The organism is Vibrio sp. 10N.261.51.A3 (genome assembly GCF_041471965.1).
GTDB lineage: Bacteria > Pseudomonadota > Gammaproteobacteria > Enterobacterales > Vibrionaceae > Vibrio > Vibrio crassostreae_C.
The window spans coordinates 1-57,671 of the sequence record NZ_JBFRPK010000034.1 but is presented as its reverse complement, the minus strand read 5'-3'; the positions used below and the strand labels follow the sequence as shown (position 1 = coordinate 57,671).

General features: G+C 43.1%; 47 protein-coding genes. 15 read left to right on the top strand and 32 right to left on the bottom strand.

Annotated features, from left to right (window positions below; genetic code table 11):
- Positions 1-187: 187 nt before the first annotated feature.
- The 4 genes from AB4371_RS10110 to potA all read right to left on the bottom strand — a co-directional run bounded on the left by AB4371_RS10110 (position 188) and on the right by potA (position 4,098).
- On the bottom strand, positions 188-1,222 hold the full coding sequence (locus tag AB4371_RS10110) for an extracellular solute-binding protein (RefSeq protein WP_017059628.1): 1,035 nt from the start codon (positions 1,220-1,222) through the stop codon (positions 188-190).
- 149 nt (positions 1,223-1,371) lie between these two features.
- On the bottom strand, positions 1,372-2,142 hold the full coding sequence (potC, locus tag AB4371_RS10105; RefSeq protein ID WP_017059629.1) for a spermidine/putrescine ABC transporter permease PotC: 771 nt from the start codon (positions 2,140-2,142) through the stop codon (positions 1,372-1,374).
- Positions 2,142-2,999, bottom strand: a complete 858-nt coding sequence (gene potB, locus AB4371_RS10100; RefSeq protein WP_017059630.1) for a spermidine/putrescine ABC transporter permease PotB — start codon at positions 2,997-2,999, stop codon at positions 2,142-2,144. Before potB ends, potC begins: the two co-directional genes overlap by 1 nt.
- The gene (potA, locus tag AB4371_RS10095) at positions 2,983-4,098 is read right to left on the bottom strand and encodes a spermidine/putrescine ABC transporter ATP-binding protein PotA (RefSeq protein ID WP_017059631.1); all 1,116 of its coding nucleotides are present in this window, start codon (positions 4,096-4,098) and stop codon (positions 2,983-2,985) included. The genes potB and potA overlap by 17 nt, the downstream gene beginning before the upstream one ends.
- A gap of 329 nt (positions 4,099-4,427) precedes the next feature.
- Between potA and AB4371_RS10090 the strand changes: the two genes are divergently transcribed.
- The 4 genes from AB4371_RS10090 to ttcA all read left to right on the top strand — a co-directional run bounded on the left by AB4371_RS10090 (position 4,428) and on the right by ttcA (position 8,073).
- Entirely contained in the window at positions 4,428-5,243 is an 816-nt protein-coding gene (locus tag AB4371_RS10090) for a membrane protein (RefSeq protein ID WP_017063864.1), read from the top strand.
- On the top strand, positions 5,236-6,087 hold the full coding sequence (locus AB4371_RS10085; protein WP_102393736.1) for a glucosaminidase domain-containing protein: 852 nt from the start codon (positions 5,236-5,238) through the stop codon (positions 6,085-6,087). Before AB4371_RS10090 ends, AB4371_RS10085 begins: the two co-directional genes overlap by 8 nt.
- A gap of 122 nt (positions 6,088-6,209) precedes the next feature.
- Positions 6,210-6,860, top strand: a complete 651-nt coding sequence (locus AB4371_RS10080; protein WP_017063862.1) for a DUF2987 domain-containing protein — start codon at positions 6,210-6,212, stop codon at positions 6,858-6,860.
- Positions 6,861-7,179: 319 nt separating this feature from the next.
- Complete coding sequence (gene ttcA, locus AB4371_RS10075) at positions 7,180-8,073, top strand: tRNA 2-thiocytidine(32) synthetase TtcA (RefSeq protein WP_017059635.1); 894 nt, start codon at positions 7,180-7,182, stop codon at positions 8,071-8,073.
- Between the two features lie 104 nt (positions 8,074-8,177).
- Here the strand turns inward: ttcA and uspE are convergent, their stop codons facing one another.
- The 10 genes from uspE to ccoN form a co-directional block, all read right to left on the bottom strand.
- The gene (gene uspE / locus AB4371_RS10070) at positions 8,178-9,128 is read right to left on the bottom strand and encodes a universal stress protein UspE (protein ID WP_017070547.1); all 951 of its coding nucleotides are present in this window, start codon (positions 9,126-9,128) and stop codon (positions 8,178-8,180) included.
- 132 nt (positions 9,129-9,260) lie between these two features.
- Positions 9,261-10,007: an FNR family transcription factor gene (locus AB4371_RS10065; RefSeq protein ID WP_017059637.1), complete on the bottom strand. Its 747-nt coding sequence runs from the start codon at positions 10,005-10,007 to the stop codon at positions 9,261-9,263.
- An 86-nt stretch (positions 10,008-10,093) separates the two neighbouring features.
- Positions 10,094-10,768, bottom strand: coding sequence for a sulfite exporter TauE/SafE family protein (locus tag AB4371_RS10060; protein WP_017070548.1), 675 nt, complete (start codon positions 10,766-10,768; stop codon positions 10,094-10,096).
- Positions 10,758-10,994 carry a cbb3-type cytochrome oxidase assembly protein CcoS gene (gene ccoS / locus AB4371_RS10055; RefSeq protein ID WP_017059639.1) on the bottom strand — a complete coding sequence of 79 codons (237 nt, stop codon included), beginning with the start codon at positions 10,992-10,994 and terminating at the stop codon, positions 10,758-10,760. Before ccoS ends, AB4371_RS10060 begins: the two co-directional genes overlap by 11 nt.
- The gene (locus AB4371_RS10050) at positions 10,994-13,366 is read right to left on the bottom strand and encodes a heavy metal translocating P-type ATPase metal-binding domain-containing protein (RefSeq protein WP_136974290.1); all 2,373 of its coding nucleotides are present in this window, start codon (positions 13,364-13,366) and stop codon (positions 10,994-10,996) included. The genes ccoS and AB4371_RS10050 overlap by 1 nt, the downstream gene beginning before the upstream one ends.
- Positions 13,367-13,371: 5 nt before the next feature.
- Positions 13,372-13,851: a FixH family protein gene (locus AB4371_RS10045; RefSeq protein ID WP_017059641.1), complete on the bottom strand. Its 480-nt coding sequence runs from the start codon at positions 13,849-13,851 to the stop codon at positions 13,372-13,374.
- Between the two features lie 108 nt (positions 13,852-13,959).
- Positions 13,960-14,934, bottom strand: a complete 975-nt coding sequence (gene ccoP / locus AB4371_RS10040) for a cytochrome-c oxidase, cbb3-type subunit III (protein ID WP_017063857.1) — start codon at positions 14,932-14,934, stop codon at positions 13,960-13,962.
- Positions 14,934-15,107 (bottom strand): CcoQ/FixQ family Cbb3-type cytochrome c oxidase assembly chaperone, encoded by a 174-nt coding sequence (locus tag AB4371_RS10035; protein WP_004733679.1) that lies wholly within the window; start codon positions 15,105-15,107, stop codon positions 14,934-14,936. Before AB4371_RS10035 ends, ccoP begins: the two co-directional genes overlap by 1 nt.
- A 9-nt stretch (positions 15,108-15,116) precedes the next feature.
- Positions 15,117-15,737, bottom strand: a complete 621-nt coding sequence (gene ccoO / locus AB4371_RS10030; RefSeq protein WP_017059643.1) for a cytochrome-c oxidase, cbb3-type subunit II — start codon at positions 15,735-15,737, stop codon at positions 15,117-15,119.
- 11 nt (positions 15,738-15,748) lie between these two features.
- Complete coding sequence (gene ccoN, locus AB4371_RS10025; protein ID WP_009846707.1) at positions 15,749-17,182, bottom strand: cytochrome-c oxidase, cbb3-type subunit I; 1,434 nt, start codon at positions 17,180-17,182, stop codon at positions 15,749-15,751.
- Between the two features lie 252 nt (positions 17,183-17,434).
- Here ccoN and AB4371_RS10020 point away from each other — a divergent pair, with 252 nt between their 5' ends.
- The 5 genes from AB4371_RS10020 to AB4371_RS10000 all read left to right on the top strand — a co-directional run bounded on the left by AB4371_RS10020 (position 17,435) and on the right by AB4371_RS10000 (position 23,297).
- Positions 17,435-17,800 (top strand): hypothetical protein, encoded by a 366-nt coding sequence (locus AB4371_RS10020; protein ID WP_017059645.1) that lies wholly within the window; start codon positions 17,435-17,437, stop codon positions 17,798-17,800.
- Positions 17,801-17,914: 114 nt separating this feature from the next.
- Positions 17,915-19,099, top strand: a complete 1,185-nt coding sequence (locus tag AB4371_RS10015) for an FIST signal transduction protein (protein ID WP_372149573.1) — start codon at positions 17,915-17,917, stop codon at positions 19,097-19,099.
- The gene (locus AB4371_RS10010) at positions 19,099-20,820 is read left to right on the top strand and encodes an ATP-binding protein (RefSeq protein WP_372149571.1); all 1,722 of its coding nucleotides are present in this window, start codon (positions 19,099-19,101) and stop codon (positions 20,818-20,820) included. The genes AB4371_RS10015 and AB4371_RS10010 overlap by 1 nt, the downstream gene beginning before the upstream one ends.
- Positions 20,821-21,759: 939 nt before the next feature.
- Complete coding sequence (locus tag AB4371_RS10005; RefSeq protein WP_372149570.1) at positions 21,760-22,356, top strand: porin family protein; 597 nt, start codon at positions 21,760-21,762, stop codon at positions 22,354-22,356.
- 338 nt (positions 22,357-22,694) lie between these two features.
- Complete coding sequence (locus AB4371_RS10000) at positions 22,695-23,297, top strand: DUF2971 domain-containing protein (protein ID WP_017059669.1); 603 nt, start codon at positions 22,695-22,697, stop codon at positions 23,295-23,297.
- A 100-nt stretch (positions 23,298-23,397) separates the two neighbouring features.
- Here AB4371_RS10000 and AB4371_RS09995 read toward each other — a convergent pair whose 3' ends face one another.
- The 4 genes from AB4371_RS09995 to matP all read right to left on the bottom strand — a co-directional run bounded on the left by AB4371_RS09995 (position 23,398) and on the right by matP (position 25,967).
- Positions 23,398-24,618, bottom strand: a complete 1,221-nt coding sequence (locus AB4371_RS09995; RefSeq protein ID WP_372149569.1) for a hypothetical protein — start codon at positions 24,616-24,618, stop codon at positions 23,398-23,400.
- A 144-nt stretch (positions 24,619-24,762) separates the two neighbouring features.
- Positions 24,763-25,074 carry a hypothetical protein gene (locus tag AB4371_RS09990; protein ID WP_017059671.1) on the bottom strand — a complete coding sequence of 104 codons (312 nt, stop codon included), beginning with the start codon at positions 25,072-25,074 and terminating at the stop codon, positions 24,763-24,765.
- Between the two features lie 105 nt (positions 25,075-25,179).
- A complete protein-coding gene (locus AB4371_RS09985) occupies positions 25,180-25,488 on the bottom strand; it encodes a DUF3634 family protein (protein WP_017059672.1) in 309 nt (102 codons plus the stop codon).
- 23 nt (positions 25,489-25,511) lie between these two features.
- On the bottom strand, positions 25,512-25,967 hold the full coding sequence (gene matP / locus AB4371_RS09980) for a macrodomain Ter protein MatP (RefSeq protein WP_017059673.1): 456 nt from the start codon (positions 25,965-25,967) through the stop codon (positions 25,512-25,514).
- A gap of 189 nt (positions 25,968-26,156) precedes the next feature.
- Between matP and AB4371_RS09975 the strand changes: the two genes are divergently transcribed.
- The gene (locus tag AB4371_RS09975) at positions 26,157-27,809 is read left to right on the top strand and encodes a Lon protease family protein (protein ID WP_048615970.1); all 1,653 of its coding nucleotides are present in this window, start codon (positions 26,157-26,159) and stop codon (positions 27,807-27,809) included.
- 70 nt (positions 27,810-27,879) lie between these two features.
- The gene (gene fabA, locus AB4371_RS09970; RefSeq protein WP_017059675.1) at positions 27,880-28,395 is read left to right on the top strand and encodes a bifunctional 3-hydroxydecanoyl-ACP dehydratase/trans-2-decenoyl-ACP isomerase; all 516 of its coding nucleotides are present in this window, start codon (positions 27,880-27,882) and stop codon (positions 28,393-28,395) included.
- Between the two features lie 252 nt (positions 28,396-28,647).
- Here the strand turns inward: fabA and rmf are convergent, their stop codons facing one another.
- The 14 genes from rmf to AB4371_RS09900 all read right to left on the bottom strand — a co-directional run bounded on the left by rmf (position 28,648) and on the right by AB4371_RS09900 (position 50,188).
- Positions 28,648-28,821 (bottom strand): ribosome modulation factor, encoded by a 174-nt coding sequence (gene rmf / locus AB4371_RS09965; protein WP_017059676.1) that lies wholly within the window; start codon positions 28,819-28,821, stop codon positions 28,648-28,650.
- A 161-nt stretch (positions 28,822-28,982) separates the two neighbouring features.
- Positions 28,983-30,710 (bottom strand): DUF3466 family protein, encoded by a 1,728-nt coding sequence (locus AB4371_RS09960; RefSeq protein WP_372149568.1) that lies wholly within the window; start codon positions 30,708-30,710, stop codon positions 28,983-28,985.
- A 9-nt stretch (positions 30,711-30,719) separates the two neighbouring features.
- A complete protein-coding gene (locus tag AB4371_RS09955; protein WP_372149567.1) occupies positions 30,720-32,636 on the bottom strand; it encodes an ABC transporter ATP-binding protein in 1,917 nt (638 codons plus the stop codon).
- Positions 32,614-32,874, bottom strand: a complete 261-nt coding sequence (locus tag AB4371_RS09950) for a glutaredoxin family protein (protein WP_019823251.1) — start codon at positions 32,872-32,874, stop codon at positions 32,614-32,616. Before AB4371_RS09950 ends, AB4371_RS09955 begins: the two co-directional genes overlap by 23 nt.
- A 25-nt stretch (positions 32,875-32,899) precedes the next feature.
- Complete coding sequence (rlmKL, locus tag AB4371_RS09945; protein WP_372149565.1) at positions 32,900-35,020, bottom strand: bifunctional 23S rRNA (guanine(2069)-N(7))-methyltransferase RlmK/23S rRNA (guanine(2445)-N(2))-methyltransferase RlmL; 2,121 nt, start codon at positions 35,018-35,020, stop codon at positions 32,900-32,902.
- Between the two features lie 508 nt (positions 35,021-35,528).
- Positions 35,529-36,077 carry a cell division protein ZapC gene (locus tag AB4371_RS09940; RefSeq protein ID WP_050642973.1) on the bottom strand — a complete coding sequence of 183 codons (549 nt, stop codon included), beginning with the start codon at positions 36,075-36,077 and terminating at the stop codon, positions 35,529-35,531.
- A gap of 206 nt (positions 36,078-36,283) precedes the next feature.
- Complete coding sequence (gene pyrD / locus AB4371_RS09935; protein ID WP_017063847.1) at positions 36,284-37,294, bottom strand: quinone-dependent dihydroorotate dehydrogenase; 1,011 nt, start codon at positions 37,292-37,294, stop codon at positions 36,284-36,286.
- A gap of 330 nt (positions 37,295-37,624) precedes the next feature.
- Positions 37,625-42,466 (bottom strand): NAD-glutamate dehydrogenase, encoded by a 4,842-nt coding sequence (locus tag AB4371_RS09930; RefSeq protein ID WP_372149564.1) that lies wholly within the window; start codon positions 42,464-42,466, stop codon positions 37,625-37,627.
- A gap of 228 nt (positions 42,467-42,694) precedes the next feature.
- Positions 42,695-42,913 carry a DUF2835 domain-containing protein gene (locus tag AB4371_RS09925; protein WP_081325156.1) on the bottom strand — a complete coding sequence of 73 codons (219 nt, stop codon included), beginning with the start codon at positions 42,911-42,913 and terminating at the stop codon, positions 42,695-42,697.
- 219 nt (positions 42,914-43,132) lie between these two features.
- Positions 43,133-45,739, bottom strand: coding sequence for an aminopeptidase N (pepN, locus tag AB4371_RS09920; protein WP_372149563.1), 2,607 nt, complete (start codon positions 45,737-45,739; stop codon positions 43,133-43,135).
- A 218-nt stretch (positions 45,740-45,957) separates the two neighbouring features.
- Entirely contained in the window at positions 45,958-46,641 is a 684-nt protein-coding gene (locus AB4371_RS09915) for a hypothetical protein (protein WP_017068918.1), read from the bottom strand.
- Between the two features lie 322 nt (positions 46,642-46,963).
- The gene (gene prc, locus AB4371_RS09910; protein ID WP_017071900.1) at positions 46,964-48,958 is read right to left on the bottom strand and encodes a carboxy terminal-processing peptidase; all 1,995 of its coding nucleotides are present in this window, start codon (positions 48,956-48,958) and stop codon (positions 46,964-46,966) included.
- 17 nt (positions 48,959-48,975) lie between these two features.
- A complete protein-coding gene (gene proQ / locus AB4371_RS09905; protein ID WP_017057223.1) occupies positions 48,976-49,599 on the bottom strand; it encodes an RNA chaperone ProQ in 624 nt (207 codons plus the stop codon).
- A gap of 97 nt (positions 49,600-49,696) precedes the next feature.
- Positions 49,697-50,188: a GAF domain-containing protein gene (locus AB4371_RS09900; protein ID WP_017059689.1), complete on the bottom strand. Its 492-nt coding sequence runs from the start codon at positions 50,186-50,188 to the stop codon at positions 49,697-49,699.
- 89 nt (positions 50,189-50,277) lie between these two features.
- Here AB4371_RS09900 and AB4371_RS09895 point away from each other — a divergent pair, with 89 nt between their 5' ends.
- From AB4371_RS09895 to rsmF, 4 genes are all read left to right on the top strand, one after another.
- On the top strand, positions 50,278-52,074 hold the full coding sequence (locus AB4371_RS09895) for an ABC transporter ATP-binding protein (RefSeq protein WP_017059690.1): 1,797 nt from the start codon (positions 50,278-50,280) through the stop codon (positions 52,072-52,074).
- Positions 52,075-52,128: 54 nt separating this feature from the next.
- A complete protein-coding gene (locus AB4371_RS09890; protein ID WP_372149561.1) occupies positions 52,129-53,412 on the top strand; it encodes a PqiA/YebS family transporter subunit in 1,284 nt (427 codons plus the stop codon).
- A complete protein-coding gene (locus AB4371_RS09885; RefSeq protein ID WP_229647992.1) occupies positions 53,399-56,056 on the top strand; it encodes an MlaD family protein in 2,658 nt (885 codons plus the stop codon). The genes AB4371_RS09890 and AB4371_RS09885 overlap by 14 nt, the downstream gene beginning before the upstream one ends.
- Before the next feature lie 149 nt (positions 56,057-56,205).
- On the top strand, positions 56,206-57,627 hold the full coding sequence (rsmF, locus tag AB4371_RS09880) for a 16S rRNA (cytosine(1407)-C(5))-methyltransferase RsmF (protein WP_372149560.1): 1,422 nt from the start codon (positions 56,206-56,208) through the stop codon (positions 57,625-57,627).
- The last annotated feature ends 44 nt before the right edge of the window (positions 57,628-57,671 follow it).

The following is a 57,671-nucleotide window of genomic DNA, read 5'->3' as shown; positions in this document are numbered from 1 at the left end:
TTTGGAGCTGGGTAGTGAACCCAAGGTAAAGGATTTCGAAAAATCGCGCTATATTATAGCAGCGATATAATAAAATAGGCAGCCTAAGCTGCCTATTCATTGATATTCTTATTTTTAACTTATTGATTATCTACGTTGACCTGTTAAGTAAACTGGTTACTTAGCCACAGTTAGATAATAAGCTAAATTACTGACCTGCTTTAAGTTTCATGAAGTAATCTTCGTACTTCACTGTCTTATCGCCAACCGCAGCTTGCCATTCAACACGATCAAGGTCTTCTTGCGATGGGAATAGCGCAGGGCTATCTTTGAACTTCTCGTTAGACGCTTTAACGGCCGTTAGGTAGCCTGTGTCACGAGAAATTTGCTCAGCAATTTCAGGGCGAAGTAGGAAATCAATCATCTTATGAGCTGCTTCTACGTTTACCGCACCAGAGCTAATCGCAAAGTTATCAACCCAACCGATACCGCCTTCTTTAGGGAAAACCAGTTTGATTGGTAGACCTTCGTTTTGCGCTGCAGCAGCAGAACCGTTCCACAGCATACCAAGACCCACTTCACCAGACATGTAAGGCGCGCCTGGGTTGTCTGAGTTAAATACTAGAACGTTTGGCATAAGCTTTTGTAGCTCAGCGTACGCTTCGTCGATCTCTTTTTCGTTGGTTGTGTTACCAGAGTAACCTAACTTACGCAGTGCGATGTGGAACACTTCACGAGTGTCGTCCATCATCATCAGTTGACCTTCAAGCTCTGGCTTCCATAGATCAGCCCAGCTTTGGAAATCTTCTGGATCGTACATGTCAGTGTTAACAGCAAGACCTGTGATCGCAACTACGTGTGGAATAGAGTAGTCGTTGCTTGGGTCGTACGGCTTATCTAGATAGTTAGTATCTAGATTCTTGAAGTTGTTCAGCTTAGTTTTGTCGATCTTTTGTAGCATACCTTCGTCACGCATCTTAGATACGAAGTAAGTCGACGGCACAACTAGGTCATAGCCTTTGTTGTGTGTTTTTAGCTTTGCGTACAGGGTTTCGTTCGACTCGTAAGTCGAGTAGATCACCTTGATACCAGTTTCATCAGTGAACTGTTCTAGAATCTCACTGTTGATGTAAGGTCCCCAATTCATGAATACCAATTCTTTGTTATCTTTTGCAAATGATGGTGCAGATAACATTGAAAGCGCACATGCACTACCAGCTAATAGAGTAGCCCATTTTTTCATTGACGTTAGCTCCAAACTAAACGTTGCCCGAAGGCAGTAGATAGAAAAACAGAATGGCAATTTACCATTCTGTTTATGATTAACACTTTTTTTGAACTTGAAGTCTCTTAACTTCTTAATCAAGCCAGTCTCTATATAGAGTAGGAGACTTACTTGATTTTTTCTCTCGCTAATGACTGAGAAATGATCACCAGTATTAACGACACCACTAACATCACTGTTGCTAGGGCGTTTACCTCAGGAGAGATACCCACTTTAACCATTGAGTAAATCTTCAGTGGTAAGATTTCATACGTTGGGCCGGTTACGAAAGAGCTAATGATTACATCGTCCAAAGACAGAGTGAAGCTCAATAACCAACCCGCAGCAACCGCTGGCTTAGCAAGAGGCAGAATGATCTGTTTTAGAATCGTCCATTCACTTGCACCTAAGTCTTTTGCTGCTTCTAGCATCTTCACATCAAAGCCATTCAAGCGACTGTATACCGTTACTACAACAAACGGTAGACAGAAGGTAATGTGAGCAGCAAGTAGGGTAAAGAACCCAAGTTGAACACCCATTACCAAGAATAGCGCAAGAAGCGAAATCGCCATTACGATATCTGGAGACATCATTACGATGAACAGCATGCCATTTACGATGCCTTTACCTTTAAATTGGTAACGGAATAGGGCTACTGCTGTAAGGCTCCCGACAATCGTTGCGGCTGTTGCTGAGAACACCGCTACGTTGATCGAGTGCCACGCAGCCTGCATTAGGCTGTCGTTGTTAATAAGCGCGTCATACCATTTAGTGGTGAAGCCACCCCATTTCATACCAAACTTATTGGCATTAAACGAGTTAGCGATCAATACGATAATAGGTAGGTATAGAAAGGCGTATACCAGCGCCATAAAGCTGAACTTAACTGTGCGCCCCATTAGTCTAGCTCCACTTTCTTGTTCAATAGCTTACCTGCTCGGTAGTAGGCATACAGCATCACAGCCATTGCCATGGTCAGTGCGATACTCGTCGCTGCGCCAAACGGCCAGTCTCGAGCGTTGAGCACTTGGCTCTTAATCACGTTACCAATCAATAGGTTCTTAGCTCCGCCTAATAGGTCAGAGATGTAGAACATACCTAACGCTGGCAGTAGCACTAACAAACAGCCGCCAATAATGCCCGGCATTGTTAGTGGTAGTACTACTTTCAATAGCGTTTGCAGTTTGTTCGCACCTAAATCTTTAGCCGCTTCTAAATACGTATCGTCCAGTTTTTCAATCGCTGAATACAGCGGCAGAATCATAAACGGAAGTAGGATGTACACTAAACCGATCATTACTGCGGTTTCTGAGTACATGATACGTAGCGGTTTATCAATGATATCTAACGCTAACAAGCTTTTGTTCAAGACACCTTGCGTACCCAGTACAATTTTTAATCCGTATGTACGAATCAAAGAGTTCGTCCAGAATGGTACTATCACTAGGAACAACATGATTGGACGCCACTTCGCCGGCATTTTTGCCACGATGTAAGCGAATGGGTAACCAATAATCAAACAAAGTAGGGTTGCGACAATTGCCATATAGAAAGAGTGCATCAACACTTTAAAATACAGCGGGTCAGCCAAACGCACGTAGTTATCGAGAGTGAAGGTCATCTCGATCAAGTTCGCTTCATCACGAGTTAAGAAGCTAGTACCAATGATCATGATGTTTGGAATCATCACGAACAACACTAACCAACCTGTGATTAAAGCAACAATTGCGTTTTGTAAATTAAACTTCTTGCTCATCTTCTAATACCACTTCCCAGCTCTCAACCCAAGTTACTGCAACTTTTTGGCCCAGTGAGTGATCAACATCAGGGTCATCTTCGTTGAAGAATTCGCTAACCATGACACGCATACCAGATTCAAGTTCTACGACTGAATCTAATGTCATGCCTTTATAGGTTCGCTCGACAATGTGGCCAACAATACCGCGTTGCTCTGACTCTTTAATTTCTTCGATTCGAAGATCTTCAGGTCGAAGCAATACTTGCAGTTTTTGACCCGGTGTTACGTCTTTATCGTGATAGATAATGGACTCTTCACCTTCGATTGTCGCAACAATGCGTTTTTCATCTTGACGAGATTTCGCTGTCGCTTCGAATACGTTAATTTCACCAATGAAACGCGCTACAAATAGGTTCTTAGGCTCTTCGTAGATCTCTCTTGGTGTTCCGTCTTGTTCAATCACGCCATCACGCATAACAATAATACGGTCAGACATAGACAGCGCCTCTTCTTGGTCATGCGTTACAAAAATGAACGTGATACCAAGTTGGCGTTGTAATTGTTTCAGCTCGATTTGCATCTGTTTACGTAGTTTGTAATCCAGAGCAGATAGAGATTCATCCAACAAAAGAACTTTAGGCTTATTAACGACAGCACGAGCGATTGCGATACGTTGCTGTTGACCACCAGATAGCTGGTGTGGCTTTCGTTGTGCCATTTGTTCTAGGCGCACCATTTTCAAAGCATCCATTACACGAGGTTCAATCTCGCTGTTTGGAACTTTCTGCATGCGTAAGCCAAATGCCACATTGTCGAAAACGGTCATATGCGGGAATAGGGCATAGCTTTGGAATACAGTGTTTACATGCCTTTGTTCAGCAGGAACTTGGGTTACGTTTTGTTCAGCTAATAGTATTTGACCACTATCTGCCGTTTCAAAACCCGCAATCATTCTTAGCACGGTTGTTTTACCACAACCTGATGGGCCTAAAATCGTGAGAAACTCACCATGATTTACGTTTAAATCCAGATTGCCGATGACTTCCTTACCATCGAAACTTTTACTGATGCCAGTTAGCTGTACTACTGGCTTTCCTACTGATTTTTTAGCGTTCAACGTCTGTTTTTCTCCACCTTGGTTCTATTTGAGACCTGTTGCTATACACCTTTAAGGCGCGCATCATAATCACCAAAAACGTGAATTCAAAGCATTTTTTACCTTTCGAAGATAAAAAATTTCGCAGGTAAAAGTAAACATCCTTTACCATACTGTTATTTACTGGGTCTACACCCTAACAAGTGTCTAATTATTAACCATTAAGACGCAAAAGCAAGCCTTGTTACAGATTCATATTTTAGTTTGTATCCGACATATGAGTATAATGAAGGTAATTTTTTATCAATAAGTTAGGTGGCTTCGCTTAATCGGCACACCTAGGTATCAATATGAACAACGACATCGAAAAAGATTTTAATTTGGGCGGTAGTATCAACCGTGCACTTTCTGGCGATTATGAGCTCAAAGCAACGGCTGTATTCCAAGAAGCTTGGAAACATACGATAAGTCACTTTCTTTCGTTTTCCCCAGCGATTATTGCTTTGATGTTTGTGCAGCTCGCTATCTTTTATATCGCACTAAAACTACAGCTTGGTGATCCTGCGGTTATCTTGGATGCGGTTATCGACCCAGAGTCGTTCACGCCACAAATCGTTGAATCGATTTTTATTGCGAACTTTAGCTATGAAGTGATCAGCGCGCCTATCTATGCCGGTATCTGTTTAATGGCAATGAGCCACGCCGCTGGCCTACAAACCAAAGTACGCCACATCGGTAAAGGTTTGCAGTTTACGGTTCCGGTTATTCTAGTGACTTTGTTTAGCCTAATGCTTCAAGGCATCGCAGGTATGATTCTGCCGTTCTTGTCTATCTACTTCTCACTGGCGTTCAGCCATTCGATTCTGCTGATTTGTGATAAGAAAGTGCCGCCAATGCAATCGCTGCTGCTTTCTCTGCGTGCTGTCAACAAAAAAATCTTCACCGTTGCTTCTATCTACCTATTAGTAATGCTGATGTTCATCGTCGCGGCAATGATGTACGGCATTGGCCTTATCTTCGTTTTACCTTTCTTCTTCCACGTGAAAGGGATTCTTTACCGCGAGATGTTTGGCATTAAACTCAAACTGATCGCGTCAGACAGACCAAAGAGCGACGACGACCACAACGGTAGCAACAATAAAGACCCACAGGTATTCGATGCATAACAACTCTAAATTAAGCGCAAGTAAATCACTTGCGCTAAAAGTGACAGCATTAGCCTTAGTTGGCTCGATCTCGTTAGTTGGCCCAATGCTTTACCAACAAGAAGAAGAGCGCAGGCGAGCGGGGCAAAAGGCTTCAGACTCAGAGCAAAACTTTGGTGACTTGACCGTCTCTTCTGATAAGCCAGATTTCGCAGCGATTGAAGATGTAAATAAAAAGAAAGACACCTTCTTTTCTTATCTTCGCCCAAGTATCAACATCGAAAACAAGCGAATCACCAAAGAACGTGCGTTTCTAACCAAGCTTTCAGAGACGGGGTTGAACAATGTTGACTCTGAAGACGCGTCATACGCAAAGAGACTAGGGAAGCTGTATAGCCTGCCTGTACCTTCATCGGGCTTAGATGACGCTTGGCTGAAAGAAATGTTGAATCGTGTAAACGTGCTACCTGAAGCGCTTGTGTTAACTCAGGCGGCCAATGAATCAGCTTGGGGTACATCTCGTTTCGCCACTAAAGCAAATAACTATTTTGGACACTGGTGTTACACCAAAGGTTGTGGCCTTGTTCCGCTACAACGTAACGAAGGTAGCTCGCATGAAGTCGCAACATTCTCTTCAAGCCAAGAATCCGTTCATCGGTATTTCATGAACCTTAATCGTAATCGTGCTTACGCCGATCTAAGAGTGATTCGTGCAAAACTTGATGCGCAAGGTGATGATCTTTTAACAACCGCAACGGCGACAGAGCTCACCAATGGCTTGTTAAAATATTCTGAGCGAGGTTCCGACTATGTGACTGATTTACAAGCTATGATCCGTCACAACGAGGTATACTGGAAAAAGTAACTCATTTTGATACCAACTTGGTTGCCTTCGATAGTCGGCTTATACCAGTAATATCACAAAAAGAGCAGCTCATTGGCTGCTCTTTCTATTTATAAACGCTCAACTTCGACAAGATTATAATAATGAAAAAGACAGCACTCGCTTTATTAGCCTCATTAAGCCTTGGGGTTTCTCTTCCTGCTTCAGCGCAAGAATACATGTTCACGTATTCTAAGCTTTATACTCAGCTGAAAAACAACACCAAAGAAGGGCATGATGATGTCAAAGTTGCGGTCTTCTTTGTTGATCAACAAGCTCAGCAAACCTGTCACATCAGCAAAGCTTGGATGGAAAAAGAAGAGCACTACGAAGAGCTAAAAGTCTCTCCGGCCAATGAACTTCTTCTACCGGTAGATCAAAACCTACGCTCAGCAAACCCTCTTATCTTTGTACAAACTCAAGAACAGGAATGTGCGTATTCTTTTGTGGTGATGACTCAAGAGCCTTTAGCTGGCACAGTAGAAGTTGCACAGATAGAAAACCTATTGCCACAGATGCAGGCGATGCTTGAAGACGTCAGCGGTATGTTCTCTGGTTGGTTCACGCCAGATATCCAAGGGTTAACGCTAGAGTTCGCTAATAAGCTGGAAGGCAACATCGAGCTTTCAAATGGCAAGCAACTACCAATCAAAGAAGGACGTGCGAAATTCACCTTAGAAGAACTGAATGGAAGTGACAGCATCACGTTGCCAGAACCAACAGTTCGCGTATTGCCGTACATTCCCGCGCAATAACTTTTAACAGAATCATTGTTAGTGAAGTAAAAGCTTAGCGAAATCATCCCCCTAAGTTTTTGCGACATATCTTAAAGCAGCCTCATCGAATAAGATCAGGCTGCTTTTCTTTATCTATGATACCAACCGAGAGCTTGTGAAGCCGCGTTTCTCTGCCGTTTAGGCGCTTATCGAACAATAAAAGCAGAATCTTTCTATTACTCAGCTTGTTTATCCTGCCGTTACTATTTCAACATTAAATAAAAATCCGTATAATCCACGCCCTAAAACAGTCCCACTAGCAATCTACAGTCGGTAATACGACGGTGTGAGAGTCGCAATGAACCAAAACGATAATAGAAAAGAAACACTTGAATTCAACAAACTTCAGAAACGTCTGAGAAGAAATGTTGGAAATGCCATCATCGACTACAACATGATCGAAGAGAATGACGTAGTAATGGCATGTATTAGTGGCGGTAAAGATTCATTTGCGATGCTAGATATTTTGCTACGTTTACGTGAAGCAGCACCGATCAAATTTGATGTTGTGGCAGTAAACCTAGATCAAAAACAACCTGGGTTCCCTGAACACATTCTTCCTGAGTACTTTGAAACGCTGAACATTCCTTACTACATCGTAGATAAAGACACGTATTCAGTGGTTAAAGAGAAAGTGCCAGAAGGTAAAACAACGTGTGGCCTATGTTCTCGTCTTCGTCGTGGTACTTTGTACTCATTCGCAGAGAAGATTGGTGCAACTAAGATCGCTCTGGGTCACCACCTAGACGACATCGTTGAGACCATGTTCCTAAACATGTTCCACGGTGCGCGCTTAAAGGCTATGCCACCAAAGCTTCGTTCAGATGATGGTCGTAACGTTGTTATTCGTCCACTGACTTACTGTCGTGAAACGGACCTAATCAAATACGCAGAACATAAAGAGTTCCCAATCATTCCTTGTAACCTATGTGGCTCTCAAGAGAATCTACAGCGTCAGAACATTAAAGCGATGCTAATTGATTGGGATAAGAAAACGCCAGGTCGTGTTGAGAAGATCTTCAAGTCAATCCAGAACGTAAGTCCAAGCCAACTGGCTGACCGCGAGCTGTTTGACTTCGTGAACCTTCCACTAGACCGTAGTGAAGACCGCAAAGCGTACGAATTCGAAGAAGCTGAAATTTCATCTTCTAACATCGATGAGTCAATGTTCATCGACGTAACGAACGTATAATAAGAATAATCGTTGTAGAGCAATAGATGCGCCTACAACAGACAAACAAAAACGCCTCAAGCAATGCTTGAGGCGTTTTTTTATAAGTTAAACTTTTCCCTGACCTAACCTTTCGAAAGGTTAGGGTCTAGTGGGCTGACGTAACCAGACGGTTTAAGAGCCAACACATCACAGTTAATCTTATCGATAACATGTTCCGCGGTATTACCAATAAACACGGCAGACAAGCCAGTACGACCCGTTGTACCCAGAATCACCATCGCAGCGTTATTTTCAGAAGCGACGCGAGGAATAACATCTTCTGGCAAGCCTTGTTCAACCACAGTTTGTTCTTCACACATACCGTGCTTCTGGCGCAATGCTTTCATTGCCGTTAAGTGATGGCCACGAACCGCATCGGTATAAGACGTTGGATCAAACTCTGGCAGTTCAATGGTAATATTCGCAGGTGTCACAGGGTAGGCATTCACCAAGAACGGTTCCGCATCCAAACGACCGGTGATCTCTAGCAATCTGTCGACCATCGTATCGTTAAGCTCTAAATGAGCTTCTGTTTCAGAACCTACATGAACGGAAGCAAAAATCTTCGCGTGATCTGGCCAGAAATCGTTTTTAACCAATAGCACTGGGCTAGGGCACTTTCTCAATAGATGCCAATCGGTTGGAGTGAAGATGACAGATTCCAAAGTATCATGCTTACGCGTGCCTTTGATTAAGATGTCGTGTTCGCCACTGTAAACCTCGGCTATGATCGCTTCGTACGGGCGGTTGTGCCAAACCACTTGTACGTTAAATTCAATAGAATCATCTAGGTAAGGTTCTGCGACTTTATTCATCCAAATTTCGCGTTGATGAATTACGCCTTTGCGCATTGCGTCTCTTTCATCGATAGAGAGCATAGATGTCATTTCATACGAGAAGTCGTATATCGACAAAAAGAAAGTGATGTGGCTTGTTGAGGTGCTTTTCTTAGCAAGTTGGATAGCACGAACTAGAGCAGGTTGCTCATCGTGATTAATGTCTGCGACAACTAAAATTTTGTTATAGATACTCATAACTAAGCCTACTTTTCAGACCGAACATATAAATAATGTAGCGTAGTTATGGAGAGATTAAGAGAAATATAAGAGGTTTTAAGAGAGAAACATGATGTAGCTCATTATTGAACTACATCATTGATATCTAGACTATTCTTTTGAAACGCCAGCAAGTTCCATCAACGCATCGTGATCTTCGATAGTGATATATTTGCCTTTAACGCTCAAGATGTCTGCTTTTTGGAAGCGACCTAGAAGACGGCTGATTGTTTCAACAGTCAAACCAAGGTAGTTACCAATATCGCCACGAGTCATCGTTAGGCGGAACTCACGCGGGCTGAAGCCACGTTGAGAGAAGCGAGTCGAAAGGTTGTAAAGGAATGCAGCAAGACGCTCTTCCGCGTTCTTCTTAGAAAGAAGCAGAATCATTTCTTGGTCACCTTTAATCTCGTTACTCATCAGGCGCATAATTTGCTGACGCAATTTAGGCATTTTTCCTGATAGGTCATCAAGAATCTCATATGGGATTTCACATACCATAGAAGTTTCTAGCGCTTGTGCAAAACTAGGGTGTTGGTCACCAGTAATCGCATCGAAGCCAACAAGATCGCCCGCTAGGTGGAATGCAGTAATCTGCTCATCACCTTGCTCGGTAATCGTGTAGCTCTTGATCGTTCCAGAGCGAATAGCATATAGAGATTTAAGCTCGTCACCGGCTTTAAATAACTCTTGGCCTTTTTGAATAGGCTTTTTTCTCTCAATGATCTGATCAAGTTGATCGAGTTCAGATTCATTCAAAGTAAACGGAATACAGAGCTGGCTAATACTACAATCCTGGCAATGGATCGCACAGCCACCAGACTGAACACGTTTCGTCACAGGCTTTTCAGAAATCATAACAATCTTTCACTATTTGATATACGTCAATATTTTAGCATTCCTTTATCCAGTTGGGTAGTAAAAAAACCGGATTTAAAGAATGGCTATACGGTATAAATAATGAGCTGTAGTGCCATATAACCGGTATAGAAACCGTAAATGAGGATTAAAATTGCGCCTAGTTGGCGAAATAAGTCAGCTTGTTGCAGTTTCTTGAGGAAATTAGCACCCATACCAACCGTCAGCATCGCTGGGAGCGTCCCTAAACCGAAAGCAAGCATAATACCTGCACCGTTGTACCAACTTCCTGATACGGCCGCCCACGTAAGCATTGAGTAAACTAAGCCACATGGTAGCCAACCCCAAATAAAGCCAAACGGCAAAGCGTGGCTAGGGTGCTTCAAGGGTAGAAATGATTTACCTAAAGGAGAGATATAACGCCATAGCTTCTGTCCGACTTTTTCAAAGAACAACAAGCCGAACCACCATTTACCGATATACAACCCTAAGACGATCATGAAGCCAGCAGCAAATAATCGCAGCCAACCTAGCAGAGCGTTAAAATCGCTTAGCTGACCTATCGAAGAGATTGCACCGCCAATCACACCGCCAATCACGGCATAACTTAGCAAGCGCCCTAGGTTATAAAGTAGGGGAATAACAGGGGAAGGTTTACTGTTGCCAATCGAAAGAAGCGACGCAATACCACCACACATTCCCATGCAATGGCCTGCGCCGATCAATCCAACAACAAAGGCTCCGATCCAATCAGGCGTCATCGTTCTTTTTGTCTACGTTAGTTTGGCTTTCGCTGTTAGCTTTCTCATTCTTGACAGGTTTACTATCAGAATGGTTGTGAGCCTTTTCGTCTTCATCAAACAGTATATTGTGACCTTGACGTTCTAGGTCTTCAAACTGTTCGCTCTTCACCGCCCATAGAAAAATACCAACAGCGATGCACACCAGTACAATCGCAATGGGGATCAGGATGTATAAACTTTCCATTATTTACCTTGCTCTTTTAAAAGCCTTAACGAGTTAGACACAACAATAATAGAGCTGGCAGACATGCCCACAACGGCAATGTATGGAGCAACCAAACCCGCGACAGCCAATGGAAGGATAAGTAAGTTATATCCTAATGACCAAGCTAGGTTTTCACGAATTATCTTACGTGTTTTTAACGCCAAAGTACGCGACTTAAGTAATCTATCGAGCTTATCACCCAGTAACACCATATCCGCAGAAGCTTTCGCCACGTCTGTACCGCCGCCCATAGCGACAGAAAGGTGGGCACCTGCAAGAATAGGGGCATCGTTAATGCCATCGCCAACCATCATGGTAATGTCACTTGCATCTCGAGAGTTCAGGTAAGCAAGTTTATCTTCAGGTTTCGCGTTAGCAACAATATCAGTAATACCAATCTCTTCAGCAACAGGCTTCGCGTTAATCAAAGAATCGCCAGTAAGCAGAGTTGTTTTGATGCCCGCTTCTTTAAACTGCTTAATAAACTCGATGCTTTCTTTACGGATTGGATCTTCATAAGTAAATGTAGCGATATGACGACCCGCCATCGACAAGTAAATGCCGTTGCTTTCCGATGGTTGAGCTTCACCTAGAATGAATTCACTACTACCAATCGCAACTTCTTGGCCATTCCACTCACCAGTGATACCTGAACCAATCACGTTATTAACTGACTCTACTTCGATCTCATCAGAAAGATGAGTCTTGAACGCTTTAGCGATAGGGTGGTTAGCGTGTTGTTCCAGGCTCGCCGCTACTTTGAGACAAGTGTCTTTATCAAGTTCAGCGAAGGTTTCAACTTGGCTGATACGAATATCACCCTCAGTCAATGTACCTGTTTTATCGATGATCAAGTGATTCACTTTGCACAAGGTTTCGAATACGTGGCCTTTGCGCAGCAAAATACCGAAGTTACCCATGCGAGACGTTGAGCAAGTAATCGCCGTCGGTGTTGCAAGTGACAGAGCACAAGGGCACGTTGCGACCAATACCGAAAGCATGATCCAGAAAGCGTCTTCTGGTCGTGTTTGGTGCCAGTAAAACCAAGTACCGAATGAGATGATTAAGATCACCGCAACAAAGTATCGAGCCACAACATCAGCAATTTCTGCAATGCGGGGTTTAGACAGTTGTGCTTCATCTTGCAGGCGAACGATATTGGAAATCACCGAATCCGCTTTTGATGTCATCACTTCCAGTTCAAACGACTCATCACCATTCAATGTACCAGCGTAGACAGTATCGCCTTCGTTTTTGACCACATGGATAGATTCGCCAGTCAGCATCGATTCATCGATATGAACTCTGCCAGACAATACTTTGCCATCGGCAGGAATGTGCTCACCCGGTAGAACGCGAATTTGGTCGCCAACTTTTAAGGTTTTGACTGGAACTTGTTCGCCATCTAACGTTGTTGCCATAGCAGGAACGAGCTTAAGCAGGTTACCACTAGCAGCGGCGGCTTTACGACGAGCGCGCATTTCAAGGAAACGACCAAGCAGTAGGAAGAAGGTAAACATCGAGATAGATTCGAAGAATACTTCACCTTTCTCTGTCACCGTTGCGACCAAACTTGCAACGTAGGCAAACAAAAGAGCGATCGACACAGGTACATCCATACCCAATGTTCGACCTTTGAGGCTACGCCACGCGTTGATATAGAAAGGCAATGCAGAGTAGAGCAGAACCGGTGTTGCAAAGATTAAGCTCACCCAACGGAAGTAGCTTTTGAATTCGGGCTCAAGGTTACCGAAGACTTCAAGATACAACGCCACAGCCAGCATCATGACCTGCATGGTTGCTAAACCAGCAATACCAAGACGATAGAGATAATTCTTCATCGATCGATGATAGGCGGCTTCTTGTTGATCAGCCTCAAAAGGTGCGGCTTTGTAGCCTAAGGTATGGATTGCAGACAACAGCTCGCTCAGTTTCGTCTGAGTGTTGTCCCAACTGAGCAGGGCGCGGTTAGTCGTGGTATTAACACGAATACTAACAACCCCTAACTTTGAAGAGACTTGCTTTTCAATAAGCCAAGCACAAGCAGCACAAGAGACACCTTCTAGTGACAATGTCACTTCAGAGGTGTTTTCAGAGTTACGGACGAACTCCAATTGAACATCTTCGTTGTCGTAATGACTGAGTGCCAGAAGTTGCTCTGGCACGAGATCCGCTTTTTCAGCTGGAGCGGTACGATATTGGTAGTAAGAGACCAGACCGCTATCAACGATTGTCTGGGCTACGGTTTCGCAACCCGGACAACACATAGGTCGCACCGATCCTAAGATTTCTACTTTAAAATCCGTTTCCGCTGGTACATCTTCACCGCAGTGATAACAGGATTCACACATAAGATTTAGTTCGTTAGTTGAGTAGGAGTATCAATAGGGAAGTTCATGCGACCTTGCACTAACCATTCAGAATCATGCGGAGAAAGCTCGATAAACCATGGACCTTGCATTTCATGATCCAGAGTCAACGTGTAGTTGCCTCTCGCATCAGCGGTCAGTAGCTGAGTAAAATCACGGTCAGGCAGCGTTCGGTGTACGAACATTGCGCTAATAGCAGGGAAGTGGTCTAGCTTGCCTTTGTCGAGAGTAATGATAACTGAGTTACCTTTCTCGCTAACTGAAGCTGATAAGCCAAGCTCTTTAGCAACATTTACTTTCGAAATGTCGACATTAATACCTTTACCTTTTTTATAGTAATCTTCAGTGACAACGTTAACTGAATGGTTGGTAAGTATCGCGACTCGAACCAATGTTAGCATAGAAACGCCAACGGTTAGGAAGATCAAAAACCACGGCCAAAACTGCTTATACCAAGGTTGTTCCATATTATTATTCTCAATATATACAATGAAATAAAACTAATTTTTACAAACACTTAAGGTTATAACTGTAAAAGAAAGACAGCCCCTTAAGAAGGGGCTGTTATTATTATGTTACTCTTTATCTGAGTTGCTGAGGCTCCAGACGTAGGCAGAGACGAGCTGAACCTTATCCTCACCGAGGATGTCCTTCCAAGCCGGCATTACACCAGAACGTCCGTACATGACTGTTTCCGTCACATCAGCGCGAGAATCGCCGAATAGCCAGTCGCGGTCAGTCAGGTCAGGGGCGCCAACAGCAGGGTTACCCTTACCATCAGTACCGTGACACGCTGCACACACTACAAAGCGAGCTTTACCAGCCTCTGCTTCACGTGCGTTTACGCTACGACCAGAAAGGCTAAGCGTGTAGCTAACTACTTCTTTTACGCCTTCTTCGCCAAGAGCGTCTTTCCAACCTGGCATTTGACCGACACGACCATGCATGATGGTAGTAACGATAGCTTGTGGTTCACCACCATATAACCATGCGTCATCAGTTAGGTTCGGGAAACCTTTCTGACCACGTGCATCAGAGCCGTGACACTGAGAACAGTTTTGTAGGAACAAACGTTGGCCCACTTTGATTGCATCAGCATCTGATGCAATGTCAGGGACGGAACGTAGACCATTTTCGTCGTGAGCTAGCTTTCTAAATGCTTCACCAAAGTAGGTGTCTGCATCATCAAGCTCTTTCGCGTATGCGTCTAACTGTTTGTTTGCTTGCGCAGCAGCGATTGCAGAGCGAGACTCTTCTACGCTACGAACTGTTTGGTTTGAACTCGTCCAACCTAGTAGACCTTTAAAGTTGCCAAGGCCTGGGTATAGAGCTAGATAAACAGCTGCAAACACAATTGTGCTAACGAAAAGGTATGTCCACCATTTAGGTAGCGGGTTATTAAGCTCACGAATACCATCGTATTCATGGCCCATATCCTGACCTTCTTCTACACCTGTTTTATCGTTGGAACACCAACGAAGTAAGGCTGCACAGCCAATCAATGTACCGATTGTGATTACTGTTACCCAAATACTCCAGAATGTACTCATTACTTCGTCACTCCTTGATTTTTATCTTTCGCAGGTGCTTCATCAGCGAACACTAGGTTTGCATCTTCGTCGAAGCGCGACTTACGATTTTTACCGAAAGCCCACCAAACGATGCCGATGAAACAAGCAAAAACAGTAACAGTCCAAACACTTTGAAATGTAATAATGTCCATAATTATTCCTTATTTCATTGCGTGGCCAAGCGATTGAAGGTAAGCGATGATTGCATCCATCTCTGTTTTTCCTTCAACATCTTGTTTAGCGTTAGCAATTTGTTCGTCTGTGTAAGGAACACCAAATTGATTACGGAAGATTTCAAGCTTCTGTTTAGTCAATTTGCCATCAAGTACATTCTCAGCAAGCCATGGGAAACCAGGCATGTTTGATTCAGGAACAAGTTCGCGAGGGTCGATAAGGTGAACGCGGTGCCACTCATCAGAGTAACGATCACCAACACGCGCTAAATCAGGACCAGTACGCTTAGAACCCCATAGGAATGGGTGTTCCCAAACGCTTTCGCCAGCTACAGAGTAGTGACCGTAACGTTCAGTTTCAGAGCGGAAAGGACGAATCATTTGGCTGTGACATACGTTACAACCTTCGCGAATGTAGATATCACGACCTTCCATTTCCAGAGCAGAGTAAACACGTAGATTTTCTACAGGTTCAGTAGTCTGCTTTTGGAAAATAAGTGGGGTAATTTCTACTAAAGCACCAAAACTGATAGCAATAACGATAAGAATCGCTAGTAGGCCAACATTCTTCTCTACCAACTCATGGCGATTATTTGAATTTGAGCTCATTCTAAATCTCCTTAAGCCGGTTGAGGGATAGCTTTAAGGCTATCTTTAGGTGCAGAAACAGTTTTGTACGTGTTGTATGCCATTAAGAACATACCAGATAGGAAGATGAAACCACCTAAGAAACGTACAAAGTAGAACGGGTAAGACGCTTCTACAGATTCAACGAAGCTGTAAGTTAATGTACCGTCAGAGTTAACTGCACGCCACATCAGACCTTGCATCACGCCAGAGATCCACATTGCTACAATGTAGAAAACCGTACCAATCGTTGCTAACCAGAAGTGAACATTGATTAGGGATACAGAGTACATACGCTCTTGACCAAATAGTTTAGGAACTAAGTGGTAAACCGAACCGATAGAAACCATTGCAACCCAACCTAACGCACCAGAGTGAACGTGACCGATAGTCCAGTCCGTGTAGTGAGATAGTGCGTTAACCGTTTTGATTGCCATCATTGGGCCTTCGAAAGTCGACATGCCGTAGAATGATAGAGAAACGATTAGGAAACGTAGGATTGGGTCGTAGCGAAGCTTATGCCACGCACCAGATAGAGTCATAATACCGTTGATCATGCCACCCCAAGATGGAGCAAACAGAACCAAAGACATAACCATACCTAGAGATTGAGTCCAGTCAGGAAGTGCAGTGTAGTGTAGGTGGTGAGGACCAGCCCAGATATACAGAGACACGAGAGCCCAGAAGTGAACAATCGACAAACGGTAAGAGTAAACAGGGCGACCAGCTTGTTTAGGAACGAAGTAGTACATCATGCCTAGGAAACCAGCTGTCAATAGGAAGCCTACCGCATTGTGTCCGTACCACCATTGCACCATTGCATCGATCGCTCCGGAATAAATCGAGTACGATTTAAACGCAGAGACAGGAACAGCTAGGCTGTTAACGATGTGCAACACGGCAACCGTGATAATGAAGGCTCCGAAGAACCAGTTTGCTACGTAAATGTGCGATGTCTTACGTTTAATCATGGTTCCGAAGAACACGACCGCATAAGCTACCCACACAAGAGTAATAGCAATATCGATTGGCCATTCAAGTTCTGCGTATTCTTTACCAGAGGTTAAACCTAACGGTAAAGTAATTGCAGCGGACAGGATAATCGCTTGCCAACCCCAAAAGGTAAAGGCTACGAGAGGGCCACCAAAGAGACGCGTCTGACAGGTACGTTGTACAACATAATATGATGTTGCAAACAGCGCACTTGTACCGAACGCAAAAATAACCGCATTAGTATGCAGGGGACGTAAACGACTGTACGTCAACCACGGCGTATCAAAGTTTAGCTGTGGCCAAACTAATTGAGCGGCAATCAAAACACCAACGCCCATACCGACAATACCCCACAAAATTGTAACTAGGGTAAATTGACGGACGACCGTATAGTTGTAGTTTTGTTCAAGCTGCTTTTCTTGGCTCATTTGCATGCTTCCAATTTCTTATTTACTACACTTTACTTCCAACACGACTCACGTCGTAATGCCACCCAAATTAGAAAAGGAAATTCAGCCTATTCAGGGCTTTATTTCCACTTGCTGATTTTAAAAAAAAGTGGCATTTTCAACGCGACACTATACTTGAATTAACAAATCAATGACAGAGTAGTAACCTTACGCTTGGTCTGGAATTGGATTTTTATTTAAAAACTTTGAACTTTGTAACAAGGAGTAAAGATTATAATGGCGGCACAAAAGCTAACAAAAGGCAGGCTTGTTCAAATTATCGTCATGTTGGTTATTTTAATAGCTGCATTTACTTGGAGAACAGTAACATACGATAATAACGAAACAGTAAACTGTATAGTTTCAAAACCTTGTAAATTTGGTATTGATAATCATAATGTTTCAGTTTCAAGCAATAACCTAGGGTATTCGATCGAAACATCTAAAACTGGCAAATTTATCATTAGCTATAATGAAAGCGGAATTCTGGAAGAAAAAGGACCATCAAATTGGCTGTTACAAACTAGTGATAAGACCTCCTCAATAACGGTTACATTTCCACAACAGGTGAGCACGTTTTCTGTAAACCTTTCTAAGGAGTAACAGAGAGAAACTGGGGCACACCTCGGTTCTTTTGATAGAAACATGTACCAAATCAGTGAAACACAATGCATTAAAGTGTTATAAAGAGAGCATTAATAAAGTTACCCAGAATCTATGAAATTTCTATCAAAAGTCTCTTACTCCCTAGACGATAAAATCGCAGTAGATGAGTTGCTCAGCGGGGTGGAAAACCCTGACGATATTGCTTGTCTTATTTGCTACTGCACAGAAGAGTATTCGACATTCGCTGTGCAGAGATATTTCGTAGATGCTCTCCCGAACACTCCCATACATGGCTGTACTACTTGTCACGGCATTATGACCGAAACTGGTTTTCATTCTGGTCCAGTCATTGGCGTCCTCATTATTCATGACTCGGGGATCAACGCCTATGGTACGGGAATCGAACATTTCAGCGACTCCATAGACCGCAGTACCTTCAGCGCGATAGACAAAGCACTCAAGAACGCCAACCGAGAAGGTGAAATTCCTGATCTTATCTTGCTGCATTCCACACCGGGTAACGAAGAAAAGGTGATGGCGGCTATCGATAAGAAATTTGGTACTGAAGTGCCAATTATTGGTGGCAGTGCTGCAGACAACCAGGTTTCCGGAAATTGGAGTATCTTCACCGAAGAGTCGCTGTCTATAAATGGTGTGTCTTTAACGGTAGTGTTTGCGTCTCAGTCCATCTATTCCTCTTTCAGCGCGGGTCATACGCCTACGCGGTATTCAGGCACCGTGACCAAAGTAAGAAACCGAATTTTGTTGGAGATAGACCACAGGCCAGCCGTCACCGTTTACAACGAATGGACTAATTTCCACTTAGATGGCAGTGATGATGGCTACATATTCGAAAAGTCGTCAGTCTACCCATTAGGCAGGAAAGTCGGCTCTTCTTACGATTACCCATATTTCAAATTGTCTCATTCGATCAGAGAGACGGAGTGTAATGGGATTGAGCTGTTCACAGACATCAGTGAAGGCGACACCATCTACCTGATGCAAGGGTCTAAGCAGCAGTTGATTAGCCGCGCCGCGAATATCATTCACTCCTCATACTACAACGACATGGATCTTGAAGAGAAACTAGGGGCGATCAATATCTTTTGTGCAGGCCCAATGTTGAACCTTAAACAAGATATGGATGAGGTTTGTGACCAAATAAATCAAGCACTTAATGGGCTCCCATACATATGTCCATTTACGTTTGGTGAACAAGGCAGGCTCTCTGGTGGCGAGAATGCACACGGGAATTTAATGGTATCGTCTGCAACGTTTTATAGGTTGAAAAAGTAATGGGTTCTGAAGGTCAAGAAGCGCTGCAAGAAGCACGTATTGAACTGCAAAAACTAAAAGCCCGTGAGCGAAAGCTGGCTGAGGAGAACAGGGTGATCTTATCAACCATCTCTGCGATCAGTAAGGCAAGTAACATATCTGAGATATTCTCCAGTCTCGAGTTCGTGCTCAAAAAATACATTAAGTTTGATGACTTTATCGTGGTATCAAGGGTAGGGAACGAAGGCAGTTTCAAAACCCTGCTAAGCAATAACAAAGTCTTCGAACAGATGAATTGGAGTGATTGTGGCAAGTTATCTCGAGTGATCAATGGAGAATGCGCCATCCTTTTTGAACCCAAGTCTCTGGGTGAATTCAATTCCTTACATCCCATTATCCTCGATCAAATCAACTCTGTTCTAATTACTGGTATCGATAGCGGACTAACACAATCCGTCATCATCTTTATCCACTCGAATACCAAGCACTTTAGTATTGAAACTAAGGCCACACTAAACCGTTTTCGACCGTTGATAGAGCGTGCTGTTTTCGATATTGAGAACAAAGAAAAGCTTGAAGCAACCGTTCGAGAACGTACCGCAGAGCTTGTCACAGCAAGAAAAGACGCAGAAAGAGCCAACAAGGCCAAGTCTGAATTCCTCGCGATGATGAGTCATGAATTAAGAACACCGCTAAATGCCATAATTGGCCTAATAGACACCCTAAAATCCACATCATTGAACGAAGAACAACAGTCTATACTGCTTAATATGAGCACATCATCTGAGCTATTGCTGGCAATTATCAGTGACGTATTGGATTTTTCTAAGATTGAATCTGGGTGTTTCTCGTTGGCTCCTCAATGGAGCAACGTAAGAGACACTGTAACTTTTGTATTATCTGAACAAAAGAAGACAGCAGACGATAAAGGTTTGCCGCTAACAATAACCAGCGATATTCCTGAGGGTGAACTGCATTACATCGACCCGAGCCGCTTGGCACAGATCCTATTTAACTTGATTGGTAACGCGATTAAGTTTACTGAGCATGGGCATGTCCATGTTTCTATAAAGTACCAGCAGAGCTCTTTCTATATAACGGTGGAAGACACAGGGATTGGCATTAGCTCGCAACAACTTTCGTCGCTGTTCAGTCCATTTGTGCAAGCTGATAGCACAATCACACGTAGATTTGGTGGCACAGGTTTAGGCTTGGCCATCACTAAAAGACTGGTTGAACTGATGCGCGGGCGCATATCGGTAAAGAGTGAGCCTGGAAAAGGCTCCAAATTCGAAGTACAGTTGCCAGTGCTTACTAGAGTTACGAATAATCTGGCTAACAAAGAAGACGAATCTTCACGAGAGTTAAGAAGCCGTTATTCAGTGTTAGTTGTCGAAGACAATCCAACGAATCAAATGGTGATAAAGTTAATCCTTACAAGACAAGGCCACGAGGTTTTCATCGCAAGTAATGGTGAAGAAGCGATTGGCTTTATTGAAAGAGGCAACGAATCAATAGACATTATCTTAATGGATGTGTCGATGCCGGTCATGGATGGATTAACCACAACCAAATACATGAGAGACGCGAACATCAAAACACCAATCGTTGCGCTAACAGCACACACATCAGTAGAAGACAAATGTTCGTGCTTAGATGTCGGCATGAATGATTTCGTGACCAAGCCAGTAAGAACTAAAGAGATCACAGAAGCAATTGATCGATTAATGCTTGAAGTCTAATAAACGTATTCTTAATCGAAGATTAGGAAATATGTTTATTAGGTATTTTATGGTAAATAGCCTTACTGTTAAATAGAACATCGATTTGGTAGATAAACAAGAGGCAGGGCATCGCACAAAGATACCTGCCTTATAAATACCAAACACCATTTAACATAATATACATAATACGCACCAAAAAAGGAGATTGAAATCTGAGAGGTTTCAGGGCCTGTTACTCGCGTAATTTTACGTACAGCGCCGCATGAATCTATCTATTTAATTACTGGCTGGCTTTGACTCCGCGTTAATTGGATTAAATCGTGATGGCTTTATCACATGTCTGCTCAAACTTAATTAAGACTTCTAATTACGGATGCCTCTCCAAAGTTAGTCCAGAGTCTCTGCTGGTTGAGTGTTAAAAGCTATTACCCTGATTTTGCTTACCAAAAGAACCTAGATGATTAACGCTTCCACTAACTCTCGGTCTATTGTCCGTACTACCAATAAACTGAAAAGACTTGGTTACTCTTGTTCGCTAGATTTAACGGTCCCAAAAGACCAAGCGAACTCCCGAATCATCTAGTCTTGTTTACCTATGTTGGCTTGTTCTTCACCAAATTGAATCAACTATCAACGTCATCAGTAACATCCGTACTCGTTTTTCAAACCACTAACTTTGAATTTTCTGATGCCCAACGGTCATTGTTACCAAACTGCGTTGCCATCCAAAACGAACTTCTATAAACGACTTGGCTAATAGTAAGTTACAGTGCAACATAAATTCTATTAACCTCTGTCTGGACTGTATTACATTGTCTCATAACTGCGATAATGACACTTCTATTACCAACAAGTCTTTAAAATCAGATGTTTAGGCTAGTTCTCAATTAGTTAGAGAATCTTTTGTTTGTTAACATATTCTGGAACTGAATAACTTATTATCTTAGAAGGCTTTACATGAAAATCAGTACAATCGCCCTATCGCTATTCACCGCTTTTTTTGGCATCAGCTCGCAGGCGCTTGCTAGTGAAAACTCACCTAGAGAGCATGGTCATTTTTATTCTGGTGTTGATATCGGCTTTTATAATGAAACTGAATTAGAATATCGTGGCAGCGCCATTGAAGATTCATCTGATCTATCAGACTTTAGCTATAACTTGGTTGGAGGCTACGAATTCAATACACATGATGTCGTCAAACTGGGGCTAGAAGCCGAGTACCGAAAAATCGGAAAAGTTAGCTATAACGACTTAATGGATATTGAAGGCCATGCTTTCTTCGTAAACATTAAACCAAAGTTTATTGTTGAAGGTGACGTATTAGATCTGTATGTATCTTTATTAGCCGGTGTTGGCTCTATGGATATGGAAGCGAAAGCTTTTGGAGTATCAGACTCTAAGTCTGAAGCAGCCTACCAAGTTGGTGCTGAGCTTGGTGCGATGGTAACAGACAACATCGATATCCATATTGGTTACCGCTATGCAAACGTTGAAATTGAATCCATCGATGTGTCACCTCAAACCGCTTACCTAGGTGCAAGGTACCACTTCTAAACTTGATTCACTCGTAGGCTCAATACTACTAAAGCCGTCCTTTTAAAGCTCGGCTTTAATTTTGATCACCTATTTCCCTACTCGACCTCTACTTTGACAAGACAATTCAACCATAAATAAAGTTACGTTGTATCTTCTGTAAAAAGTTACAACTTGAAAGCTTTGCCCTAACGCAAAATAAACCACTTTAACAGGCTACTATTTCGTGTTTAAATTTTTATCTATCAAACAGTTATACGAATAAATTTGGTGATTAAGCAATCAAATGCTATGCATTCAATCCTTAAAAGTAAATTAAAGTGTTAACATCAGGCAATTTTGTAAACTAGGTGTTTGATATGTTGCCTAAACTTTATAAGTTCAGATCACTCCACGACAGAAACATACAATCTATTTCCGAGTGTTCGTTGTGGTTTGATTACGCTAAAACTTTTAATAACCCTTTTGAATCTAACCACGCATTCAACAAAGAGCTTCAACAAAACTTTAAGATCATGTGTTTCTCTCAGTCGAACGACCACCCAATACTATGGTCGCAGTATGGTGACAACTTTAAAGGCATGTGTATCGAGTATGATCTCAACTGCTATAACGGTGAGGCCAATCTCAACTGTTTTGAAGTCCAGTATGAAGACGAACCGAATATGTTCCGCCCGGCATCGCTAAGAGGTTTACAAACATCAAGACTGGGAGCTGAGATATTCAAAATTAAGCATTCTAATTGGCGTTATGAAAAGGAATACCGCTGGGTATTACCTGATGACGAGATGATCGGAAATAAACTCTACCTTAATAGAGAGTGCCTAAGCTCGGTGATTCTGTCAGAGCACGCTCCTGCCGACAGGAAATTGAAAGTTCTGATGACTTGCCAGCGCCTTGGTATCCCTGTTAAACACGCAATAGCAAAGCAAGAGTCGTTTACCTTCGAAGTGGTCAGTTAAGTAGAGTGTAATCCTACTGTTTAGCGCCAAAACAAGACATTCACATAAAGTTACAGCGCAACAAAAAAGAGAGCGACATTAATGAGACTCTCTCTTTTTATTACATGTTCACCGTAAGCTTTCCCAATCCTTTATCTTGCATCTGCTCAATCGTCGCGATAGACATTTGAACAGTTGAAAACCAATAAGGTCGGTGCTTAACGTTAAATAGTTCACTATTATCTAACGCCTCGAAAACAGAATATTTTCTACCTTGAGCCAAAGCTGCACCATAAACCGTTCGCTCAAGTACTGGAATGTCATTCACTTCCTCTAGAAGTGCCCTCTTTATGAACTGGTTTTCAGGGCTCCAATCTATAAATTCAACGAGGTTTTTTAGTAGTTTAAGCTCTAACTGCTCGACCATCGCTTCGAGAAACTGTGTATTTGGCATCACCTCAGTACAAGCATAATATTCGTCATGCTTGTCACTTGCTTCACGATAACCAAGCATCGTTTTTACCAATGCGTCTTCAAACGTTGAAGAAAAGTGGTTACAAATTAAAAACAAAGGCAGAACTCTCAACACACCAAGTAAAATGCCTACGTTAGGATCTTTAACCGACGTTTCTTGAAGTCGAATTCGAGTCGCATTTGACGTCACGACCAAGTGTTGCCAAACCTTAGGTGTGATGTGTTTAATGTTGCCATCATTCCACTTAATCAGCTGTTGACTCATTAACAATGGGAACAATAAACGACAATTTTCTATTCCTATTTGTCGTGCTGCAACTTTTGGATCGAGAATTACCTTAGATTTCTTTCCATATTTATCTGCAAACTCTTGATTGGAAACAAACTCGATTAAACTTGAGCTCAATGGCCTACTTTTCGCGGATATTTCATGGAGTTTGGAAAAGTTTAAAGATGGCGAATACGCAACACTAGCGAACTGATTGTAATCGGGTAAGTCTGAAAACAACGAACTTATTAAGGTACCTTGAAGCTTCTCAAGCATTAGCGCAGAAGCGGCATTGCTGACATCATCGATAACGTATCGTAAGGTTTGTTGCTTCGCGTCGACTTTTTCACGATGAGCATTGACTCTATCCTGCTCGCAGCGCAATAAAATACGTTGATTGTGAGATATGCGGTCAGATTCATCAAATATGACACTATCACAATACCTATTTTCCAAACTTAGTAACGTGTCTACTGTAGATTGTGCGAGCTTATATTCAGGTGAGATTAACCATCGATTAAAGCGAGCTTCAACATTGATTGAGACCTTCCTTGAGATCTCAACTACTTCAGGGGTATAACTTTTATTTGCTAACAACAACCGTGACTTTCCTTTGCCGTAAATGCTCTTGTATCGGCATATCCTGCCTTTATAACAAAACTAATATTAATAGAAATTAGAGATTGGTTCACGAAATTGTTTCAATAAAATTAAGGATATTTAGTTATAGTGCGTTGAGAGTGACTAGTGTGTGATATGTAGCCGGATATACTTTTCTGGAAAGCTGTATTTGAACCTTTTCTTCGTCGGTAGGTGTTTTTTCGCCTGCTTGCAAACTTTACTATCTCCAGACGTTCTCACCTTTTTGATTCTTGCATAACCTTTAGAGTGCTTCATCTCAATCATCAGATCGCAATAACCCTCGAAATCAACATTACTCTTGTTGAGCCCTTTCATGACGGTGACTTTTATCTTTTTAGCTACAGGATTAACCAATGCATCGTCGGGAAAAGCGACTGGGGATAAAAAACATAATAGTAATACTAGATATCTCATACTGCTCTCTCTTTGTTGAGGGTGAGAACAGTATGCGGAGATTTAAGAGAAATGAAGGATTAACTTAGTATGAGGATTGACCAGCTAACGCGTAACTCTCAACGATTACGCTTTCTTTGAGCCTTTAGACTTAAAACCATTATGCGGGAACACGTTACGAATACGTTGCTGTACGTTTTTAGGAACATCTTTAGTGAACTTGAGATTGTAACCAGAACGTTTTGCATACACTTTTAGCTCGCCTTTAAAGGTATTGTTATGACCAATCTCTTGAAGGTTGTGCTTAAAGCTCGGTGGAAGATGCCCTTTAACTTGTTCGATCGCCCCGTCGCTAAATTTAATTTTCAATACCGGTCGATCGACTGCTACTAACCAAAAAACTAATACCGCACCGATTAAGATTACGTACATCATAATGTCACCACTACTGTTGATGGTTATTTATCGTCAGAAAGGAGCTTGCTTAAGTCTTCTTTGAGGCTAGTCACCGTCTTGCTGGCCTGCTCACTACGAGACGCTTCGCTAACCAAATACTCGATGGCATCTGAGAGCGTACAACCTAGCTCGTTCGCACGTTGAGATAGCTTTTCCCATACACGGTAATCAAGGTCGATTGATTTCTTCTTTGTATGAACTTGTTCAGCATTGAAGTGGCGTTTTCGCTTAGCTCTGATCGCTTGTTTAAGCTTGTTATCGAGCTCAGGAGACATGTTGTTAGAGATCCACTCAAGGACACCTGTAGGTTGGTGTTCAAGCTTCAATAAGGCTTTAACAGCAACGTCAGCTTCACTTGAATCTATGTGGCAGGTGATCGACTCGCCTTCTTTCCATTTTTTGACCAGATAGTTCCATTTCCAACCACATTCCAAGTTTTCAAGTTGCTGATATTTCATGTCTAATCTCGAGAGTTAATCCTAGTGACAGCGTAACCCAAAATAGGCTATTTAACAATTATGATCTTGAAAGAATAGACCAAGATCATACTTATATTAGCTTAGTGATTAGTAACTACAACATAGAGCTACAAGCGAGATCGGTTTTTCTATATACTCCCTACCTCATTATCATAATCAGAAACTTAAATGACTCAAGTAGATTGGCGACATGTTACGCCTCAGTACGACGAATATAGCGCTCAATTAGAGCAATTCCCTGACATCTCGCCTTTCCCGTTTTCAGATATTCAACATAGATTCAAAGATGCGTTAACCCGCTTTGTCCGTTTGTCTAACCTTTCGCGTGTTTTACTTGTAAACGCTCCAGACAATTCGATCTATCGTCAAATGATTGTTGAATCTCTAGTCACTGCTTTAGATGATCACACTCTACCGGTTATAAAAACTGAGTCTTTAAATGCTGTCTCTCTGTTTGACCAAGTTCAGTCAAAAGACGGTAAGGTTGTAGCGACAAAGCCCGGCCTACTGGCTAGAGCAAACAACGGCTATCTGATCGTTTCAGCAAACTTGATCTTGGCCAACCCAGGAAGCTGGTTACTGCTTAAATCAGCACTGCTTGGTGAAGCCGTAGAACCAATCAGCAGTAATCCAGAGCACTTGAACCAATCCCCGACTTTGCCTTTGACTTACAACATTAAGTTGATTGTGGTTGGAGACAGAGCTCAACTAGGTGACCTTGATTACCTGGACAGCGATATTCAAACCGGTTTTTGCCTATTTAGCGAAATTGAACAAGATATCAAGCTCTCTGAAGAGACTTTGACTCAATATCTTGGTTACCTTAAGTGGCTTCAACAACGTTATGAATTGCCAACCATCACGCAACAAGCGTTGACTGGCATTCTTACTGCCGGAGCAAGAGAAACCGAAGATCAAAGCTATATCCCACTGTGCCCTATTTGGCACAACGCGTTATTGAACGAAGCTTTGATTGAAGCCGACAATGGTGAGATTGATATTCACCATATCCAGCAAGCTCAACAGCACAAATACAACCGTGAATCTTATCTACCAGAACGCGCCCTTGATGATATTCGTGATGGCCAAGTCATTATCGAAACTGAAGGTGAACAAGTTGGTCAAGTTAATGGATTGACGGTCATCGATGTACCGGGACACCCAATATCGTATGGTGAACCTGCACGAATTTCCTGTGTTATTCACTTTGGTGATGGTGATATTGCCGATGTTGAGCGCAAAGCCGAGCTGGGTGGTAATCTTCATGCTAAAGGCATGATGATCATGCAAGCATTTGTGAGCAGCGCACTAAACCTTGAAGATCCGTTGCCATACGCTGCTTCTGTTGTGTTTGAGCAATCGTATTGCGAAGTAGACGGCGATAGTGCTTCTCTTGCTGAGCTTTGTTCTCTGGTGAGTGCTTTGTCTGAATACCCTATCAATCAACAAATTGCGGTTACAGGTGCAGTTGACCAATTTGGACGTGTGCAAGCTGTTGGCGGGCTAAACGAGAAAATCGAAGGCTTCTACCATGTGTGTAAGCACAACGGCTTAACAGGCGAACAAGGTGTGATCCTTCCAAGATCGAACTTAAGGCATCTTGCACTAAAGCCTGACCTTATTGAAAGCATTAAGAATGAAGAATTCCATATTTGGTCTGTGTCTAATGTAGACGAAGCAATTCCTCTCATTATGAACAAGCCATTTAGAGACGATGAACAAGAAAGCGTTCTGAGTAAAATCGCGGAACGTATTGAAAACTTTGAAAGACATGAGCACCCTATTGGAATCGTTGGACGCATTAAAAACTGGTTTGTCTAGTACTGATCGGACTTGTTTAGCGTACACCTGTTCACTAATATGCACCTATCAAAAATCGGAGTAATTGATAATGCAAAACAAACGTGATTCTTACACTCGCGAAGAGCTTCTAGCATCAAGCCAAGGCGAACTATGGCCACAAGGCCCTCAACTACCAGCACCGAACATGCTAATGATGGATCGCATCACTAAGATGTCTGAAACTGAAGGTGATTACGGTAAAGGTTTAGTTCTTGCTGAGCTGGATATTACTCCTGACCTATGGTTCTTCGATTGTCACTTCCCGGGTGACCCAGTAATGCCTGGTTGTCTAGGTCTTGACGCAATGTGGCAGCTTGTTGGCTTCTACCTTGGTTGGGTTGGCGGCGAAGGTAAAGGCCGTGCTCTAGGTGTTGGCGAAGTGAAATTCACTGGTCAAATTCTACCTACTGCGAAAAAAGTAACTTACGAGATCCACATGAAGCGTGTTGTTAACCGTCGTCTAGTTATGGGCCTTGCGGATGGTCGCGTACTTGTTGATGGTAAAGAGATCTACGTTGCTAAAGATTTGAAAGTTGGCCTTTTCCAAGATACGTCAGCATTCTAATCTAATAGTTAGATTTTTAGTAAAGCAGCCCATGGCTGCTTTATTTTCGTTCCAATAAGTTTAGTTATAGTGCATTAAAGTATCCCGTATTAAGCTTGAAACAGGATAAATCCACCAGCGATACGCTTATGATAGCGAAACTAGAATGCTACATAGCTCTGGGAGTCTTTGTGTTGTTCTGAAACTAACAAGGCTCCAGCCGTTGTAATCAACAGACAATGGAGCCCTGACCTTGAATTCTTTACGCCCTATCTACTTATAGAGACCTGATTGCTTGTCATCTTTGGCGTCACGCCATCCACCTAACCAATAAGACCGAGAATCCATTTGGCTATATGGGCAAGCTTCTTGCGACCGTCCATTTAAACCAGCCTTGTAGCCTTGAGATTGTGCTCGTTCTAGTCGATCACGCTTTTGTCTCTTCATAGTGCAGTCCTCATACGGGTGTTACATTTACTAACATACAATGATTACAACTTTACGGAGTTTTTGTGACTCCAACTTTAAGAATCGGTCAAATTTTCACTTTTCTCAAGGTGAAAAAAAGCCCGAGTTCAGAATTGTGAACTCGGGCTCAGGAGATAAAATTATTTAAATTTTCTGCGGAACCCTAATAGACCAAGCACAGTCAAAGTTAACCAACCTAGGCTACCACCTTGGCGCTCAACTTTCTCGGTGTCGGTGCTACGAGTTACTACGCTATCAATGTCAGAGCCAGTGTCATACCTTGCTCCCTTGATTGGGATAAGCTTAACAGCTACAACCTTTTCGACTGCGTTAGATGAGGCACCACCACAGTATGAGTTGTGTGATGTTGTGTCATAAGGCTTATCATTACCGTCGACTGTACATTTGATAGCCGTTGCTGAAATCACGCCAGCATCATTGATATCCGTCGCATCAATGATTCTAAATTGGTTATTGTGACTAGACGCATCACCATCATTTGTTAAGTCATCTAACCACCATGCTTTACCACCAAAAATATCAACACGGCGTTCATCAGTTGAAGACGGGAGATCGTAAGGGTAAATAAAGCCTCTGTGTCTTCTTTCACTACCATCAACCTCACGAGTGGTTTCTGCATCTATTTGGCCAACAAACTCATTAAAGTTGTTAACTGCTTTAGCTTCACCGCTCGAACCACCAAAGAAGATACCACCAGACAAGTACGTTGCTGTTGGGTTTTTGGCATCGGTTACAACGAAAGGCTTATTACCTGCACTACCACTCTCTGGTACATAACCATTACGCTTAGAATAACCAACAGCGAACAAATTATCGTTGATGTCAGTCGCTACAGAGTTACTGTATCTAGCATCGTCGTTAGACGAGCCTGACTTAACCTCTGCACCGCTAATCTGTGTAGTCGTCCATGTTGCACCAGTAAGATCTAATGAGTCACTCACAAAAACACTGGCGTTCATGTCTTGTAGGTCACCATTACCATCTGCAGTATTATAGCCAACACCGTAAAAACCAGAACCTGATTCAACGATTGAACGCATACTGCCTTGAGCAAAGTAATCACCTTGTTTAGCGTCACCGCTGCGAATCCAATCGATTTCTTTGGTCGTAGTACCGTCCCAGATCGCCGCTTTAGAAGCATAGGCCTTATCTGGTTCTGATGTATCAGTCGGAACAAACTCTTCAGAGACACTACCTACATTGTAAACTTTGCCGTTACTCGCTTTTATCGCACGCCACGCACGAGTTTCTGAAGCTCCAGTTGGCGCCGCTGTCGTCGTAAACAATGCATTATTGCGAATATCATCTTTGGATTTGATCCCCACAGGTTGGGCATTCTCATCTAAAGAATTGATTACCGTATTGCGAGTTTCAAAAGTATCCCCACCTTCAACAAACGCTTTCGCATTTACGTGAGTAAGGTCATTTCTTTCCTTACTCCAAGTGTCATTCCAACGGTTTTCAGCCCAACTTTCACATGTAGAATATCTCAGCTCTCGATAACAATAGTTTTCGAAATCATCACGCTCTTGAATGTACTGAAATGGTGCATCCATTGCGAATGGTACTTCTTCACGATAACTTACCGCTTCAAGCGTATCGCGAGTCTCACCAGCAAGTTTAAATGCACTATCGGTACAGTTGGTTGCAGCTGAATCGAAGCAACCTAACGCAAGCTCATTCGTTCCGTCTGTCGCAACACCAGGTTGAATCGCCACACCATAGATTTCAGAGGCACCTGTAATTGAAGGAGTGACTTCAACGACCTTGTAAAGCGCAGCATTGGCATTAGTTGCAGCTAAAACTAATGCTGCAACTGTAGTTAATTTAAATTTAGTACAAGTCATTATTACTTCTTAACTTTCCTGTTGTAGTGCCTCGAGCTCTTCCCAGCGCTCAAATGCAACTTCAAGCTCCTGCTCTGTCGCAGTTAGCTTATCTAAAACTGGCTGTGTCTGCTCTACAGATTTCGAAAAGAAGCTTGGATCGTTGACTTCTTCCTGAAGAGTTTCAATTTGAGTTTCCAATTCTTCCAAACGCATTGGTAGCGCTTCTAGTTCTCGTTGTAGCTTATACGATAACTTCTTAGGTTTAGCCTTAACTGGCGCAGTTTTGGGAGTTTCCTCAACTACTTTCTCAGGCTTTGATGGCTTTTCAACCTGTCGGTACTCTAATGCTTGTTTTCTTTGCTGCTGAGCATCGTGGTAACCACCAACAAATTCTTCAATAACACCATTACCTTCAAAGATCCAACTTGTCATAACCGTGTTATCAACAAACTGACGATCGTGGCTCACTAAAAGAAGCGTACCCTGATAGTTGGCAAGCAAATCTTCTAAAAGTTCCAAAGTTTCGATATCTAGATCGTTGGTTGGCTCATCGAGAATCAACAAGTTGTTCGACTTAAGGAAAATACGCGCCAATAACAGACGGTTTTTCTCACCACCAGATAGTGCTTTAACAGGAGTGCGAGCACGTTTTGGAGAGAATAAGAAATCTTGTAAGTAGCTTAGAGCATGACGCTCACGGCCACCTACGGTCACTTCTTGCTTACCATCCGCGAGGTTATCAATTACAGACTTCTCAGGGTCTAGAATTTCGCGGTATTGGTCAAAGTAAGCGACTTCAAGCTTAGTACCACAATGCAAACGACCTGAATCAGGCTTAAGCTGGTCAAGAAGCAGCTTAAGTACCGTACTCTTACCACAACCGTTAGGACCAATCAGAGCGATACGATCGCCACGCATGATGTTGAAGCTGAAGTCCTTAACAATTTCTTTGCCTTCAAAGCCAAAGTTAAGATTCTCAGCTTCAAATACAATCTTGCCTGAACGCTGGCCATCGTCGATTTGGATAATCGCTTTGCCCTGCACTTCTCGACGGTTTAAACGCTCTTCACGTAGCTTCTTAAGCGCACGCACACGGCCTTCGTTACGAGTACGACGAGCTTTAATGCCTTGACGAATCCAAACTTCCTCTTGAGCAAGCTTCTTATCAAATTCAGCGTTTTGCATTTCTTCTACACGAAGCGCTTCTTCTTTCTCAACAAGATAGTTTTCGTAATCACCCGGGAAAGAGCTCAATTTACCGCGATCAAGATCGACAATACGTGTTGCCATCGATTTAATGAACGCACGGTCATGCGAGATAAAGATGATTGAACCGCGGAAGTCTTTCAGGAAACCCTCTAACCATTCAATGGTCGCAACATCTAAGTGGTTAGTCGGTTCGTCAAGTAGAAGCACGTCAGGGTCACATACAAGCGCACGAGCAAGTGCTGCTTTACGTTGCCAACCACCAGACAAATCCGTCAGTTTGGTTTCTGCAGTTAGCTTAAGCGCCGCCAATACGTTGCTTACGCGATCTTCAAAGCGCCATGCATTCGCATGATCCAATTGCTCTTGAACGCGAGTAAGGCGGTTTAGATTCTTTTCACTTGGGTCTGTCGCGATGAGATCCAGAAGATCATGATAGATCTTCAGCTGTTCGCCGATTTCAGCAAGGCCACCAGCAACATAGTCATAAACTGTACCTTGTTCATTACGCGGTGGATCTTGTTCTAGACGAGACACAACCACATCTTGCGTGATTTGCATCTTACCGTCGTCCATGATGATGTTTCCAGATAGGATTTTCATCAATGTCGACTTACCAGCGCCATTGCGCCCTACTAAACATACACGTTCGTTTTCTTGCAGCACGAAGTCCGCACGATCTAATAATGGGTGATCACCAAACGCTAATTGCCCATTATGAATTGTAAGTAATGCCATTCTTCTTTAACCAATCATTAAGTTCTAACAAGCCAAATGGCCAGTTAAGCTCTGAGCTTTGAGAAAGGTCAGAGCTTTCAAATTTGAGCACCGGAATAGTGACCCCGTAACGGGAAAAGAGCTCATCATCAAATGCAATGTCAACAACGTTGACGTGATGGCTAATGTTTAACTGTTCCGTGAGTTGGAATGCCATCTCACATAGATGGCACCCTTCTGTACTGTAGAGAGTCAGCACTATATATCCTTATACGATCTCTTAACTACTTATGTGTAATCAACCAGCAGTTATGAATGTGCTTATTGCGAGAGAAGTCCAATGGAAGTGTCTTCGCTGAGATATTCTGAGCCTTAAGACCTAACTCATCTAGAGCTTCCAAGTCCATTTTGAAGTGACGCTTGTTGTTAGAGAACACAATCGTGCCTTCTTCACGAAGAAGATGTTTAAGGTTTTCCATCAGCTGAATGTGATCACGTTGAACATCGAAAGATTGATCCATACGCTTTGAGTTAGAGAACGTAGGTGGATCGATAAAGATCAGATCATAAGAACCCTGCTCTTTAGCTAGCCATTGTAGACAGTCAGCTTGAACAAACTGATGTTGACGACCAACACGACCGTTAAGCTCCATGTTCTCTTTCGCCCACTCTAGGTAGGTATTAGACATATCAACAGTAGTTGTAGAACGAGCACCACCCACAGCAGCATGAACAGATGCACTTCCTGTATAAGCAAACAAGTTTAGGAAATCCTTACCTGCGGCCATCTCACCGATACGACGACGAGTGATCTTATGATCTAGGAACAACCCGGTATCTAGGTAATCATGAAGATTAACAATCAGCTTAACGCCATACTCGTTCACTTCTAAGTTCGATGAGTCTTGAGCCAATTTCTGGTATTGAGAACGGCCTTTCTGTTTCTGACGAACTTTAAGCACAACGTTGTTTGCTTCTACGCCTGTTACTTGAATAGAAGCACGGATGATATCGGTTAAGCGACGTTTTGCCTTCTCTTCCGGTACATCTTTAGGCGCTGCGTATTCTTGAATCACAAGGTGACCTGGGTATACATCAATCGCTACATTGTATTCTGGTAGGTCAGCGTCGTAGATACGGTAGCAATCTAATTGCTCTTTCTTAGCCCACTTGCCAATTTTACCGATGTTCTTTTTAAGACGGTTCGCGAAATCAGGTGCAATCAATTGTTCTTGCTCGCCTGATGGACGCTCTGACATCGGACGATCTGAAATTGAGTAGTTCTTTTGGTGACACGGTAACGCACCGTTGTTCAACTTGAACTGTTTATCTGCACGCATGCGTAAGCAGCTTAGTAGCTCGTCTGAGCTAGAGAAGATAGATGCGTTACAGCCACCAAATTCAGCTTTAAGCTGTGCACCGAATGCTGTGTAAAGTGCAATAAGACCCGGCTCGGTACCAAGACGTTCACCGTAAGGCGGGTTAGAAACAATCACACCATCAGTAAACTCTGTAGGACGCTTAAGCTTTGCAGCATCGCCTACTTCGAATTCAATCAACTCTTCAACACCAGCACGACGAGCATTGTCACGCGCTGTTTTGATCATGCGTTCGTCATTGTCATAGCCATAGAACTTACATTCTACTTTCTTAACGCCACGACGGCCTTGGACGTTCGCTTCTGCTTTAACTTCAGCCCAAAGCTCAGGCTCGAAATCTTCTAGTGATTCAAAACACCACTTCTGACGTTTAACACCTGGAGCCATGTTTGCAGCCATCATTGCAGCTTCAATCACTAACGTACCTGAACCACACATTGGATCTAGGAAAGGTTTCGTTGCATCCCAACCACTACGAAGAAGAATCGCGGCAGCAAGAGTTTCACGTAGTGGTGCTCGACCTGATTCAGGACGGTAACCACGTTGGTGAAGACCGCTACCTACCATATCAACACCAAGAATCGCTTTATCACGGTGTAAACGAACGTGGATACGAATGTCTGGGTTCTCTTTGCTAATAGAAGGACGAGGTAAAGACTTCTTCTCAAAGCAATCAACAACGGCATCTTTTACTTTCATCGCACCGTATTGGCTATTACGGATTTCGTTGTTCGTACCATTGAAGTCAACAACAAAACGCTTAGAGCTATGGAATTGATTTACCCAGTTAACCGCAGTGGTTGATAGGTACAAATCCATGTCGTCCATACAAGTGAATTCAGAAAGGACACGTACAAATCGAGAAGCCAAACGGCTCCACAAACAACAACGATAAATTTGCTCATTGGTCGCTTTGAATTTAACACCTGCTTGAACAGGTTTTGCGTTTGTAATCCCTAGTTGGGTTAGTTCTTCAACTAATAAATTCTCAAGGCCGTTTGAGGTAACCGCTAGATATTGATTCATAGTGTTCTTTTATTGATAAAAATGAGCTCGATTATACCTGAATTTGTTACTAGAGCATCACACTAAACTCGTCTTTTCATTGAATCTTTCTTCTAACTGGCTAGCAAACGCGCAGTGTTGAAGCGATCGCTTACCCACATCCCCTTAGAACATAAGACTTATCAAACCAACACGATTCAGGACCAAATACCGACCAAAGCGATAATGTGAATTTATATTCACCCTAAAATTGGTATATACCAATCGTGAATTTAGTGTGAAAGTTAGCTACAAAAGGACATAAACAGGGAATAAAGATGGGGAAATTACACTTCTGGAGATAAAAACAGGCAGAAATTAAGGTGAAAAAATAGTCGTAAGTTCACTATTTAAATGGTTAAGCAGTGATGTATTTATCAGGGTGAGGTTTTTTAGGCACAAAAAAATCGGCTAATGAGCCGATTTGGGGGAAGATTTGACAGGTTGGTGCGTTGCGATGTGTGTGAGAAATGATGGACTAGACTGAAGGCTAACCAACCATCGCAATGTGCGTTTGATGAAGAATAGCGTTCGCGTCTATCATTCTATCGTGCATGACCTTAATCGAGTCGCCAAAGCGTAACCCTTTTGAAGGTGTAAGCAGAAACTCTTCTAGGTCGACAAATGCACATAGGCTCGCACACTCTCCCACTTCTAATACAATGAAATACCCTAGGCTATGCTCGTTATTCATTTGTACAATATCCCCTTCTTGAGGATATTCATGGCCAGTACCTTGTGAGTCGAAGAACCAACTCTTAGGCTGTACAGGCTTATGGAAACGCTTTGCTGCCACACAATAGAGTGCTAATTCAGCTTGACGAGGCTCAGACAGTTCTAAGCCAGAAATTTGTTCTTTGAAGGTTTGGTATGAAGATGCGTCATCAACGGTGAATTCATTATCTCGAAACGCGCAGTCCACCAGCTTATTGCGGACCAGATTCGTTTTGAAAATCATATCCTCTCCGAGGTTTAGCATTAATGAACATTGCTGCTCATCGTAATACCAACTCCATGTATCGCTAGGTTTAAGCATCATTTCGTCTCACACTGTTGAACCATTCCATTAGGTAAAACGCAAAATTACCTTCAATTACAGTAATTTTACTGAGCAATAGGCAAAAAAAAAGAGGAAATGAATTCCTCTTTCTTGTCGCTTTTCTCTACAACTCAGTGAGTTACAGTGTCTCTTTTATTAAGACGATGCCAGATTGTCGCTTTTCAGAAATAAAAGCGTCTTGCCGTTTAAAGATTTTTAACGATGTCACCTACAAGGCCTGGACCTTTGTAAATAAAACCAGAGTAAACTTGTACAAGCTTAGCGCCTGCCATCATTTTCTCTTTTGCAGCAACATACGAATCAACACCACCTACTCCAATGATCGGCAGTTTGTCACCCAGCTCTTCGTGAAGTTTACGAACTACTTCAGTACTACGAGATTGAACAGGACGTCCACTTAGGCCACCCGCTTCATCACAATGTTTCATACCTTCAACGATTGAACGATCCAATGTTGTGTTTGTTGCGATCACACCATCGATCTTATTTTTGATCAATGATTCACAAATTTGGCGAATTTCGTCGTCGCTTAGATCCGGAGCAATCTTAAGAGCAAGAGGAACATATTTACCATGCTTCTCTTCCAGTTCAGATTGTTTCGTTTTAAGTTCAGACAATAGATCGTCTAGAGCTTCGCCGTATTGTAGAGAACGAAGTCCTGGAGTGTTTGGTGAAGAGATGTTCACAGCAATGTAACCAGCGTATTGATATACCTTCTCCATACAGATCAAGTAATCTTCAGCGCCCTTTTCAATTGGTGTGTCTTTATTCTTACCAATGTTAATGCCTAAGATGCCATCGTAGTTCGACTTCTTAACATTCTCAACAAGGTTGTCGACGCCTAGGTTGTTAAAACCCATGCGGTTGATGATACCTTCAGCTTCAACAAGACGGAATAAACGAGGTTTGTCGTTACCCGCTTGCGGACGTGGAGTCACTGTTCCTACTTCTACGAAACCAAAACCCATTGCGCCAAATGCATCAATACATTCGCCGTTTTTATCTAGACCGGCAGCAAGGCCAACTGGGTTTTTAAAAGTAAGACCCATGCACTCTACAGGTCGATGAGGTAATTGTTGGCGATACAAAAGATCAATAGGTGTGCCAGTGAAGCGTTTGAAATTTTGAATTGCAAGATCATGTGCCTTTTCGGCATCAAGTTGGAAAAAGCCAGTTCTGGCTAGACGGTAAAGCATTGTGCCTCCGATAGAAAAAAGCCCCGTGTAAACGGGGCGATATTATTTACTTATTTACTCAACTATTCAATCTATTACTGACTGTAAGGGTAAGATAATCGAGTTTGCTAACGAATGAGCTTCATTATTAAGCAAACGTTATCGTTTCTTCAAGTTATTAAGCCATTTCTAATCTCAACCTTAGTACAGCCATCAGGTCACTTAACAACAAACAACGTTTGCGTCGAAGTTTGTTCTTCAAAAGTCGTTAGGCCTATTGTTTCCACTTTACCGAAACGAAAAAGGCAGACCTTGTGGCCTGCCCTTATACTTTTTCGTCTTATCTAGTAACTAGTCTTTTGACATGCAGTTTAGATTCAACAGCATCAATTCACGCAATGCTACTGAGAACTTAGCAAACTCATGAACAGAACCTACTTTGAATTCGTTTAGGATGCTTTCCCAACGATGTAGAGAAACAGAGTTACTTTCCATCCAGTCATCAAGCGCTTTAATCACATCGATATCTGAAGCACAACCACAGTTAAGTACTTGACCAGTTAACTGGCGTTGCTGCCAATCCAGATCTTCTCTGAATGCTGCACGCGCCAGTGCTTGCCAGTTGTTGTCTATAGCTTGGCCATTGATTTGCTTCAAGAACCAGTGCAGTGACAAACGGTCGCCTAGGTTGAAGTAAAGCTTAGACGCTTGCTGTACTGTTTTACCCGTTTCACGAGCCACTGTAGATATATCCAGTGCTGAGTACAGGCTAGACAAACGAGCCACTGAATTAGCCAGCTCAGCGTTTACACCTTGGTCAATCCATACTTGAGCCATTGCTTGATGCTCTTCTACTTCTGAAGCCACTAGGTTTTCATCCAGCTTCTCAGTAATTGCGACGACATCACCTTGGTAAAGCTCAATCAATACATTCACTGACTGTTTACCGGTACGGTTTCTTAGCAACCAGCGTGCTAGACGACGAAGCGTACGACGTACATGGTAAAGCAATTCGTATTGAGCTTCAGAACTTGAGATGTTGTCCAGTTCACGGATGCTCTTCAATACCTTACCCAGGCCGTAGATTTCACGTGATGCCGCGTAAGCATTCGCAATATCAACAATGTTCGCGCCCGTCTCTTCTTGCAAGCGAGTCACGAAGTTACAGCCCATCTCGTTAACCATTTGGTTAGCAAGCGCAGTCGCAATGATCTCTGCACGAAGTGGATGGTTATCCATGTGCTGAGAGTAGTTACGGCGTAACTCTGTTGGGAAGTATTGCATCAGTTGTTGAGCATGGAACTCATCATTCGCAATGTCATCACTCACAAGATCTTCTTTTAGAACCATTTTACCGTAAGCGATCAATACTGATAGTTCTGGTCTTGTTAGTGCTTGGCCCTGCTTCTCACGTTCTAGCAGCGTTTCGTCATCTGGGATGTATTCCAAACCACGGTCTAAGTACCCGGCTTTTTCCATTGTGTGGATAAAGCGGATTTGCTCTTTCACTAAGCCTACACCTTGATGCTCAGTAACAGAGATAGACTCAGCTTGGCAGTAAGCGTCGTCTAGTACGATTTCACCTACTTCATCTTCCATAGATTCAAGAACTTGGTTACGTTGCTTAACGGTAAGATCACCATTAGACACCAAGCCATTCAAGAAGATCTTAATGTTAACTTCGTTATCCGAGCAATCTACACCACCAACGTTATCGACAAAGTCAGTATTAACTCGACCGCCCGTTAGAGCGTATTCAATACGACCCAATTGAGTCATACCCAAGTTACCGCCTTCACCAACAACCTTAGCTTTCAGGTCACGGCCATCGATACGTAGCACGTCATTTGCACGGTCACCCACATCGGTATGAGTCTCACTAGAAGACTTAACGTAAGTACCAATACCGCCGTTCCAAAGTAGATCAACTTTCATAGACAAGATCGCTTTGATCAAGTCGTTTGGTGCCATTGATGCTTTCTTGGTACCCAGCATTTTCTGAATTTCAGGTGTCAAAGAGATAGACTTCGCTCGGCGAGAGAAGATGCCACCACCTTGAGAAATCAGGTCTTTATTGTAATCTTCCCAACTTGAACGAGGCAGATTAAACAGACGGTCACGCTCTACCCAGCTTGATGCTGATTCTGGATTCGGGTCAATGAAGATGTGCATGTGGTTAAACGCAGCTTGCAAGCGAATGTGCTTAGATAGCAGCATACCGTTACCAAATACGTCACCCGCCATATCACCCACACCAATGGCAGTGAAGTCTGTGCTTTGACAGTTAATACCCATTTCGCGGAAGTGACGTTTAACCGATTCCCAGCCACCTTTCGCCGTGATACCCATGGCTTTGTGGTCGTAACCGTTAGAGCCACCCGATGCAAACGCATCACCTAGCCAGAAGTTGTACTCTTCAGCTACTGAGTTCGCTAGATCTGAGAATGTCGCGGTGCCTTTATCGGCTGCAACAACCAAGTATGGGTCATCTTCATCGTGACGAACAACGCTCTTAGGTGGGATAACCTCACCTTCAATGATGTTGTCTGAAACGTCTAGCAATGCACGGATGAAGCGCTTGTAACAACGTTGACCTTCAGCAAAGATCTCGTCTCGGCCAGACATCATGTGTTGACGCTTACAAACGAAACCACCTTTAGCACCAACCGGTACGATAACCGTGTTCTTAACTTGTTGCGCTTTAACTAGGCCTAGAATCTCAGTACGGAAGTCCTCTTGACGGTCTGACCAACGTAAACCACCGCGTGCTACTTTACCGCCACGTAAATGCACACCTTCAATGTCTGGTGCGTAAACGAAGATCTCAAACGCAGGAACCGGCGCAGGGATATCTGGAATCTCGCTTGGTCTCATTTTCAGAGCCAACCAAGGTTTAGACTGCTTATTCTCGTCTACTTGGTAGTAGTTAGTACGAAGCGTTGCAGTGATCATTTCCATGTAGCGACGAATGATACGATCATCATCCAAGCTTTCTACATGATCCAACTGTTCAGTGATCTTCTTAATAAGATCTTGTTGGCCTTTTACGCTGCCCTTCAGTTTCGGGTTAAAACGCTTGCCGAATAGGCTCACTAGCCCTTTCGCTAATTCTGGGTAATGAGACAATGTGTCTTCAATGTATTGTTGGCTGAATGGGAAACCAACTTGACGCATGTAACGAGCATAAGCACGTAAGATTGAGATTTCACGGCCAGAAAGACCAGCGCCAAGTACTAAGCGGTTGAAACCATCGCTGTCTAACTCACCCGCCCAGATTGCCGCAAAGGCTTGTTGGAAAAGATCGCGAGCTTCACGAAGATCAATGGTCTTATCGCTCTTGTGCAGCATAGAGAAATCAAGGATCCAATAGGTCACACCGTTGGTTTTACGCACTTCATATGGAGATTCACCGATAACGCGTAGGCCAAAGTTTTCAAGCATTGGCATAACATCAGAAAGGTGAATTGGCTCATCGCTGTGATAGAACAACTTCAAACGAACGGCTTTTGAATCTGCCGCTTCTTCTTGAGGACGGTAGAAAAGCATACCCAGTTTGTTGTCTTCACTTAGCGCTTCTAAACGTTCAATGTCGGCAACAGCAGAACCTGGCATCATGTCTTCTTTGTACGAACGTGGGAATGCACGCATGTACTCTTTCGACAATGGAAGACCTTTGCTTTCACCGAAGTTTGCAATGATAGATTCAGACAGACGGTCATCCCACGTAGACGATACTTCCATTAAATTTTGCTCAATTGTTTTCACGTCCACATCCATGTTGTTGTTATCAACACGAACAATATAGTGCGTTCTTGCTAGCGGGCTTTCAGAGAAGTACGTTGTAAATTCAACCTCTTCTTCACAACCAAAGTACTGTTTCAAGATGCGCTGTGTTTGGCGACGAAGCTCAGTGTTGTAACGATCTTTTGTTACGTAAACCATGCAGCTAAAGAAACGACCAAACGGGTCTTTGCGAACAAACAAACGCAGGAGATCGCGATCTTGCATTTGTACTACGCCCGTACCGACTTCTAGTAGCTCTTCTTCTCGAGCTTGCAGCAGTTCATCACGTGGGTAGTTTTCAAGAATGTTGTGCAGCGCTTTGTAAGAGTATGAACCTTCACGGTAACCACTCGCATCCAAAATACGTTCTACTTTCTCGCGAACAAGAGGAATCGTTTCAACGGTTTGGTTATAAACGGCAGATGTGTAAAGACCAGTAAAGCGGTGCTCACCAATGACCTTACCGTTCTTATCGAATTTCTTAATACCAATGTAATCGTTGTAAGCTGGGCGGTGAATGCGTGAAGCCGTGTTGCCCTTGGTTACGATAAGCACATAAGGCTTTTTCGCTTCAAGACGTGCCGAATCAGAAAACTCAGATAGCTTAACGTTACGTACACGATCTGAGTTCGCAAACAAACCAAGACCTTGCTCCTTGGTCGGTTGCAGTTCAGTGTCGCCGTTAACTGAAACTAGGTCATATTCCTTATAACCCATGAATGTAAAGTTGTGTTCACCTAACCAACGAAGAAACGCCAACGTTTCATCAAAACGTTGGCCATCTACAGGAATGCTCTCTTTCTGCTTTTCTACTTGATTGGTTACTTCTTCAAGTCGTTCTACCATCTTCAACCAATCGTTCACAACTAAGCTAGTATCGGTAAAGATATCCAGTAGCTCCGTTTTAAGAGCTGTCATTTCAGCTTTACTGCTAAGACGGTCAACCTCAATATGGAAAAGCGATTGGAATGCACCTTCGTTATTGCTTACACCGACAACACTGCCCTTATCTGAGCGAGAGATTTGTGTTGGGTTATGAAGCATAAGGTGAGAAGAAAGGTCTAGGCGAGTAAGTGCCATTTTTACGGAATCAACAAGGAATGGGCTGTCTGGAACGACTATCTCAACGATAGTATGAGTAGACTGCCAACCTTGACGACTTACCGTCGGGTTGAAAACGCGTACAGAGATTTCGTCGGCTTTCTTTTCATTGATGTGATGCCATAAGCTAACTACAGCACCGTATAAATCGGATTCGTTTCTCTGAGTCAGATCGTCGTGAGAAACGTTACTAAACAAGTGTTGAGCAAGTTGAGTTACGAGAGGTCGATGAGCAAGGTCAAGTTTGTCTTGAATCAGCTTGTAAACTTTTTCAAGTAAAACTGGAACCACAGTTTCACGTGCGGTCATAGTCACACTCCACAATTAGAATTATATTTTATTATTAGGGGGATCACTTAATCTGGTGTTTGAAACGTGCCGTTGAGCGCTTTTCTACTAACGAGTTAAGCAAAGGTAATGCATTCATTTATTGTAAAAGCATTATTGAGAAATAGTTAATTGTTTTGGAGGTGGTAAGAGGTGAAATGTTTGATTATGTGATTAAGATTCCTTTTAACTCACTAGGCATGCCAAGGTTTACAGAGCTTCTAACTTAATAAACTTATTTTTTTGGTCAGTTGTCAGCCTAAACTGCCCTCTAACCCCTATTTGTGTAAGAAATGGTCTGAATCGAGTTGCAGGTAACTGTAAGCGTAAACCTGTTGTTGTTATCACTTGAACTTTACTTGCCGTACCAGAATAGCTGGCCAAAAACTGCTGATATGAGATGTTAAGTTGGAAAATATAGCGATTCATACGATACCTGTATAAATATACAGTGCCAGTGTTTTTTGGCACTTTTAGATGTCTGACGGTGAAACTGAACTTGAAGTTGCTCTAGCTTATCGAAAATTCGATGAACCAGAAACAAAAAATCAGTGGCAGATATTCTCTACCACTGATGACCTTTCGTTATAGCAAACAGTTTATTAGTAAACCGCTTATTAGCAAACAGTTACCTGAATGCGCGCTGACTTAAGCCTCTAGTGCTTTCGTCACTTTCTCAAACAAGTCTTTTGCTAGGTTGTCCATGCTCTTCAATGTCTCAAGTTCCTGTTTGATAAGAGCTTGGCGTTCATCATCGTACTTACGGAACTTAAGTAGCGGGTCAATCAGACGTGAAGCCACTTGTGGGTTGCTGCTGTTTAGCTCACGTAAGATCTCGCCAGCAAATGCATAGCCTTGACCAGACTTGTCGTGGAATTGAACCGGGTTCATGTTTAAGAATGAACCGACCAAGTTACGGGTACGGTTCGGGTTCTTCAAACTGAACGCCTGGTGCGACATCGACGCTTTGATCACTTCAAGTGCGTTTGAACTTGGGTTTGTACCTTGCAATGCAAACCACTTATCCATAACAAGACCATCGTGTTTCCACTTGTCACTGTAATCCGCCATCAAGGTTTCACGACATGCAAGTTGTGCGCTGTTTGCCGCGCCCATTGCTGCCATCGTATCTGTCATGTTGTTTGCTTGCTGGTACATCGCAACAACCAAGTCATTACCCTGCTCTGTATGTGCTAAGTAACTTAGGCAAACTTTACGTAGAGTACGCTTACCAATCGAATCGTGATCGACCGTGTATTCTGTTAGTGCGTGGCTGTGATAAACCGCCGCTAACTCGTCTTCAAGTTCTGCAGCTAGTGTGACTTTCATTGAGTTAAGAACCGATGCGACCGCATCAATATCAACGCGCTCGTACCAACCCGATACTTCATTGTGGCTTGGTAGAGAAAGCATTTCTGCAATAAACGCAGGCTCTAGTGAATCACTCAGCAGTACGCCACGGAATGCATCAACAACAGAATCAGAAAGCTCAAACGCTTGACCCTGCTGAACTTTCTCCACGTTACTGCGGATGTACTTCGCTAATAGCATTTGACCCGCATCCCAACGAGAGAATTCATTGCGAGCATTCACCATCAAGAAGATCAGTTCTTCATCTGAGTAGTCATATTCCAATTTCACTGGCGCAGAAAATTCACGAAGTAATGATGGGATCGGTTGCTCAGAAACGTTTTCAAACACGAACGTTTGCTCTGCTTCTTTCACATCTAATACATTATGAACTGGCTTACCGTTACATTGTAACTCAACAACTTCACCCGCAGCTGTGTACAGCTCGATATCAAGAGGAATATGCAGAGCCTGCTTTTCCGTTTGCTCATGAGTTGGCGCTGTTACTTGGCGAGTTGTTAACGTGTACTGTTTCTTCTCTGCGTCGTACTTACTTTCAACAGACAGCGTCGGCGTACCAGACTGGCTGTACCATAAGCGGAACTGAGATAAGTCAACGCCCGACGCATCTTCCATTGCCGCGACGAAGTCTTCACATGTTGCAGCCGTACCATCGTGACGTTCGAAGTACAGCTTCATGCCTTTTTGGAAACCATCTTCGCCCAACAATGTGTGGATCATACGGATCACTTCACTGCCCTTTTCGTACACGGTCAAAGTATAGAAGTTATTCATTTCTATCACTTTTTCTGGACGAATTGGGTGAGACATCGGACTTGCGTCTTCAGCGAATTGTGGCCCGCGAATAATACGAACATTGTTGATTCGGTTTACTGCGCGAGAGCCAAGATCAGATGAGAACTCTTGATCGCGGAATACGGTTAAGCCTTCTTTCAAGCTCAGCTGGAACCAATCGCGACAAGTCACTCGGTTACCGGTCCAGTTATGGAAATATTCATGGCCGATTACTGCTTCAATACCTAGGTAATCTGTATCCGTTGCAGTTTGGTCGTTTGCTAGAACGAACTTCGAATTGAATACGTTCAAGCCTTTGTTTTCCATCGCACCCATGTTGAAGAAATCAACGGCTACGATCATGTAGATGTCTAAGTCGTATTCAAGATTGAAACGTTCTTCGTCCCACTTCATTGAGTTAATCAAAGAAACCATCGCGTGGCTCGCACGGTCTAGATTGCCTTTATCAACAAAGATTTCTAGGTCAACTTTACGACCCGATTGTGTAGTGTATGCGTCACGAAGTACATCAAAGTCACCCGCTACTAAAGCAAACAAGTACGCTGGTTTTGGATGTGGGTCTTGCCACTTCACCCAATGACGACCGTTTTCAGCTTCACCTTCATCTACACGGTTACCATTACTTAATAAGAATGGGTTCTCTGCTTTGTCTGCAATTACCGTTGTAGTGAATTTCGCCAACACATCTGGGCGATCCATGTAGTAAGTGATACGGCGGAAACCTTCAGCTTCACATTGAGTACAGAACGCGCCACCCGACTTGTACAAGCCTTCAAGTGCACTGTTCCCTTCAGGGTTAACTTCGGTAACGATGGTTAGAGTAAATTCTTTTGGAAGGTCATTCAGCGTAAGTTGAGTTTCAGACTGTTCATATTGAGTCCACTCTTTACCTTCTACCAAAACAGAAACCAACTTCAAGCCTTCACCATCAAGTACTAATGTCGTGCTGTCTTTCTCCTGCTTAACACTAGAAACAGCCGTAACAATGGATGCTGAGTCGTACAAATCGAAAGTAAGATCGATTTCAGAAATCGTGTGAGATGGTGATTGATAATCTTTACGATACTTGGCTTGAGGTGTATGTGCCATGACGGGTTCCTTTTGATCGTTATACGTAATTATTTTTTAACTGTATATATCTAAAGGTTGAGCGCCAATAAAACAAGGGGAATATTAAAAAAAGGAGGCATTGTAAGAAAATGCCTCCATGTTTTGCTATTTTATCAATCAAATCAGACAGGAACGCCTAAGAAATGAACTGTGCACAATATTATCAACGAGTACGCCGTTACTGCTAAAACTCACGATTATCGAATGCGATTGAGTACCGCAAACATATCTCCCTCTTCACCTTGCAGCGTTAACACATCGCTGTTCAGTGTATATCGAGTGCCGTGTTCACCGTTCTCATAAAGTAACACTAGTTGATCGCCTTCTGTGTAATACACCCCGCGACGAATGACTTCACCACCTTCTTCATCTGATACTCGGAACATGAATATAAAGTCCGGCTGAAGGACTAAATCCATTTTTTGAATGTTACTCGCACGTAGATCGCTTCCAGACAGTTGGGCACTTGACCAGATTCCCGCCAATGCATTTGGCAAGGCCTTAGTGAACATAACACCGTTAAGATTCAGCATGTTGTGATTACTGCTGTACGCGTAAACCTGAGGTTCTGAGGTATTCAAACCCAAAATAATCGTGTCTTCATTGGCGTTATACAAACCTTCCCAATGATCGACACTGTAGTCTTTCTTTTGGATATCGATAGTGAATGAGTAGTTTGAATCAAGAGTGAGCTTGATCGCTCTAAAGTTTTCAGTGCCTTGCTCAGGATCAGGATTCATCAAATACCAATCACCAAGCAGCAAAGGAAGGTCAAAATGAGATAGATTACTATCACTTTTTGATTGTTGGTTACTCGAAGCGACCTCGCTCCCAAAAGCCACAAAACTTAAACAAGATAAAAATAGTAGAATCCATTTCATAAGCGTCCCCTCGTTTTCTTTAAGCTTAGGCACGTAATGAATAGAAAGCGAAAAAATATGATCTAAGTCACTAAATTTTAAGTGCGAAGTAACTTAAATGTCATTATCACTCGAAAAATAATACTTAAGTTTAGTTATTTTTACAGTGTACTTCACAGCCGAAAATCAAATAACAGTGGTTCTGCAGCAAGTTAAAAAGCGAGGAAGCATGCCGTTAACATGACATTATTCGAGGCAAGAACACAGGTACAAAAAAAGCGAGCCTAAGCTCGCTTTTCAAATAGTACGTCTTTAAACAATCACCTTATAACAGATATTTTGTTTATTTCTTGATCATATCCAGCATGATAGCAACTGATTCATCAAGATAAGCATCCGGGGCTTCGTAGTCTTTTGGAATATCATCCAACGTTTTAAATGCCTCTAACTTAGCGGCTTTTTGACGTTGATTGATACGATCTAGACGAAGCGCATCCGCATCATCGCTCTCTTGCTGACGTACCTTTTCATTCAAAGAAAGGTCGTTATCGTCTTTATCTGCCTTATATTTTTCAATATCTTGCGCGATAAAGCCAAATTCCATGTCTGTCGCAATACGAGCTTGGTGTTGAGCTGTTAAAGCAGCAATTTGCTCATCGTTACGCTGTAACACTGAGTAGTTTGCTTTATCAATGCTGTCCCAAGGTAGAGCATTGTCTTCAACACTTTCACCAGTATCTGCCGGGTCTATTGGCGTTGGGTAAGCAATATCAGGTACTACACCTTTGTTTTGCGTACTGCCACCATTGATTCGGTAGAATTTCTGGATTGTGTATTGAACGTAGCCCAACTCTTTATCGAACAAATCATAGATATGATTCAAAGAACGATGTTGTTGTACCGTACCTTTACCGAAAGAGTTTTCACCTAGGATGATTGCACGACCGTAATCCTGCATCGCTGCTGCAAAGATCTCAGATGCCGAAGCACTGTAGCGATTCACCAATACCGTTAACGGGCCTTGGTAACTGATTTGACCATCAGTATCGCTGTTCACTTTGACACGACCGTAGCTATCACGAACCTGAACAACAGGTCCTTCTTTGATAAACAAACCAGAGAGTTCAGTTGCTTCAGTCAGTGCACCACCACCGTTGTTTCGGAGGTCAACAATAATACCTTCAACACCTTGCTCTTTAAGCTCGGTGATCAGTTTATCGGTATCTTTAGAAAGGCCAACGTAGAAACTTGGTACTTCTAATACACCAATTTTCTTGCCGTCTTTCTCGATCACTTCTGATTTAACAGCGCGGTCTTCTAAACGAATCTTATCGCGAACAATTGTGACAACGTGACTTTTTGCATCTTTACCATCTGGCAAGATCTGTAGCTTAACTTTGGTCCCTTTAGGGCCTTTAATAAGTTGTACTACATCGTCTAAACGCCACCCGATAACATCAACAATTTCTTCGCCATCTTGACCAACACCAACAATGCGGTCTCCATCACTCAATTGTTTGCTGTTTGACGCAGGGCCACCAGCAACTAAAGAGCGAATAACGGTGTAGTCGTCTGTCATCTGAAGCACAGCACCAATACCTTCTAGAGATAGGTTCATCTCAGATTGGAATTGTTCTGCATTTCTTGGAGAAAGGTAACTTGTGTGAGGATCAACTTCACGCGCAAATGCGTTCATGTAGATCTGGAAAGCATCTTCATTATGCGATTGCGTAATACGCTTCATCGCATTGTTGTAACGCTTTTCCAAAACTTCTTGAATCTCTGGCCACTCTTTACCAGTAAGTTTTAGATTCAACGCATCATATTTAACGCGTTTTCTCCAAAGCTCATTCACTTCAGCGATATCTTTTGGCCACTCAGCTTCACTACGATTGAGCTCAATACTTTCATCGGTATCAAACTTAATCTCTGTATCTAGCAAAGACAATGCATATTGAAAACGTTCAAAACGCTTCTGCATAGACAGATTATAAACATCGAATGCAATCTGGTTATTGCCCGATTTCAGCTGATCATCAATTTGTTTAGATGACGCAGAGAAAGAGTCAATATCAGCTTGAGTGAAGATATTACGATTATAATCCAGCATCTCTAAGTAACGATTAAAGATAGCTTGAGAGAAATCATCGTTGAGATTGAAGTGTTTATAGTGAGAACGAGTAAATCGAGAAGTAACACGTTTACTAGCAGTTTCGTGTTGGACCTCAGGAGCGAGTAGAGGTAAATCGTCCTGATCTAATTTGGCTTCAAGAGCCTGAGCTGAAGCTGCTAGCCAAAAGCTAGCAGCAATCAGTGTCAATTTTGAACGGCATTTCATGCGTAGGAGTATCTCCTTTAAGCGCGCAAGTGCTCCGCTTTAACAACCATTTGTAGGCCGTTTGCTAACTGAACACGCACATCTTCCTTATTGATTTCAACAATGGTCGCAGCCATGTTTCCTTTACCCATGTTCACATTTACTTCTTTGCCAGCGATGAATTCGTCAGCGTTCAAAGCGCGTGTTTCTACAGGCTTTTCTACTTTTGGTGCTTTAGGCGCTTGACGACGAGGCTGTTGAGCTTTCTTCGCCTTAGGTTTCGCTTTGCCTTCTTCACGAGCTTTTTGTGCTTGTTCTTTACGACGAGCCTGAACTTTCGCTTTGCTTTCAGCAAGTGTAGCTTTAGCGTGTTCAACGTGCTCTTCTTCTAGTGTGCCACACGCGTTGCCGTCTAGGTCAACACGTTCTGCGCCAGCTTTTACGCCGTGCAGGTAACGCCATGATGATGTGTACTGTCTTAACGCTGCACGAAGCTGAGTCTTACTTACTTTTTCGTCTTCATTTAGACGTTCAGCAAGATCTTGAAAAATACCAATTTTAAGTGGCTTCGCTTCACCTTCTAGAGTAAAGCATTTAGGGAAACATTCAGCAATATATGCGATAACTTCTTTGCTGTTTTTTAACTTTTCAGTGTTTTCCATGTGGGTTCCTGGTTTTTGCGGTTTTCCGCGAGCATTAAGAAAATATTTTTACGTATTATAGAGAGATGCTTGGGAAAAACCACAGTAAGAGAATAATTTATGCCTTGTTCGCGTGCGAATTAAGCAGCTTTTCCACTTCTGCCATGAAAAATGTCAATCCGTCCTCGTCAATTTGAGAAAAACGACCAACATTTGGGCTATCAATATCAAGAACGCCCGCGATTTTTCCGCCAATCGAGAACGGAATAACGATTTCTGAGTTACTTGCAGCGTCACAAGCGATGTGACCTTCGAACTCATGAACATCATGAATGCGCTGAACTGTATTCGTCGCAACCGCAGTTCCACACACACCACGCCCGACCGGAATTCGCACACAAGCAGGTTGACCTTGGAAAGGGCCCAGTACAAGTTCGTCTTTTTCCTTAGCTAAATCCTGCTTCATTAAATAGAAACCCGCCCAATTCAAGTCATCCAATTCCATGAATAATAATGAACTGATATTAGCAAGATTAGCAGTTAGATCGGTTTCTGATTCAATTAATGCAACGGCTTGTTTGGTTAAGCGTTGGTAATGTTCTATTTTCATATTAACTTCCAATTAAATTGAGACTTCCATTATCAAGAGAACGCAGTAGAATGCGGCCATCAAACTAAATAGGACTTATTCTCATTACAATGAACAATTCAGAAGACACTATTAGCCGTTCTTGGTTAATAACTCAAGTAAAAAAACACAAGTCCAAATTACTGTTTGCTAACATTATTGCCATATTTGCAACTCTCATTAGTGTCCCTATCCCGTTGCTCATGCCATTAATGGTTGATGAAGTATTACTCGATAAGCCCGCTTCAGGCTTAGAGATGATGAACCACCTACTTCCATCTTCATTACAAACACCGACTGGCTATATAGCACTAACTTTGTTGTTAGTGATTATCATGCGCTCCGTTAGCCAAGCGTTGAACATTCTGCAAGGGCGTCAGTTTACGCTTGTGTCCAAAACAATTACCTATCAAATGCGCAGCAAGATGATAGATAAGCTTGGCCGCATCAGTATTCGACAATACGAAACCAAAGGCAGTGGCGGTATTAACGCCCACCTAATAACAGACATAGAGACAATAGATAAGTTCATTGGCTCGACTCTTTCTAAATTTATCATCAGCTTCCTGACCGTGTTCGGGACAGCGATCGTGCTGTTGTGGTTAGAGTGGCGTTTAGGATTGTTCATTTTATTGGTCAATCCTGTTGTAATTTATTTCTCCCGTAAACTAGGCAGCAGGGTCAAACACCTTAAGAAATACGAAAACCAATCTTTCGAGCGCTTTCAAAACCGTTTGGTGGAAACCTTAGACGGCATTTACCAACTGCGTGCGGCGAATAAAGAACGTATCTTTCTCGATGAACTTAAGGTTCAAGCAAACCAAGTAAGAATCGATGCAGACAAATACGCTTGGCAATCTGAAGCTGCTGGCCGTGTTTCGTTTCTGCTGTTCTTACTAGGTTTCGAGCTTTTCCGTGCCGTCGCTATGCTAATGGTGTTATTCAGTGACTTAACCATTGGTCAGATTTTCGCGGTATTTGGCTACTTGTGGTTCATGTTAGGCCCGGTCCAAGAGCTACTAGGGATTCAATTCTCTTGGTATAGCGCGAAAGCGGCACTACAACGCATCAACGATCTTCTTCAGTTAGAAGAAGAGAAGCGCCCTATCAGTAAAGTGAACCCATTTACTGAAGATCAAGAAGTGACAGTTGACATCGAAGACGTTACATTCTCTTACACATTAGAAAACACTGTTTTAAATAGGCTATCGCTGCACATCCCTGCAGGTAAAAAAGTCGCTTTGGTCGGTGCGAGTGGAGGGGGTAAATCCACGCTAATCCAGTTGCTGATTGGGGTTTACCAAGCAGACTCAGGTTGCATTCGCTATAACGGTGAAACAACCGATGACATCAGCTTTGATGTAATACGCAATCAAATTGCCGTTGTTTTACAACAACCTATACTCTTTAACGACACATTAAGGCATAATCTGACCCTTGGTGCTGAATACGACGAAATGTCGTTGTGGCGTGCGCTTGAAGTCGCTCAAATGCAAGATGTCATCAAGCAACTGAGCAATGGCTTAGATACACAAATTGGTAGGAATGGCGTTCGACTGTCTGGTGGTCAACGACAACGCTTAGCAATAGCTCGTATGGTGCTGAGCAATCCTAAGTTTGTTATTCTTGATGAAGCGACATCTGCACTCGATACAGCAACAGAGTCAGCACTGCATAAAGCGTTGAGCGAGTTTTTGAAAGATCGCACAACTTTGATAGTGGCTCATCGATTATCAGCGGTGAAACAAGCCGATCTAATCTATGTTTTAGAAGATGGACAAGTCACACAGACGGGAACACATGGTGAATTGGTTGAACAACAAGGACTCTATCAAACACTCTACGGCAGTGTGCAATCGCACGCCTGATGTTTGTGGCTCTGAGTCTTTAAGTCGGGTTGCTAACCTAACTTACGTTTCAACTTGGGAGGTCGCGTGACCTCCCCATCCGTAACCAACCCTTTATCAACAAAACACCAATGCGACAGCAGCTCAGTGCGTCTTTGCCAGGGCTGCGAACTTCCCGTAGATAAAATGGACATCCCTTTAGGGAAATCAGCTTACTGCCCAAGATGCGGAACTCAGCTTTATAGAGGCGGTACCCCTAGCCTCTCTGGAAACCTAGCAATCGCAATTACCTGCTTATTGCTGTTTATCCCATCGCACTTTTTTGAATTCATCAGTATTCGCCTGATTGGCGTCATGATACCCGCGACGTTACCATCGGGTGTTTTTACCTTAATGGGCGAAGGCTTTCCTCTACTTGGTTTGCTGATCCTGTTCTGCAGTTCGATCGCTCCGTTGCTCGTGTGCACCTCGGTACTCATCACTCATGCATCACTGCGTCTTAAGATCTTCACACCCTTTCGTTATGCATTAGCCATTATTCAGACTCTCAAACATTGGATGATGTTGGATGTGTTTCTGGTAAGTTTGGCGGTCTCATGTTTCAAACTGCAAGATTACTCTGACATTTTCGTCGGCCCTGGTTTGATTGGCCTGATTCTTCTGCAGCTTTTCAGCGTATTACTAGTAAGCCGTATCAGTGTACGTCGCTACTGGGAAGCTTGGGCAAAAGAATCCGAATACTCTTTTGCTGAGAGTAAGAACGTACACTGTCACAACTGTCACCTATCTCAGCCTGACGGTCATACTTGTGTGCGTTGTCACCATGACTTATACCACCGCAAGCCCTACTCTATACAGAAAACTTGGGCTCTGCTATTTGCCGCATCCGTGGCTATCGTGCCAGCCAATGTCATTCCTATTTCTATTCTTATTACCAACGGTCAAAGGCTAGAAGACACCATCATTTCCGGTGTCGCTTCGCTGATTAATAGCGATATGTATGGCATCGCTGCGATCATTTTCATTGCCAGTATCGTCGTGCCAGTCGCGAAAATACTGGGCCTCGCGTACATCTTAATCTGTATCAAGATGAAGCGCGCCGTTTGCCACAGACAACGCATGACCATCTATTTCATTGTGAAATGGGTGGGGAAATGGTCGGTGATGGACCTGTTCGTTATTTCGATCATGATGACCTTGGTCGACCGTGGACAGATTTTAAACTTTACACCAGGTTATGGTGCAGTCGCTTTTGGCGTCGTAGTTGTTCTCACGATGCTAGCAGCGGAAAGCTTAGATCCTAGGCTAATTTGGGATAACTACACCTCTAAAGATGAGTCAGTGAATGAACAACGATAACCAATCACAAACGTCATATTCACCAGAAGTAAGGAAAAACAAAGGCATCTCCCCTTTGTGGATTCTGCCGATATTAACCGTCGCCTTAGCCGGTTGGTTGGTCATGAAATCGATACACGATGCTGGGCAACGTGTGCAAATATACTTCTCAGATGCCGCAGGTTTAGTCGCAGGTCGAACAACGATTCGTTACCAAGGCTTAGAAGTGGGTATGGTGCGCGACATCACTTTATCCAAAGATCTATCGAGTATCTATGTCGATGCAGACATCTACCCTGAAGCGAAGAAGCTACTCTCAAAAGGCACTCGTTTCTGGCTTGTAAAACCGACAGCAAGTTTGTCGGGTATCTCAGGATTAGACGCACTTGTTTCAGGTAACTATATTGCTATCCACCCGAGCGAAACCAAACAAGACCCAGAAACCGTTTTCCAAGCGTTAGAATCCTCCCCTTCTGACTTACTGGCTTCTGAAGGTTTGAACATTTCACTGACGACCAAAGATCTGGGCGGCGTGTCTGTTGGCTCTCAAATCGTTTACCGTAAAATCCCAATTGGTGAGGTTTACAACTACCAGTTAAACGACAACGCGAAATCCGTTACGATTCAAGCGTCGATTAAAGATGAATACAGCCATATCATTACCGACCAAAGCCGTTTTTGGAATGTCAGTGGCTTAGGTGCCAGTATTGGCTTTTCTGGTGTTGATGTTCGCTTAGAGAGCCTAAGTGCATTGCTTGGCGGTTCAATTGCGGTCGACTCTCCAGGAGAAGGCCAACCGGTTGAGATGAATACTAAGTTCAAACTCTACCCAGATCTGAAAACAGCGGGTCGAGGTATCTCTATCAAGATTGCCGTTCCCGATGATAATAAAATCAGTGCAACGGGTGCTCCGATCATGTATCGCGGCATTGAAATCGGTCAAATCACTGATTTATCGCTAAGTGAAGGGCGTGAAAACGTCGTTGCATCTGCCGCTATCCAACCGGCATTCAGTGACTTTTTAAACAGCGGCAGTAAATTCGTTCTAGAAGAGGCTGAACTGTCGCTTACTGGCATGAAAAACATTGCCAATTTAGTGACAGGTAACTTTTTAACCTTGGTACCGGGTGAAGGTGAAAAGGCGCGTCGATTTACTGCAATCCGCAAAAATGAATTCAGTCAGGAACAAGAGAAATCCGTTGCGATTCGCTTAACGTCGAACAATTCGTTCGGGTTAGATGTCGGTACACAACTTCTCTACAAAGGCATTGCCGTTGGCTCTATCATCCATGTGGGATTAGTTGATGGTGTTGGTACGGGCTCTGATAAACACGAAGTCTTCATGGATGCACTTATCGATAATGAGTACGCGCACCTTATCAAAAGCCACAACCGTTTCTTTGTGACAGGTAGTGCGACTGCAGAGCTAACCGAATCAGGCTTGAGTGTTACGGTCCCACCAGCAAAACAGCTTCTTACCGGCTCGATTAGCTTTGTGAGTGAAGGTAAATCTGAAGCTCGAGCGGACTACCAACTTTTCCAAAGTAAGTCGTTAGCAGAAATTGCTAAGTTTAATCAGTCTGGTTCAAAGACACTTTCTTTGTTTGCCAGTGAGTTACCTTCAATTTCTAAAGGCAGTCCACTCCTCTACCGCAACCTACAAGTGGGTAGTATTTCTGATTTTCAGCTTGCCGACGGTGGCGTAAGAATCAAAGTCACAATCGAAAATCGTTACACGCACTTACTCAACAAGCACACTGTTTTCTGGAACCGATCAGGCGTTGAGGTTGATGCGTCGCTATCGGGTATCAGCATTAAAGCGGCACCAGTTAAAACCCTTATCCAAGGCGGTATTGCTTTTGACTCTCTGCCGGGAATCGACAACAAACTTGGTGACGTGTGGAAGCTTTACAAAGATTCAAAATCTGCTCGAAAATTTGGCCGCGCGATTACTATCACCTCTTCTGGCGATCAAGAAGTCAACAAGGGCATGGCGATCAAATATCAAGGTGTCACTGTTGGTGAGGTTACTTTGGTGATTCCGAACTTCAACAAGGGCGGCATTGAAATTACTGCGCGTATTTTACCTGAGTACGTCGACAAGATTGCCGTGACGAACAGTCACTTCTGGTTGGCAGAACCTGAGATTGGCCTTAATGGCATCAAAAACGTCTCTGCGCTGCTCTCTAAACACATCAACGTAGACCCGGGCAAAGGTGAAAGAAACACGAAATTTGAGCTTAGCAAAGGACCTGTGCAGCCTGAAGGCAAGATATTCCAACTGCAAAGCGAAACGCGCGGCTCAGTATCTGAAGGTACACCTATCCTATTCCGTGAACTAGAAATTGGCAGTGTTATAGATGTTCAGCTGGGCGAGTTTGCTGATCGCATCATATCTACGATTCAAATAGAACCTGACTACGCGTATCTAATCCGCGCAAACACCGTGTTCTGGAACGTGTCGGGCGTCGATGTCTCTATCGGCCTGTCAGGCGCAAACATCAAAGCCGGAACGGTAGACAGCTTGTTAAGAGGTGGTATTACATTCTCAACGCCACCGACAAATGAACTTCAACCAGTAGCAAGCGAAGATCAGTCTTTCTACCTCTATCCTCAAGCCGAAGATGAGTGGAAATCATGGAGAACCGCAATTCCTCGTCCATAGAGTGAACTCTCTGACGTTTCTGGAAGATTAATTCTTCATCAAAATGCAGCCATTAGGCTGCATTTTTGTTGTTTGCTGCAAATATGGTTTAGGACGGCCTCATTTTGCTTTAAACTCCCCGCATTAATGCAATAAATCGAGATACTCTTTTGCACGCTAACGTATATATTCCTGAAGAATTCCTAACGCACATCGAAGCAATCATGCCTAGTCATCTAGATATGGCTTCTTTTGTTGCGTCATGCCAAAAACCACTTCGTAAAAGTATTCGAATCAACACATTGAAAATCAGTGTTGAAGACTTCCTAGTACGAGCAAAAGAGAAAGGCTGGGAACTGGAACCTGTACCTTGGTGTGAAACGGGCTTTTGGATTACAGCGGACGAAAGTGAAGCGCCACTAGGTAATACGGCAGAACACATGTCTGGTCTTTTCTACATCCAAGAAGCCAGCTCGATGATGCCACCCTCGGCACTTTTCCAAGGCGAAGCTGATTACCAAGCGGTGCTAGACACTGCGGCTGCACCCGGCTCTAAAACAACGCAAATCGCTGCGCTAATGAATAATCGCGGTGTATTGGTTGCCAATGAGTATGCAGCAAGCCGTGTGAAAGTCCTTCACGCTAACATCGAACGTTGTGGCGTTCGTAATGCCGCTCTAAGTAACTTTGACGGTCGAGTTTTTGGTGGTTGGTTACCAGAACAGTTTGATGCTGTGTTGCTAGACGCACCCTGCTCTGGCGAAGGCACCATTCGTAAAGATGCCGATGCGATGAAGAACTGGACGTATCAATCAGTGGTCGACATTGCCGACACGCAAAAAGATCTGATTGAAAGTGCATTCCATGCTCTTAAACCTAATGGTGTTTTGGTTTACTCAACGTGTACGCTTAGCACCGAAGAGAACCAACAAGTGTGTCATCACCTAAAAGAAACCTTTGGTGATGCGGTTGAATTCGAATCTCTGGAATCACTATTCGACAACGCAACAGCAACCACGACAGAAGAAGGCTTTCTTCACATCTTCCCACAGGTCTATGACTCTGAAGGTTTCTTTGTTGCGCGTATCCGTAAACTAGCGTCTGTTACTCCACCAGAAGTTAAAAAACGTATGGGTAAATTCCCATTTGAAAAAGCATCAAAGAAAACTCAGCAAGAAGTCGCTGAACAACTAATGAGTACTCTCGATATCGAATTGCCAAGCGATACTCAGGTTTGGATTCGCGACAAAGACGTTTGGCTATTCCCAGAAGCGCTAGAGCCGATGATCGGTGAGTTCCGTTTTTCTCGCATGGGAATCAAGATCGCTGAAACCCATAAAAAAGGTTACCGCTGGCAGCACCAAGTAGCGACAACGCTCGCAACAGGTAATGAAGCTAATGTTGTAGAGCTTAGTATTGAAGATGCTCGTGAATGGTTCATGGGCCGCGATGTTCGCCCTGAAAACTTGTCAGGAAAAGGTGAAGTGCTAGTGAAGTACAATGGTGCAATCATCGGCCTTGGTAAGTGGGTTGGCAACCGAGTGAAGAACGGTTTACCACGCGAACTCGTGCGCGATAAGAACCTTTTCTAAAAGCGTTCGCACTGAATACACCTTAATAATCGAGTAGGAGGAGG

Bases quoted from the DNA above. Each gene is read 5' to 3' on its own strand.
- AB4371_RS10110 (WP_017059628.1), bottom strand. From the start codon at position 1,222: ATGAAAAAATGGGCTACTCTATTAGCTGGTAGTGCATGTGCGCTTTCA.
- potC (WP_017059629.1), bottom strand. From the start codon at position 2,142: ATGGGGCGCACAGTTAAGTTCAGCTTTATGGCGCTGGTATACGCCTTT.
- potB (WP_017059630.1), bottom strand. From the start codon at position 2,999: ATGAGCAAGAAGTTTAATTTACAAAACGCAATTGTTGCTTTAATCACA.
- AB4371_RS10090 (WP_017063864.1), top strand. From the start codon at position 4,428: ATGAACAACGACATCGAAAAAGATTTTAATTTGGGCGGTAGTATCAAC.
- AB4371_RS10085 (WP_102393736.1), top strand. From the start codon at position 5,236: ATGCATAACAACTCTAAATTAAGCGCAAGTAAATCACTTGCGCTAAAA.
- AB4371_RS10080 (WP_017063862.1), top strand. From the start codon at position 6,210: ATGAAAAAGACAGCACTCGCTTTATTAGCCTCATTAAGCCTTGGGGTT.
- ttcA (WP_017059635.1), top strand. From the start codon at position 7,180: ATGAACCAAAACGATAATAGAAAAGAAACACTTGAATTCAACAAACTT.
- uspE (WP_017070547.1), bottom strand. From the start codon at position 9,128: ATGAGTATCTATAACAAAATTTTAGTTGTCGCAGACATTAATCACGAT.
- AB4371_RS10065 (WP_017059637.1), bottom strand. From the start codon at position 10,007: ATGATTTCTGAAAAGCCTGTGACGAAACGTGTTCAGTCTGGTGGCTGT.
- AB4371_RS10060 (WP_017070548.1), bottom strand. From the start codon at position 10,768: ATGACGCCTGATTGGATCGGAGCCTTTGTTGTTGGATTGATCGGCGCA.
- ccoS (WP_017059639.1), bottom strand. From the start codon at position 10,994: ATGGAAAGTTTATACATCCTGATCCCCATTGCGATTGTACTGGTGTGC.
- AB4371_RS10050 (WP_136974290.1), bottom strand. From the start codon at position 13,366: ATGTGTGAATCCTGTTATCACTGCGGTGAAGATGTACCAGCGGAAACG.
- AB4371_RS10045 (WP_017059641.1), bottom strand. From the start codon at position 13,851: ATGGAACAACCTTGGTATAAGCAGTTTTGGCCGTGGTTTTTGATCTTC.
- ccoP (WP_017063857.1), bottom strand. From the start codon at position 14,934: ATGAGTACATTCTGGAGTATTTGGGTAACAGTAATCACAATCGGTACA.
- AB4371_RS10035 (WP_004733679.1), bottom strand. From the start codon at position 15,107: ATGGACATTATTACATTTCAAAGTGTTTGGACTGTTACTGTTTTTGCT.
- ccoO (WP_017059643.1), bottom strand. From the start codon at position 15,737: ATGAGCTCAAATTCAAATAATCGCCATGAGTTGGTAGAGAAGAATGTT.
- ccoN (WP_009846707.1), bottom strand. From the start codon at position 17,182: ATGCAAATGAGCCAAGAAAAGCAGCTTGAACAAAACTACAACTATACG.
- AB4371_RS10020 (WP_017059645.1), top strand. From the start codon at position 17,435: ATGGCGGCACAAAAGCTAACAAAAGGCAGGCTTGTTCAAATTATCGTC.
- AB4371_RS10015 (WP_372149573.1), top strand. From the start codon at position 17,915: ATGAAATTTCTATCAAAAGTCTCTTACTCCCTAGACGATAAAATCGCA.
- AB4371_RS10010 (WP_372149571.1), top strand. From the start codon at position 19,099: ATGGGTTCTGAAGGTCAAGAAGCGCTGCAAGAAGCACGTATTGAACTG.
- AB4371_RS10005 (WP_372149570.1), top strand. From the start codon at position 21,760: ATGAAAATCAGTACAATCGCCCTATCGCTATTCACCGCTTTTTTTGGC.
- AB4371_RS10000 (WP_017059669.1), top strand. From the start codon at position 22,695: ATGTTGCCTAAACTTTATAAGTTCAGATCACTCCACGACAGAAACATA.
- AB4371_RS09990 (WP_017059671.1), bottom strand. From the start codon at position 25,074: ATGAGATATCTAGTATTACTATTATGTTTTTTATCCCCAGTCGCTTTT.
- AB4371_RS09985 (WP_017059672.1), bottom strand. From the start codon at position 25,488: ATGATGTACGTAATCTTAATCGGTGCGGTATTAGTTTTTTGGTTAGTA.
- matP (WP_017059673.1), bottom strand. From the start codon at position 25,967: ATGAAATATCAGCAACTTGAAAACTTGGAATGTGGTTGGAAATGGAAC.
- AB4371_RS09975 (WP_048615970.1), top strand. From the start codon at position 26,157: ATGACTCAAGTAGATTGGCGACATGTTACGCCTCAGTACGACGAATAT.
- fabA (WP_017059675.1), top strand. From the start codon at position 27,880: ATGCAAAACAAACGTGATTCTTACACTCGCGAAGAGCTTCTAGCATCA.
- rmf (WP_017059676.1), bottom strand. From the start codon at position 28,821: ATGAAGAGACAAAAGCGTGATCGACTAGAACGAGCACAATCTCAAGGC.
- AB4371_RS09960 (WP_372149568.1), bottom strand. From the start codon at position 30,710: ATGACTTGTACTAAATTTAAATTAACTACAGTTGCAGCATTAGTTTTA.
- AB4371_RS09955 (WP_372149567.1), bottom strand. From the start codon at position 32,636: ATGGCATTACTTACAATTCATAATGGGCAATTAGCGTTTGGTGATCAC.
- rlmKL (WP_372149565.1), bottom strand. From the start codon at position 35,020: ATGAATCAATATCTAGCGGTTACCTCAAACGGCCTTGAGAATTTATTA.
- AB4371_RS09940 (WP_050642973.1), bottom strand. From the start codon at position 36,077: ATGATGCTTAAACCTAGCGATACATGGAGTTGGTATTACGATGAGCAG.
- pyrD (WP_017063847.1), bottom strand. From the start codon at position 37,294: ATGCTTTACCGTCTAGCCAGAACTGGCTTTTTCCAACTTGATGCCGAA.
- AB4371_RS09930 (WP_372149564.1), bottom strand. From the start codon at position 42,466: ATGACCGCACGTGAAACTGTGGTTCCAGTTTTACTTGAAAAAGTTTAC.
- AB4371_RS09925 (WP_081325156.1), bottom strand. From the start codon at position 42,913: ATGAATCGCTATATTTTCCAACTTAACATCTCATATCAGCAGTTTTTG.
- pepN (WP_372149563.1), bottom strand. From the start codon at position 45,739: ATGGCACATACACCTCAAGCCAAGTATCGTAAAGATTATCAATCACCA.
- AB4371_RS09915 (WP_017068918.1), bottom strand. From the start codon at position 46,641: ATGAAATGGATTCTACTATTTTTATCTTGTTTAAGTTTTGTGGCTTTT.
- prc (WP_017071900.1), bottom strand. From the start codon at position 48,958: ATGAAATGCCGTTCAAAATTGACACTGATTGCTGCTAGCTTTTGGCTA.
- proQ (WP_017057223.1), bottom strand. From the start codon at position 49,599: ATGGAAAACACTGAAAAGTTAAAAAACAGCAAAGAAGTTATCGCATAT.
- AB4371_RS09900 (WP_017059689.1), bottom strand. From the start codon at position 50,188: ATGAAAATAGAACATTACCAACGCTTAACCAAACAAGCCGTTGCATTA.
- AB4371_RS09895 (WP_017059690.1), top strand. From the start codon at position 50,278: ATGAACAATTCAGAAGACACTATTAGCCGTTCTTGGTTAATAACTCAA.
- AB4371_RS09885 (WP_229647992.1), top strand. From the start codon at position 53,399: ATGAACAACGATAACCAATCACAAACGTCATATTCACCAGAAGTAAGG.